The organism is Streptomyces sp. NPDC056222, assembly GCF_042264065.1.
In the GTDB taxonomy this organism is placed as follows: Bacteria; Actinomycetota; Actinomycetes; order Streptomycetales; family Streptomycetaceae; genus Streptomyces.
The window spans coordinates 1-43,128 of the sequence record NZ_JBHJTL010000069.1; the positions used below are offsets into that span (position 1 = coordinate 1).

Genomic DNA, 43,128 nt, shown 5'->3' on the forward strand with positions numbered 1-43,128 from the left:
TGCCCACCGGGCAGGATGCGGGGCCGAAGTCGTTGCGGCGGATTCCGTGGGAGACGGGGCTCGGCTCAGCCGTTCGCCAGCGCCTGGACCCGTGAGAGGTCGCCGTTGAAGCGGTTGTGGTCGCCGACCGTCGGGCCGGTCGAGGTGTACTGCCACATCGTGTAGTACGGCCAGCCGGCCGGGAGCGTGCCGACCGTCGAGGCGTACCGCGCGATCCACAGCGGGTTGCTCGCACCGAAGCCCGCGTAGTTGCCGGTGCACTGCGTCCACCAGCTCGTCGCCGTGTAGATCACGGCGTCACGGCCGGTCCGGGCCTTGTAGCGGTTGAGGAAGTCCCGGATCCAGGTGACCATCGCGGACTGCGACTTGCCGTAACAGGTCGCCCCGTAGGGGTTCCACTCGATGTCCAGCGCGCCCGGCAGTGTCCTGCCGTCCTTGGACCAGCCGCCGCCGTTGTTGACGAAGTAGTCGGCCTGCGCCGCGCCCGTCGTCGTGTCCGGGGTGGCGAAGTGGTACGCGCCGCGGATCATGCCGACGTTGTACGAGCCGTTGTACTGCTGCGCGAAGTAGGGGTTCTTGTAGTAGGTGCCCTCCGTCGCCTTGACGTAGGCCCACTTCACCCCGCTGTTCCACAGGGTCGACCAGGCCACGTTCCCCTGGTGGCTGGAGACGTCCACACCTTCGGTCTGGACGGCCCGGGGCGTGCCGGGCGTGCCGTTCCGGCCGTCGTGCTCGATGACGCCCATTCCCATGTGGGCGGAGCCGCGTGGGGGCACGGCCTCGGTGTCGGCCGCGTTCGCCGCGCCGGGGAGGGAGAGGGGCAGAAGGAGGGCCAGGGCCGCGAGGGCGACGCCGGCGAGGGTCTTTCCGGATCTGTGCACGGGCATTGCGTGCCTCCGAAAGGCGGTGGGGGTGAGACACGTCCTGGTGTGGACATGTCAGCGAAGCCGCTGGGGAAGACGCTACGCACGTAGACCGGCCCGGCGGAAGGGGGGCTGGGTGCTGCCGTTGGTCTACGCCTGCGAAATACTGAAGGAGCTGCGGTGATGGCCGCGGCCGAAAGAAACTTTCAGCGACCGGAAAGCGCGCGAGGGGTGCTGACGTGCACGGAAGCGGTACGGGGAGTGAAGGCGAGCCCATCGGGTCGTCGACGCGGAGTGGTGTGGACCAGGAATTCCTCGCCCTGGAACGCGAACTGGCGGTCTTTCTGCGTCGCGCCCGCTCCCAGTCCGGCGAGATGGCCCGCGAGGTCCACCCCGAACTGGAGCCCGCCGCCTACGGCCTGTTCGTACGGCTCGACGACGCCGGCCCGCAGCGCGCCACCGACCTCGCCGGCTACTTCGGCGTCGGCAAGGCGACGATGAGCCGCCAACTGCGCGCCCTGGAGGAGCTCGGCCTCGTCGCCCGCGACCCCGATCCGGCCGACGGGCGTGCCTCGCTCGTCCGGCTGACGGAGGAGGGCCGCAACCGCTTCCGGCGCGTACGGGACGCACGGCGCGGGCGGTACGTCCGCAAGCTCGCCGACTGGGACCGTGGCGAGGTCGCCGAACTGGCCCGCCTGCTCCACCAGCTGAACGCCCGCGCGGAGAGCTGAGGAGAAGCGGGTCTCAGAGGACCGCGTAGGCGGCCGTCGCATCGTCGTGGCGCTTCCAGCGGGTGGCGCCGCCCGCCGTCCCGTCCTCCGCCTCCCGAGTACGGACCCGCGCGAGCAGGCCGTGCGGGCCCTCGTTCCTGAGCACGTCGAAGCAGTCCGCCCAGTCGCCCTCCGCGAACAGGTCCACCCATCGCGTCGCCCCGTCGGTGAGCGCCGCCAGGGCCCGTACCGCCGCCCGGGGCGTCGTCCCCGTCACCGCGCGCCGTGCCACCTCCGGGTCCGCCGCGGCCGTGAAGAAGCCGCCCTCCTGGTTGCGCAGACGGTCCGTCGCCGGCAGGGAGCGGCGGATCTCGTCAGGGATCCGGTCCAGACGGTCGTCGAGCACCGCCCGTACCGAGCCGTCCGGTGCCTCGAGGAGCAGCGCGGAGTCCGAGAGGACCAGATGCTCGACCGAGGTCGCGTTCCAGCGGGCCATCGCCACCGTCGCCTGAGGAGTGCGCACGTGAGAAAGGTCACAGGTGTCCCGGTGGGTGTCGGCGGTGCGCCGGATTGCCAAGGACAGGATCTCGGGCAGCGTCATGTCGGGGCGCGAAGCGGATAGTTCGGTCAAAGCACCGCCGAGCCTGGCGGTGAACCAGGGCACGTCGTGCACACAGCCGTCATCGCCGGCCGGTGGTGTGACCCCGTCGAGCACCACGACCGTCCCGCCCCCTCCGGACACGGGCAGAGCCGTCGCCACCCAGTCCTCATTAGGGCGTTCGGGGCTGCCGGGGAGGGTGGCCGCTTCGGTGCGCATGATCCCCAGTCTGCCCCGGCGCCGGGAGGCCTGCATCACTCCTTCACAACGCCTCCAAACGGCCGGATCTTGCCTGTACCGGCCCTCCAAGGGGCGCGCACGAGGCGGAAGGAAGCCCTCCGGGAAGCTGCGGGCGGGCATCCTGCCAAAGCCCGCACGGAAGATCCAACCGGCACACCGCACAAGCCCGTGAAGGCCCTCGCGCGGAGTTGTTCGCCAACTCATGAGTGTTGTTCACTCGTTCGGGTGGCGGAGCGGCCGATGCGCGTCCCCTTCCCAAAATGCGCTGGAATGGTCGGAAGCCGTACCAGGGGTGGGGGCGCTCTGAGATGTGACCGGTCGTCACCTCTGCTTCATGGGTGGACGAGTCGAGAATGCGAGCACCGGTGCAGAAGAAGCGGCCTCGGAGCAACAACGGCACGCGGAGCCAGAGCCCCGGCGACCCGCTGACCACGAGCGGAGCGACGGGCCCCGAAGCCGACGGCACCACCGGTGTCCCCGTGGGCCGTCCCAAGCGCGTCCGGAACCGGCTGGTCGCCGGCGTCGCCCTCGTCGGCGTCACCGTCCTCGCCGCCGGCGCCCCCGCGATCCTCACCGTCTCCGGCGAACTGACCGACTCCCAGAATCTGGTCACCCTCGCCGAACTCGACCGCCAGGCCGTCACCCTCGCCCACTCGCTCGCCGACGAACGCGACGAGGTCGTCGCGTACATCGCCGCGGGCAGGGACGAACAGCAGGGCTCCGGCAAGAAGAAGCGGCAGGTCACCAGCGCTCGTTCCACCCGGGTCGACCGGCAGATCGACGAGATCAAGCCCGCCGCCTCCGCCGAACTGCGCAGGGACCTCGCGGACCTGCCGGCCGTCCGCCGCACCGCGCTCACCGGCAAGGGCACCGCCCTGGAGGCGCACAAGGCGTACTCGGACGTCATCGCCAAGCTCCAGGACCTCGCCGACCAGCTTGCCGAGCTGACCCCCGCCCGCGCCGCCGAGGCCACCCGGGCCCCCGCCGCCCTCGGCCGCGCCGTCGAGCAGGCGTCGGCGACCCGCGGACTGCTCCTCGCCGCCCTCGCCGTGCCCCAGCCCGAGGCCCCCGGCACCACGCACTACGACCCGGACACCGGCACCTACGTGCCCGACGAGGCCGAGGGAGCCGACGAGGCCGACCGGGCCCGGAACGCGCTGACGGCCGCCGCCCAGCAGGCCCGGGTCCGCGAACTGGGCTCTCTCGCCGACTTCGACCAGGCCGCCACGGCCGCCGGGCGGGACTCCCTCGTCGGCACCGTGACGGGTCCGGACGTCAAGAGCGCCGAGCGATTCCTGACCGGGCTCACCGACCAGCCGACGCTCAGCAAGTCCGAACGCCGTACCGACCCCGAGAAGCTGGAGGCAGCGCTCTCCGCCCGTATCGAGCAGATGCGCGGCGTCGAGTCGACGCTCTCCACCGAGCAGGTGGCACGCCTCGCCCAGCTCCGCGACGACGACGTCACCGCCCTCGAACTGCGCATCGCCTTCCTCGGCGGCTGTCTGCTGGTCGCGATCGGCATCTCCACCTTCGTCGCCCGCACCCTCACCCGCCCGCTCGCCGTGGTCCGCATCGGCGCCGCGCGCCTCGCCGCCGCCCCTGAGGCCGAGGAGCCGGTCCGCTTCACCGGCCGCAACGACGAGTTCGCCCAGGTCGTACGGTCCCTCAACACCCTCCAGGGCAAGCTGGCCGACCTCGCCCGGCGCACCGACCGGCTCGACAGCGAGCGCGCCGACCTGGCAGGCGCCGGCGAGGCCCTCACCGCCGAGCTGGCCACCCAGCGCGCCGAGCTCCAGGGCCACACCGCCCTCCTCACCGCCGAACTCGAACGGCTCCGGCACACCGTCCACCACACCTTCGTCAACCTCTCGCTGCGCAGCCTCGGTCTGGTGGAGCGTCAGCTCGGGGTCATCGAGAAGCTGGAGGAGCGCGAGCAGGACCCGGACCGGCTGGCCACCCTCTTCAAGCTCGACCACATGGCGACCGTCATGCGCCGCCACAGCGAGAACCTCCTGGTCCTCGCCGGCCACGAGCACGTCCACGGCCACCCCGGAGCGGTCCCGCTCGTCGACGTGCTGCGCGCCGCCGTCAGCGAGATCGAGCGGTACGAGCGGGTGACCATCCAGTCCCTGCCGCCGCACGCCCAGATCGCCGGCTTCGCCGCGGACGACCTCAGCCACCTGGTCGCCGAACTCCTCGAGAACGCCACGTCCTTCTCGCCGCCCGACGCGCAGGTCCAGCTCTCCGGCTGGCTCCTGGAGAGCGGTGAGGTGATGCTCTCCGTCCAGGACGAGGGCATCGGCATGACCGAGTCCCGGCTCGCCGAGCTCAACGCGCGGCTCGCCGAGGCCGACCCGGCCGACATCGCGGGGGAGGGGCTCGGCATCCGGGTCACCGCCCTGCTCGCCGCCCGCCACGGCGTACGGGTGCAGCTGCGCGAGCAGAAGCAGGGCGGCATCGCGGCCGTGATCGTGCTGCCGTTGCCGCTGCTTCCGACGGCCCCGCCGACCGCGGTCCCGCCGGCCGTGCCGGTCGCCGGCTCGGCGCCCACGCTGAACCTCCCGGGCTCGGTCGCCGAGGCGAACTCCAACGCCCTGCCGTCCCGGACCAGGGACCCGCTCGTCGAGGCCGCGGAACAGGCCTTCGCCGAGGCGGAGACGGCCGCGGAAGCGGCTGCGCGGACGACCCAGGACGCGCCCGAGACCGAGGCGCCCGAGATCGAGGCGCCCGAGACCGGCGAGCCCGAGGCCGGCGCGCCTGAGACCGGGGCGCCCGAGCAGACACCCGCTCCCACGGCAGCCGAGCCCGAGCCCGAGTACGAGCCCGACTCTGAGCCCGAGCCCGAGTACGAGCCCGAGCTCTCGGTGGCCGAGACGACCCTCCAGGTACGTCTCCCCGACCCGCCGCCCGAGCCCGACACCCACGAGCGCGCGGCGGAGGAGTCCGAGCCGGTCGCCCAGCGCCTCACGGACAAGGGCCTGCCCAAGCGCACCCCCCAGATCGTCCGCCAGGCCGACGCCCCCGCCGCCCCACGCGCGGGCGGGGTCGACGCCGAGGAGCTGCGACGCAGGCTCGGCGGCTTCCACCGGGGGGCCGAGGAAGGTCGCCGAGACGTAGAGGCGGAGATCGAAGCCGTACAGACGCAGACCGCAGGGACCGAGGAGAAGACGGGGGACACAGTCGAGGAGGCACGCAGTTGACTGCGACCGGAACATTCGGACTGAGCAGGGAGGCCCGCAACCTGCAGTGGCTGCTGGGCAACCTCGTCGAGGAGGTGCCAGGGCTCCGCTCGGTCGCCGTCGTCTCGTCCGACGGGCTGCTGCTGCTCTCGTCCGACCCGGCAGCGCAGGCCGGCGCCACCCCCGCCAAGGGCCGCTCCCGCGGCCCGCGGGGGTCCAGCGCCGACCTGGCCACGATCGTCTCGGGCATTGGCAGCCTCACCGTCGGCGCGGCCCGGCTGATGGACGGCGGCGGGGTCAAGCAGACCATGGTGGCGATGGAGGAGGGCAGCGTCTTCGTCATGTCGATCAGCGACGGCTCGCTGCTCGGTGTGCACGCCGACCCCGACTGCGACATGAGCGTCGTGGCGTACCACATGGCGCTCTTCGTCGGCCGCGCCGGACATGTACTCACCCCCGAACTCCGCAGTGAGCTGCGCAAATCGTTGGAGAGCACCCAGTGACGTCCGCATCCCACGCCCACAAGCTGCCGATCCGCGGGGACGGCCGGCGCCCCGCGCGCGTGCGCCCGTACTCGCTCACCGGCGGCCGTACCCGCTTCGGCCACGTCCTGCTCGTCGAGACCTTCGTCGCGGCGCTCGAGGCGTCGCCCGAGCGGAAGGTGCTCACGAACGGCGGGCGGCCCCGCGGGCTGATGCCGGAGATGCGGGCCATCGTCGAGATCTGCCGCCGGATGCGTACCGTCGCGGAGATCTCGGCGCTCCTGAAGATGCCGTTGGGTGTCGTCCGAGTGCTGCTGAGCGACTTGGCCGACCAGGGAAAGATCCGCGTGTACGGGACCGGTCACGGCACCGGCCAGCCCGACCGCGCGCTGCTCGAAAGGGTGCTGAGTGGACTCCGCCGTCTCTGAAGTCGCTGCCCCACTGCTCGCCGGGATACCCGCCCAGCCCGAAGCCCCGGGCACGGACGCCGAAGAGGGTTCCCAGGACTGGCAGCTCGACCACACCCGGGCCCCGATCGCGACCAAGGTCGTCGTCGCGGGCGGCTTCGGGGTCGGCAAGACGACCTTCGTCCGGGCGGTCTCGGAGATCACTCCGCTGCAGACCGAGGCCCTGATGACCCGGGCGAGCGAGGAGACCGACGATCTCTCCGACACGCCCGACAAGCTGACCACCACCGTGGCGATGGACTTCGGCCGGATCACCCTCGCCGACGACCTCGTCCTGTACGTCTTCGGTACGCCGGGACAGCAGCGGTTCTGGTTCATGTGGGACGACCTGGTGCGCGGCGCGATCGGCGCGATCGTGCTCGCCGACACCCGTCGGCTGACCGACTGCTTCCCCGCGCTGGACTACTTCGAGAGCTGCGGGCTGCCGTACATCGTCGCGGTCAACCACTTCGAGGGCACCGAGGCGTTCGAGGCCGAGGACGTCCGGGAGGCCCTCACGGTGCCGCCGCACGTACCGGTCGTGATCATGGACGCGCGCAAGCGGTACAGCGTGATCGAGTCCCTGCTCGCGATGGTCGCGCACGCGCTCGAAGCCACCCCTGAATAACGCGTTAGGAACCCCGTCATGCGGAAGATACTCATCGTCGGGGCCGGCCAGTCCGGTCTCCAGCTCGCCCTCGGACTGCAGTCGCAGGGGTACGAAGTCACCCTCATGTCCAATCGCACGGCGGACGAGATCCGGTCCGGCCGGGTCATGTCCACCCAGTGCATGTTCGACACCGCGCTCCAGCACGAGCGCGACCTCGCCCTGAACTTCTGGGAGTCCCAGGCCCCGCAGATCAAGGGCCTCGGCGTCTCCGTCGCCGCTCCGGACTCCAGCCGCGTGATCGACTGGGTGGGGAAGCTCGACGGCTACGCGCAGTCCGTCGACCAGCGGGTGAAGATGGCCGGCTGGATGGAGACCTTCGCCCAGCGCGGCGGCCAGCTCGTCATCCACGGCGCGGCAGTCTCCGACCTGGACTTCTTCTCCCGTACGTACGACCTGGTGCTGGTCTCCGCCGGCAAGGGCGAGCTGGTCTCGATGTTCGGCCGGGACGCGTCCCGCTCCCCGTACAGCGAGCCGCAGCGCGCGCTGGCCGTCTCCTATGTCCACGGCCTGGGCCCGCGCCCCGAGCACCCGGACTTCGACGCCGTGCGCTGCAACCTGGTCCCGGGTGTCGGCGAGCTCTTCGTCATGCCGACCCTGACGACCTCCGGCCGCGCCGACATCCTCTTCTGGGAGGGGATCCCCGGCGGCCCGCTCGACGTCTTCCAGGGGGTCAAGGACCCCTCCGAGCACCTCTCCCTCACGCTGGAGCTGATGGAGAAGTTCACGCCCTGGGAGTACGCGCGGGCCACCAAGGTCGAGCTGACCGACGCCAACGGCACTCTGGCCGGCCGCTACGCCCCGACCGTGCGCAACCCGATCGGCCGGCTCCCCGGCGGCGGCCTGGTCCTCGGTGTCGCGGACGTCGTCGTCGCCAACGACCCGATCACCGGCCAGGGTTCGAACTCGGCCTCCAAGTGCGCGGCCGCCTACCTGGCCTCGATCGTCGAGAACGGCGACAAGCCCTTCGACGAGGCGTGGATGCAGGCCACGTTCGACCGCTACTGGAACACCGCGCAGCACGTCACGAAGTGGACGAACGCGATGCTCGGCGTCCCGCCGGAGCACGTCCTCAACCTGATCGGCGCCGCCGGCCAGCTCCAGCCGGTCGCCGACCGCTTCGCGAACGGCTTCGACGACCCGGCGGACTTCGAGAACTTCTTCTTCGACCCCGAGAAGACGTCCGCCTACCTCGCGTCGGTGCTTCAGGGCTGATCGAAGCCCTCGTCCGTGCCGTCCGTCGCTCCCTCGGGGAGCGCGGGCGGCGCGTACGTTTCCAGGGCCTTGCCGCCGGGGTCGGGGCGGACGGCGCCGAGCAGGGGGTTGGCGGCGATCGGGGAGACCTTGACCTTCGCCCCGGGGCGGGGGGCCTGCACGACCAGGCCGTGGCCGAGGTAGATCGCCACATGCGTGGCCTCGGGGAAATAGACCACCAGATCGCCGGGGCGCAGCTCCCGAAGGGGCACCCGAGGAAGCGTCCGCCACTGTTCCTGGCTGGTCCGCGGGATCTCCCGGCCGGCGCTCGCCCAGGCCTGGGAGGTCAGCCCCGAGCAGTCGTACGACTCCGGCCCCTCGGCGCCCCACACGTACGGCTTGCCGATCTGCCGCACCGCGTACCGCAGCGCCTCCCCGCCCTCCTGCGAGGGGGTGAGGGCGGTGTCCAGGGTGCCGGAGTCGAGGAGTTCGCGCTGCGCCCCCGCGGTCTGGGTCCGCTCCAGCTCGGTCAGCCGGGCGAGCTGGTCGGCGGAGAGGGTGGCGAGCAGCTTCTGGACGTCCTTCAGCTTCACCTCGACGTCGTCCCGCTGTTTCCGCTGTCGTGCGGCGAGCGTCTGCTGACGGTCCAGGGCCTGGCGCGAGCGGCTCGCGAGCGTGTCCGCCTTCTTCTCCGCCTCGGCGAGACGGGAGACGGTGCCCGCCCGGTCGCGGGCCGCACGCGCCATCAGATGACCTTGGTCCAGGGCGCGCTGGGGGTCGTTCGACAGCAGGAGCCGCAGGTATCCGGAGAGCTCGGAGCGGCCCTGGTACTGCTCGCGCGCGAGCCTTCCGGCCGCGTTGCGGCCGTCGGCGAGCGCCTTGCGGGCGGCGGTGAGGTCGGCACCGACCTTCTTGGTGTCGGCGGTCTGGAGCCGTAGGGCCTCGTCGGTGGCGTTGAAGGTCTCGGTGGCCTGCTCGGCCTGGCGGTAGAGGGTCTGGAGCCGGGTGAGGAGGGAGGCGACGGAGTCACCGCCGGGGGGCGGGAGTTCGGCGGCGTCGTCGAGGGGGGTGCCGTCGGCGGGGTCGATGGAGTCGTCCGGGGCCGCCGGGTCCGTCGTGGCGCTCGGCGTCCCGCCGGGTGGCGCTACGGGGGATTCGCCGTCGGAGGGCGGGTCCTGGGCCGGCGGATCGACCGGTGGGGCCGTCGACGACTCGCCCGCGACCTCGGCGGGGGCCTCGACCGGTGGGTCCGCCGGATCGTCGGCGGTCGCCGACGGAAGCCCCGCCAGGGCCGTCGTCGCGACCAGCACCCCCGTGCAGACCGTGCGCAGCAGCCTTCCTGACATGTCATCACCTCCACGGAGATGATGGGCGTGCCAGGTGGTGCGATGAGCTCACAAAGGGGCGATTCGGGCTAAGCGGCTCACCCGTTCGGCTTGGACCACGGCCACTTCAGCTCGCGCCGCTCCCGTCCCTCGGGGGCGTACTCGTAGACCCAGCCGCGCTGGAGCCCGAGCCGTTTGGTCCGCCCGGCCGGCTCGCGCAGATACGCGTGCACGGTCGGCGGCCCGCCGTCGGGGTTCGGCACCGGCACCTCGTACCACTTCGGCGGATGTCCGGTCGGACCGACGAGGACGGGCAGGACCTGGCCGTCGAGGGGGCCGCCACGAAAGAGGGTGTTCTCGCTTCTCACGACCCCAGTCTCATATGAGGTGTGCCGCCTCGCTCACCACGGGGGTCACTCGTCGTGCCAGGGTGCCGACCGGCCCCTCCGCGCGCTCCTGTGCGAGGAGCCGCTTGACGACCGCCGCCGTCTCCTCGTCGGTCGCGGCCGACGCCGCGAGCAGCGCGATCAGATGGTCGACGAGCCAGTCCCGCAGCTCGGCGGCGGAGGGCCGCTTGCCCTCGTCGAGCCAGATCAGCGAAGCCGCCTCCACCGCGGCGATCCAGGTGCGGACCATCATCCGCAGCCGGGGGCCGGGCTCGTCCACGCCCAGGTGGACGAGGATCTGCTCGGCCGCGGCCCGTCGCACCTCGTCCACGATCGCCGTCGTACGGGAGGTCTCGGCGACGCTCCCGCCCTGGAGCAGGGCACTGAAGCCGGCGTCGTGCTGGTCGACGAAGGTCAGGTACCGGTCGAGCACTCGGCCGAGGCGCTCGGTCGGCGGCCCGGTCGGCGGTTCGGTGAAGCACCGCTCCAGCTGGTCGGCGGAGGAGCGCAGCGCGGCCTCGTACAGCTGCTGCTTCCCGCCGGGGAAGTAGCGGTAGACGAGCGGCCGTGAGACGCCCGCCGCCTCGGCGACGTCGTCGAGGGAGACCTCGTCCGGCGCCCGGTGGGCGAAGAGCGTCAGGGCGGCGGCAAGGAGCTGCAGCCGCCGTTCCTCGACGCTGAGCCGGCGGTACGCGGGCGAGGCGGCACTGGTCATGTCTCGCAGGGTAGCTCCGCTGGGTGACACACAGGGGAGCTGTGTCGATGTGCGGCTCCGCCGCGTGGCCGTGGCCACGGCCACGCGGGGCAGGGCGGTCACGCGAGCAGTCCGGAGGCCTTCCAGAGCCGCCGGCCCGGTCCCCGCAGCACGCCGATGTCGTCGAGGAAGTCCGTCAGCCGCTTCGCGCCCGACTGCATCACCTCTCGACGGTGGCCGCTCGCGCGGACCTGGGCGAGGGCCTGGCGGCGGTCCAGGCCGACGTTCTCGTACACCTTGGGGTTGATGAAGCAGGTGGAGAAGACGCGGGCGGCCTCGCCGCAGCTGAGCCGGGTGAACTCCTGCTCCCAGCGGGGCGAGGTCACCATCTGGCGCCGCAGCTCCTCGCGGGCGTAGCGCACATGCCGTGCCTCCTCGACGACGTGGATGCGGGTCACGCCGCGCACCAGCGTCTGGACGCGCTCGTCCGGGAAGGTCAGACGCTGCATCCAGTCGAGGATCTCCTCGCCGAGGAGGGTCGCGGCGAAGGAGCCGGGGGTGGTGGAGACGGTCTTCAGGACGCGGGCCAGGTTGTGGTAGATCCGCGGGACCTGGTAGGCGGGTGCGCCTCCCTTCTGGATCATCCGGGCGAACATCATCGAGTGCCGGCACTCGTCGGCGATCTCGGTGAGCGCGTAGCGCACATGGTTGCTGGTGAGGGACTTGTCGTAGATGTGCCGGACGAGCAGCTGCATCAGGATGATCTCGAACCAGATGCCCAGCGAGGCGAGCGAGGCCGCCTCGTGCCGGGCGAGGTCCATCCGCTGCTCCTCGGACATCTTCCGCCACAGCGGGGTGTCGTAGAGGGACACCAGCTCCGGCGGCCAGAACCACTTGCCGTCCTCGAGCGGGGCCTCCCAGTCGAGTTCGGTCTCGGGGTCGAAGGAATGCTTGAGGGAGGACTCGAGCAGCCGCGCGGCGACCTGTTCCCGGTCGCGCAGGGGGCCGAGGGCGTCCCGGATGAGGGTGAAGTCGTGCTCGGTCCGAGTGGTCATGACGGTGAGACACCTCGCTGTGCACGCGGTCGAGTTACCTGTGGACACTCTTATGAGACTGCTCGTCAGTAAGACCGTCAATCCCTTGCGCGCTACTTGTTGACCGTCTGTCTACCAACGTGTGAGCCTGCCGGAAGGAGCACGTTCGGCGAGCGAAGGAGTCGTCAGTGTCCACGCACGACCTATACGTGAATGCCCCGCAGGAATCTCACTGGAACGTCCCCGCGTCCGGGCACGCCCGCTTCAACTGGGAGTACGAGCAGGGGCGCGAGCGTCTCCTCGCCCTCTACCAGAAGGGCAAGGACAAGCAGTGGGACGGCGCCACCCGCATCGACTGGGAGCTCGAGGTCGACCCGTACGACCCGCTCGGCACCCCGGACGAGGTCCTCACCCTCCACGGCACCCGTCACTGGGCGAAGATGACGGAGAAGGACAAGGGCGATCTGCGCAGGCACTACGCCTCCTGGCAGTTCAGCCAGTTCCTCCACGGCGAGCAGGGTGCGATGGTCTGCGCCGCCCGGATCGTGGAGTCGGTCCCGGACCTGGACGCCAAGTTCTACTCGGCGACACAGACGATGGACGAGGCGCGGCACGCGGAGATCTACGGCCGTTTCCTGCACGAGAAGGTCGGGATGCTCTACCCGATCAACGACAACCTCCAGGGCCTGCTGGGCGACACCCTGCGCGACTCGCGCTGGGACATGCCGTACCTCGGTATGCAGGTCCTCATCGAGGGCCTGGCGCTGGCCGCCTTCGGCATGATCCGCGACACGACGGACAAGCCGCTCCCGAAGCAGATCCTGGCGTACGTGATGCAGGACGAGGCCCGGCACGTGGCCTTCGGCCGGATGGCGCTGCGCGACTACTACAAGCAGCTGTCGGACGCGGAACTGCGCGAACGCGAGGAGTTCGTGATCGAGGGCTGCTATCTGATGCGGGACCGGCTGCGCGGGGTCGAGGTCCTGGAGAACTTCGGCATCCCGAAGAAGGAGGCGCAGGAGCTCAGCGAGCAGAGCGAGTTCCTGCACCTCTTCCGCAAGCTGCTGTTCAGCCGGATCGTCCCGTGCGTGAAGGACATAGGCCTGTGGGGCGAGCGCCTGCAGCGGGCCTATCTGGACATGGGCGTCTTCGACCTGGGCGACTCGAACCTGGACCTGTTGATGACGCAGGACGAGGAGGTGGCCGAGGCGCTGGACCGGGAGCGCTTCGCCACGGAGGAGGGGGAGCGGATCGCGGAGGTCGACGAGGCCATCGCGCAGGGCGCGGCGGAGGGGTAGGCGGAGGACGAGGTCGCCGGGGCGGGAGCCGGGGCCGGACCCGGGAGCGTGGGTGGTGGTGCGGGTGACGTAGCGTGCCCGGCATGACCATGCCGCCATCGCCGACCCAGCCGCCCCACAACCCGTACGGCGGGCCCGTGCCGCCCCCGCAGCAGCCCGGTGCGTTCGGTGCCGGGCAGGGCTTCCCCCAGCAGGGCTTCCCCCAGCAGGGCTTCCCTCAGCAGGGCTTCCCTCCGCAGGGTGTTCCGCCGCAGTACCAGGGGCCGGGCGCGGTGGCCTGGGGGCAGCCGCCCATGGGACCGCCGCCGAAGAAGAAGCTGTCGGCCGGGGCGATCGTCGCCATCGTCCTCGGCTCCCTGGTCCTGGTCGGCGGTCTCGGTTACGGGGCTTTCGCCGGGCTCTCCGGTGTCACCGGCTCCTTCCCCGAGGCGACGCACAAGCTCGTCGTCCCCAAGACCCTCCTCGCCGGCGAGTACACGCTGGTCTCCGACCTCTCCGAGACCGAGGGCAAGGAGATCGAGGACACCCCCGACCTCACCGTGAAGGACGCCAAGGCGGCGGTCGGACAGTACAGCGGCAAGGACGACTCCGCCCTCGTCGTCTCCGGGATGCACGGACGCATCAAGAACGCCGAGCTCACGCGCTCGTCCATCCTCAAGGGCGCGGCCACGGAGAAGGGCTCGACGCTCGTCGTCCGGCCCAAGGACTTCACCCCCGCCGGGTACGGCGTGACCGTCCGCTGCCAGGTCACCACGTCGAAGGACGCCCTGGGCACGACCACGCTCCCCATGTGCGCCTGGGGCGACGACAACACCGCCGCCGCCGTCGCCCGCGTCACCCCCGAGTCGGCCACGGCCGACCCGAAGGACATCGACCTGGCCGAGCTCGCCGAGACCACGGCCAAGATCCGCGCGGAGATCCGCAAGCCGATCAGCTGACACCCTCGGTGGGGGCGGGGAGCAGCGCCTCCTCCATCACGGCCCGGGCGATCGGCGCCGCGCTGCCGCCGCCGCTGATGTCCGTACGGCTGGCCTCCGCGTCCTCGATGACGACCGCCACCGCCACCGCGGGCTGGGCCGCGTCCGCGGCCTGCGCCCAGGCGATGAACCAGGCGTACGGCGTCCCGGTGTTGCCCAGGCCGTGCTGGGCCGTGCCCGTCTTGCCGCCGACGACCGCCCCGGGGATCGCCGCGTTCGTGCCCGTCCCCTCCTCGACCGCCCTGACCATCAGCCGCTGCAGCTGGGTGGCGGTCGAGGGGCGCATCGCCTGGCGGTAGCTGCGGCGGCCGGTGGTGTCGACCGTCGTGCCGCCCGACGTCGTCGTCCGTTCGACCAGATACGGGTACGCGATCTCCCCGTTGTTGGCGACCGCCGCCGCGACCATCGCCATCTGCAGCGGGGTCGCCGTCGTGTTGAACTGGCCGATCGACGACAGTGCCAGCTGGTCGGGGCTCATGTCCGTGTCGAAGTTGGACCGCGCGACCCAGGCGGGGACCTTCAGGAGCGTGTCGTCGAAGCCGAACCTCTCCGCCGCGTCGACCATCCCCGTCAGGCCCACCTCCACCCCGAGGCCGGCCATCACCGTGTTGCAGGACCACTGGATCGCGTACGCCAGCGAGGCGTTCCCGCACCCCTTCGCCGCGTTCGGGAGGACCTGTCGGGTGCCCGGCAGTACGAACGGGTCCGGGGTGTCCGTCGGCGCGTCGACGTCCCTGACCACGTCCGCGTCGAGTGCCGCCGCCGCGGTCACGATCTTGAAGGTCGAGCCGGGGGGATAGGTCTGCCGGATCGCCCGGTTCAGCATCGGCTGGTTCGGCGAGGAGTTCAGCCGCGCCCACGCCTCCTCGACCTTCGGGCCCGTCCCCGACAGCAGCCCCGGGTCGTAGGAGGGCGAGGAGACCAGGGCCAGGATGCGTCCGCTCGACGGCTCGATCGCCGCGACCGCCCCGCGCTTCCCGCCGAGTCCCCGGTACGCGGCCTCCTGCATCGAGGCCCGGACCGTCGTCACCGCCTTCCCGCCCGGCCGGCGGCCCCGGGTGATGTCGTTCCAGAACGGCAGCGGGGCGAGCAACGCACTCGTACCGGCGAGGATGCCGTCCTCGGCGCTCTCCACGAACGCGGTGCCGTACGTCTGGGAGGCGTAGCCGGTCACCGGCGCGTACAACGGGCCCTGCTCGTAGGTCCGTTCGTAGCGCAGCTGCTGCCCGCTGTCCCGTGAGCCGGTCACCGGCCGTCCGTCGACGACGATCGCGCCGCGCGGCTGGCCCCAACGGGCGATGGCGGGGCGTCGGTCGGCCGGGTTCTCGTCCAGTTCGTCCGCCTGGAGGACCATCACCCGCGCGGCGTTCACCAGGAGCGCCACCAGGAGGAGCAGGCAGAGCGCGGCCGCGCGCCGGATGTACCGGATCACCGGGCGTCCTCCACGATCGGTGCGATGACCCCGGTCTCGACGGCGTCCGGGAGCGGGGCGCGGGCCGAGTCGCTCACCCGGATCAGCAGCGCCACGATGACCCAGTTGGTGACGACGGACGAACCGCCCTGCGCCAGGAACGGCATGGGCATACCGGTCAGCGGGATCAGGCCCATCACCCCGCCGGCGATCACGAAGACCTGGAGCGCCAGGATGGAGGCGAGGCCGATCGCGAGGAGCCGCCCGAAGGGGTCGCGCAGCGCGAGCCCGGCCCGGTAGCCGCGTCCGACGAGCAGCGCGTACAGCAGGAAGAGGGCGGTCAGTCCGACCAGGCCGAGCTCCTCGCCGGCCGTGGCGAGGATGAAGTCGGACTTGGCGGCGAATCCGATCAGGATGGAGTGCCCGAGTCCGAGGCCGGTGCCGAGCACTCCGCCGGCGGCGAAGGAGAAGAGGGACTGTGCGAGCTGGCCGGGTCCGTCGCCCGCCTCGATGGAGGCGTACGGGTTGAGCCAGTCCTCGACCCTGCTGTGCACATGGGGTTCGAGGGAGCCGACGGCGAAGGCCCCGAAGGCCGCCAGGAGCAGCCCGACGGCGATCCAGCCGGTCCGGCCCGTCGCCACGTACAGCATGATCACGAAGAGTCCGAAGAAGAGCAGAGAGGTGCCGAGATCCCGCTCCAGGATCAGGACGCCGACGCTCAGGATCCAGATCGCGACGATCGGCCCGAGCACGCGGCCGGTGGGGAACTGAAGCTTCCAGATCCTGCGGCCGGTGTACGCCAGCGCGTTGCGGTTCGCCGCGAGGTAGGCGGCGAAGAACACGGCCAGCAGGATCTTGGCGAACTCGCCCGGCTGGAAGGAGAGTCCGCCGATCCGGATCCAGATCTTGGCCCCGTTCACGGCGGGGAAGAAGATCGGCACGAGCATCAGGGCGAGCGCGGTGGCCATCGACAGATAGGCGTACCGCTGGAGCACCCGATGGTCGCGCAGCAGCACGACGACGGCGATGAAGAGCGCCACCCCCAGCGTCGACCAGACCAGCTGGGTGAAGGCGGCCTGGTCGTGGGGGGTCTCCAGGTCGAGCCGGTAGATCAGCACCAGGCCGAGCCCGTTGAGGAGCACGGCGATGGGCAGCAGCAGCGGATCGGCGTACGGCGCGCGGAAGCGGACGGCGACATGGGCCAGGAGCGCGAGCGCGCCGAGACCGGCGCCGTGGCGGACGGCGTCCGGCGGCACCGCGCCGCTCCTGGCCAGGCCGACGTCGGCGTAGCCGAGCACGGAGATGAGGACGGCGCAGACGAGGAGGGAGAGTTCCACGCCGCGGCGCTTCGGGGTGCGAGACCCGGGCGGGGGAGCGTCCGCCGTCGTTGCGGTCATGGTCCGCAACGTAGCAAGCAATAACCCTTATATCCCTTATGTGTGACGGTGCGCCGTCAGGGCTCCGGCTCGGCCTCCACCGGGTCGAAGGCCACGTACTCGGGCAGGGTCAGTCGCGCCAGCGCCCCGCCTCCGTCGTCCGGCGCCCGGCCGAAGACCAGTTCCGCCCCGATCACTTCGGCCTGCCCCACCGCGATCGTGAGACCGAGCCCGTGCCCCTTGCCGCCGCTCTCCGTACGGAACCGCTGCGGCCCGGTCGCCAGCAGGTACTCCGGGTATCCGGGACCGTGGTCCCGCACCGTGACGACCGCGCCGTCCACGGTCAGGACCACCGGCGGCGCGCCGTGCTTGTGCGCGTTGGTCACGAGATTGCCGAGGACCCGCTCCAGGCGCCGCCTGTCCGTCTCGACCGTGGCGTCCCGGACGATCCGCACCTCGGTCTCCGTCCCCGACGCGCGCACCACCCGCCGCGCGAGCGGGCCGAGGTCGTGGACCGCCAGATCGACCGTCTCGTTGCGGGCGTCGAGCCGGGAGATCTCCAGCAGGTCCTCGGTCAGGTCGCGCATCGTCCTCACCCGGTCCCGTACGAGCTCCGAGGGCCGCCCCTCCGGCAGCAGTTCGGCGGCGGCCGACAGGCCGGTCAGCGGGGTGCGCAGCTCGTGCGCGACATCGGCGGTGAAGCGCTGCTCGGTCTGCAGCTTGCGCTGGAGCGAGGAGGCCATCGTGTCGAGCGCCCCGGAGACCGTGGCCACCTCGTCCTGGTGGCGCGAAGGGTCCTTCGTACGGGGGTCGTTGACCCGCGCGTCGAGGTCGCCCGCGCTGATCCGCCGGGCGACCTGAGCGGTGAGGTGCAGCCGCCGGGTGACCCGGGTGACGGCGAAGGCGCCCAGGAGCAGCGTGGCCACGATCGCCAGGACCGAGGAGCCCAGGATCGAGCGGTCGAGCCCGTCGATGGTCTCCGCGCTCGTCGTGTAGTCCAGCTGTACGGCGAGAGCTCGGCCGTCCGCCGGGCCCGCCGCCCACATCGTCGGCCGGCCCTCGTGCTCCACGACCACCGTGCCGCGCTCGCCCCGAAGGGCGAGGGCGCGCAGCGAGCCGGGCAGGCCCTCCGGGTCGATACCGGTGAACCGGGGGAGCGGATCGCCCGCCTCGTAGGCCCGGGTGGCCGCGGTGAGCCGGGTCAGCGCCCTCTCGCGGGAGTCGTTCACGGTCTGCCCCGCCACCGAGACATGGACGAGCACGCCGAGCAGCGCCGCAAGCGCGCAGCACATGACCGCGATGAAGACCGTGGACTTCCAGGTGAGGGTGGCCGTCCAGGCAGGCAGGCGCGGTCGCGCGCGCCGGGTCACCGGGGCTCTCCGGAGAGCACGTCGGCCGAGGGGAAGGGGGTCGGCGACGGGGAGGGCGGTGCCGTGGGCTCCACGAAACGGGGCTCGGGGGTCGGGGAGGGCGACGGGACCGGCGGCTTCACGCGCACGATCTCGTCCCGGGTCGGCAGCATCGCGCGCTGCTGCTCGTCCCAGGACCACGCGGTGCGGTACTCGTATCCGGGGATGCCGGCCGAGGCGGCCCGTACGATCACGTCCCGGCCCGCCAGCTCCACGCTGATGACCTGGTCGATGGTGGACATGATCCGGGTGAGGCCGTCGTTCTCGGCGAGATAGACCCGCAGGCCGACCTGCTGATCGGGCATCCGGATGCCGACGATCAGCTCGTCGCGGCCGTTGCCGGTCAGATCACGGTAGTACGGCCGCATGACCGGACACTTCGCGGGCTCGGTGGTGCACCGGCCGATCTGCCGGGCCGTCTCCTCGTACATGCCGTCGGCGCCGGAGTACGTGTCGGGGTGGGCGTTCGCCTCGGCCCGGACCACGGCCAGGGCGTCGACGCGGTGGACGTCGTTGTCGGGGGCCTTGATGCCGGGGACGCTCTGGGTGTCGGTCTCGCCGTAGTCGAGGGGCGGCTCGCTCGCCGGCGGCAGGTCGGGCCAGAGGCGGACCGGGCCGACGGCGGTGGGCGTGGGGCCCGCGCTCTCCAGTCCACCCACGCCGCCGCAGCCGGAGAGCACGAGCGGTGCCGCCGCGGCCAGGGCCACGGCGGCGACGAGCGGCCGTCCGCGCGGTCTCACGCTGCTCCTCGGTGCTGATGGTGTCGGTGCGGTGACCGTCCTTGGTCGGGCCCCGCAGGTGATCGGCCGGAGCTCGGGACGGTCGGTCTTCCCGTAGACCTTATTCGTAGGGAAGTCCTTTTTGTCTACTTGCTGGATCGCGCGGACCCCGGCGACGGCCGTGGAGCCGTCGTCCGGCACGCCTCGATCGGGTCCCCGGTCCGCACCTCGGCGACGCTGTGGAGCAGCGCCTCCGCCGGTCTCGGCGGTCGAGGTCCCGGGTTCGCACCGGTGGGCGTGTGTGTCGGGGCCTCGGATCCGCGCTGCGAAAGCGTGATGGATTCAAGGTCAAATGTTCGATATTACCGCTTCGTCACGGTCGCCCATGGGCGCCGCCGGGGAGCTGTTACAGCTCCATCCGGTCGAGCGCCGCACGGCAGAAGGTGAGCAGCTTCTCGTCCTCGTGGACGTCATGGCTGCTGAAGCCGCTCTCGCGCACGTTGTGACGACGGCGCCGGGCCAGCTCCGCACGGATCAGCCCCTCCGCCGCCGCGGCCGCGGGGCCCATCTCGGCCAGGCACTCGGCGATGTCCACACGTGCGTGCCGGTTCTCCTCCCAGCCCGCCATCAGCACCGGGAGCGCCGACTCCACGTCCCCGGACACCCGCCACAGGGCCGTCGCACTCCGCACCCGCACCCACAGGTCGCGCGCCGTGAGACCGGGGAGCAGGGCCGGTGCTCCGGAGGCGGCAGCCGGGCCGATCTCGCCCAGGGCCCGGGCGGCCACGCACCGGTCGGCGTCCGGCGCGCCGGAACTCAGCCGGGCCTCCAGGGCCGGCAGCACGGCACCGCGGTCGCCCTCCACCGACCAGAGCGCGAGCGCCGCCTGCGCCGAGACCCCCGCCGCGTCGCTCCCCAGCAGCGCCCGCACCTCCGGCAGCGCCTCCCGGGCGGCGGGCCCGAAGGCCGCGATGGCCCGCAGCGCCGCCTCCTGCACCCAGTCCCTACGGTTCGGCGGCGCCCCGCGCAGCACCCGCAGCACCTCGGGCAGAGCCTGGACACCCCGGACCGAGGCCAGCGCGAAGAGCAGCGGCGCCGCGTGGTCGTACAGCCGGTCGTCCAGCTCGACCCGGGCCAGCCGGCGGCGCAGCGCGGGGGCGAGCGGGACGGCTGCGGGGCCCAGGGTCGGCACCGCGTACAGCAGATCGCGCCGCACCTCCGGCTCCCGCAGGGCCCGGGCGAGCAGCGGCACCGCCCGCGGGTCCCCGGACCTGGCGAGGGCGAGCAGCGCCCTCGCCCGGCCGTCGGACGCTCCGGGGCCCGGGGCGGCGAGCCACGCCGCGAGGGTGTCGACCGCGGGGCCGGTCAGCTCGAACAGCCCCTCCAGGAACGCGGCGGCGGCTTCGCGCAGCCTCGGGTCGGGGTCGGCGAGCTGCGTCCCGACCAGCCGCACCACCTCTTCGTACCGCCCGCGCCACACCCGTATCAACCCGCCGCACAGCCAGATCGCGTCCGCTCTCTGGGACCGGTCGGGGCTGCGCAGTTGGGAGAGGACCAGGGCGATCCGGTCGTCCACACGGTCGTCGAGCGCGGTGTGGAGCGTGCGCATCAGCTCGTCGGTCCACGGCGTCGGGCGCCCGGCCGAGCGCTCCTCGAACAGCTCGCGGACCTGCCCGATCAGGGTGGGCGTGGAGGGCCGGGGGCTCTCGGGGTGGGCCGGCTCGACGGGTGTGGTCCGCACCTCGTCGAGCAGGTCCGTCACCCGCTCCACGACGTCGTCCGGGACCTCGCCCGGCGCGCACCGGGCCAGCTGGGCGAGGGCCGCGAGCCGCAGGCCCGGCGCCTGTGCGGCGTGGGTGAGCCAGCCGAGCCACTCGACCGTCTCGGCCCGCAGCGACTCGTGCCGCCGCGCGATCCGCCCCACGGCCTCCACCAGGGCGAGCCGCACCTCCGTTTCGCACTCGACCGTCAGCCGCTCCCGCAGCAGGGTCAGGACGCGCGCCGGGTCGGGGTGCAGCGAGGCGAGCGCGCACGGGGCGGCCAGCCGCACCTCGGGATCGGGGTCGCCGACCAGACCGAGGAAGACGTCCGCCCCCGCGGCGACCGCGGCAGCCGCCATCGCGTAGTTGGCGGCGGGGATGAACTCCTCGTCGTCCGGGTCCAGTTGGTCCAGCTCGTCGTCGTCGCTCAGATCGATCCCGCCGATGCTGGTCAGCAACTCGACGATGCCGCCCCGGTCCTGGACCTTCGGATCGGCGACGAGTTCGAGCAGGAAGGGGATGCAGGCGAGCGTCGAGTCGTAGACATCGCCCTGGTGGTGCACCGCGCCGTACATCCCGTCGAGGGCGAGCTCGCGCTCCGCCGGATCCGCCGAGGCGAGTCCGCGCAACAGTCCCGGCACATCGTCCGCGGGGCCGTAGGCATGGCCCAGCGAGGCCCAGTCGACCTCCTCGATCCCCGTCAGCATGCCGGCCGCCGCCTTCCCCGTGAGCGCTGTACCAGGCAGCAAGTGTGCACCACGGTCCCGACAACAAGGACCCGCTGACCGGACGCGGTCCACGAACCGCCCCCGGGGCGCATGCTTTGCGCCACGCGCCCGGCACGCTCCGGGAGTTGCCCCGGGGTGCGTTCGGCGCACGGGGCGGCGCGAACCGCCGCTTCCGGGTGCCTTCCGTGTCTCTCATGGCTGAATCGGCCGGGATCGGGGAGTAGTGGCGGCCGCCCCGGGTGAGGACTGACCCGTGGATCTTCCTCGTATCGCGCCGATGCTCGCCACGCCCGGCGCGCTGCCACCCCCCGGGCGGGACGCCGCGTGGGCCTACGAGACCAAGCAAGATGGCCAAAGGGCGATGCTCTATCTCGGCGGCGACGGCGGCCTCGTGGTGCGCTCGCGGTCCGGCGAGGACGTCTCCGCCGCCTACCCGGAGCTCCGGGCGCTGGGCCGGGCGCTGCCCGCGGGCCGGGCGGCGGTGCTGGACGCGGAGATCGTGGTGCTCGACGAGAGCGGGCGCAGCGACTTCGCCCGGCTCCAGCCCCGGATGGGTCTGGCGGGCTCGCCCGCCCGGGCGCGGCGGATGGCGGTGAGCGACCCGGTGCACGCCGTCCTGTTCGACCTGGTGTTCCTCGATGGCCGGCTGCTGACCGGTCTGCCCTGGACGGAGCGGCGCCAGGAGCTCGAAGGGCTGGCGCTGGAAGGCCCGGCCTGGTCCACGCCGCGCGCCCTGGTCGGCCACGGCGAGGCCGCGCTCAGGGCGACCCGCGAACACGGCCTGGAAGGACTCCTCTGCAAACGGATCACCTCCCGGTACGAGCCCGGGGTGCGCTCGAAGAACTGGATCAAGATCCGCAACATGCGCACCGCGGACATCGTCGTCGGCGGCTGGCTGCCCGGCGGCGGACGGCTGTCCGGCCTGCCGGGATCGGTCCTCATGGGGCAGCGTCACGCCGGCGGTCTGCGCTACGTCGGCAGCGTGGGCACCGGCTGGAGCGAGTCCGAGCGCACCGCCCTGGCCCGGCTGCTGCACGCCGCCGAGATCGACGACTGCCCCTTCTCGGAGGTGCCGCCGGTGGCCGGGGCGCACTGGGTCGTGCCGCGCCTGGTGGGCGAGGTCCGGTACGCCGTCCGCACCCGGAACGGGCTGCTGCGCCAGCCGTCCTGGCTGCGCCTGCGACCGGACCTGACGCCCGAGGAGTCCGCCGCCGACTTCGAGTGACGCGACGCCCGTGTCAGGGCATGGCTCCGGCCCGGTCCGCGTCGAAGAGCGGCGCGAGCAGATCCCCGTACCGCTCCAGACGCGGCGCCATGTCGTTCATCAGCAGGACGAGATCGCCGGGGTCACCGCACGCCTCGACCTCCTCCCAGGTCACCGGCGCGGAGACGGCCGGCCGCCGGCGGGCCCGCAGGGTGTAGGGCGTGGCCGTGGTCTTGGCGGCGGCGTTCTGGCTGAAGTCGACGAAGACCTTCCCCGGCCGCAGGGCCCGCGCCATCCGGTGTACGACCAGGGCGGGGTGGTCCGCCTCGGCCCGGACGGCGAGCTGTTTCGCGTACGCCGACACCTGGTCGGAGGGCGTCGGCTCCACCGGTACGAGCAGATGCAGGCCCTTGGCGCCGGAGGTCTTCACGAACGCCTCCAAGCCGTCCTCGGCGAGCCGCTCGCGCAGCCAGAGCGCCACCCGGCAGCACTCCACGACGGTCGCGGGCGGCCCGGGGTCGAGATCGAAGACGATCCGGTCGGCGACTGCGGGGGAGTCGGCGCGCCACTGCGGCGTGTGGAACTCCACCACCAGGTTCGCCGCCCACATCAGGGAGGGCAGGTCCTGGATCATCACCTGCCGGGCGCGCGGGTCCTCGGAGCGCGGCACCGGGGTGGTCTTCACCCAGGCGGGTGTGCCGGGCGGCGGGTTCTTCGTGAAGAAGAGCTGGCCCTCGGGACCGTCCGGGTAGCGCAGGAAGGACACCGGGCGGTCGCGCAGATGGGGGAGGAGCGCGGCGCCGACGGTGGCGTAGTAGTGCAGCAGCTCGCCCTTGGTGGTGCCGGTGGCCGGGTGGAGGATCTTGTCCAGGTTGCTGAGCGCCAGGCGCCGCCCCTCCACCTCTGTGATCGGCGTCATACGATGAGAATCCCATGATTCCGGGAATCTCGTGCGAAAGGGATGAAACGTGCGATCCATTTGGAACGGCGCCATTTCCTTCGGCCTGGTCAGCATCCCGATCAAGCTGGTGAACGCCACCGAGAGCCGGTCCGTGTCCTTCCGCCAGATCCACGCCGAGGACGGCGGCCGGATCCGCTACCGCAAGGTGTGCGAGCTGGACGGCGAGGAGGTCTCCCAGGCGGAGATCGGCAAGGCGTACGAGGACGCCGACGGGACCATGATCCCGATCACCGACGACGATCTGGCGTCCCTGCCGCTGCCGACGGCGAAGACGATCGAGATCGTGGCCTTCGTGCCGGCCGGGGAGATCGACCCGCTCCAGATGGACGCCGCGTACTACCTCTCGGCGAGCGGCGTCCCGGCCGCCAAGCCGTACACCCTGCTGCGGGAGGCGCTCAAGCGCAGCGACAAGGTGGCGGTGGCGAAGTACGCGCTGCGGGGACGGGAGCGGCTGGGGATGCTCAGGGTCGTGGACGACGTGATCGCCATGCACGGACTGCTCTGGCCGGACGAGATCCGCGCCCCCGAAGGGGTGGCCCCGGAGACGCCGGTCGCGATCCGGGAGGCCGAACTGGACCTGGCGGACGCCCTGATGGCCACGCTCGGCGAGGTGGACATCACCACCCTGCACGACGACTACCGGGAGGCCGTCGAGCAGATGATCGCCGCGAAGGCGGAGGGCGGCGAGGGGGTCGCGCCACCGGAGCCCGAGGCGGAGGGCGGCGGAAGGGTCATCGACCTGATGGCCGCGCTGGAGAGCAGCGTCCGCGCGGCGAAGGAGGCGCGCGGGGAGGGCGGGGTCGCCGAGGTGACCGAGCTGGCGCCGCGCAAGACGTCGTCGCGTACCCCGAAGGAGACGGGCGCGCGGAAGTCCACGGCGAAGACGGCCGCGAAGAAGACGGCGGCACCGGCGCGCAAGTCGACGTCCAAGGCGGGGGCGGGCGGCAAGGCCGCGACGGCGAAGTCGACCTCGAAGTCGGCGGCGAAATCCACGGCGAAATCCACGGCGAAGTCCACCGCGAAGAAGGCGGCGGCCAAGAAGACGACGGCGAAGAAGGCGACCCCGCGCAAGCGCAGTGCGTGAGGCCGCCGACCACGGCCCTTCGGGGCACTCCCTAAGGGGTGTCCCGGAGCAGCTCCCGCAGTGACCCCTTCATGGCGTCGACGAACGCCTCCCGCTCCGCCTCGCCCACCAGGTCGAGCGAGAGGTACGGGTTCAGGTCCTCCAGCTCCACCAGCAGCAGCTCCCCGCCCGGGGCCCGGCACGCGTCCACGCGCTGGATGCCGAAGTCCAGGGCGTTCCAGTCGACGAAGCGCTGGGCGAACTCCAGGTCCGCCGCGGTCGGCGCGTACGGTTCGAGCCTCCAGCGGGCCTCCGGGTCCGGGGCGTACAGCGCGTACTGGAAGGTGCGCCCGACGAAGTAGAACGACACCTCGTACGTGAAGAGGATGCGCGGCTGGACGAGCATCCCGGCCGGGTCCACCTCGTCGAGCCGGGCCCGTTCCACGAACCTGAGGCCGACCGAGTCCGCGCCGAGCAGGGGCTTCACGACGTACTCGTCGGCCTCCGGCAGCCGGTCGAACTCCTCGCGGCGTCCCGCCGTGGGAATGACCGGAAATCCCTCCCTCGACAGGCGGAGGAGATAGTCCTTTCCGGCCATGTCACCCTTGCCGGAGAGCGAGTTGAACATGCGCACGCCGGCCTCGCGCGCGGCGCGCGTGAAGGCGTCGTACGCCTCCTGGTAGTGGATCACGGGCCCGCTGTTGCGTACGACGACGGCGTCGAAGCGGTCCATCAGCGCGGCCGCGTCGAGCGGATGGCAGAGCGCGACCTCGAACTCCTCGCGGAGCCGGCCGGAGAGCCAGATGTCCTCGTCGCAGTAGCGACGCCCGCGCGCCTGATAGCCGAGGTCGGTGACGTAAAGAAGCGTTCCCATGGGGGCATCCAAGCAGAGGCCGGGCGAGGGTTCGCACTCCGATCAGAAGGGCTAATCAACGGGCCCTGGGGCGGCGGCCGTTACCTACGTATCGTTTTTGGAGGTAACAGCTACGGAGGAGGAACCTTCAGATGAGCCCCATCGCCTCGCGCCACTACTTCGAGACCCAGCTCCAGCTCACCGAGGACCCGCTGCTGGTCGCGGCCCGCCTCGCCGACTCGGGTCTGCACGAGTCGTACGTCGTCTACGAGAACGGTGGCAGCTGGTCCTACGCGGGCGGCGTCCGCGCCGAGCTGACGCTGGACCGCACCGGCGCCCGGCTGACCCAGGAGGACGTCCCGGACGCCTTCCGCCCGTGGAACGACCAGCCCCTGCGCCTGGTGTCCGAGCTGCTCGACACCGTCACCGTGCCGTACTGGAGGGCCTACGGCTGGGCCACCTTCGAGCTCTCCTACGCCAAGGACGGCAACCTGGACGGCATCGGCGACGGCCGGCTGATGCACCTCGTCGTGCCGCGCGCCGAGGTCCGCTTCGAGGCCGGCCACGCCCTGCTGCGCGCCTCCGACCAGGCCACCCTCGACGCGCTCCTCACCACCGTCGCCAACCCCGGCCCCACCCTGGACGGGCAGCCCCGCCCACTGGACGTGCACGCCACGGGCGGCGCCCAGTACCGCGAGGCGGTGCGGCTCGCCGTCGACGAGATCAACGCGGGACAGCTGCACAAGGTGATCCTTTCCCGCGTCGTCGAGGTCGACGACGACGTCGACCTGACCGGCACCTACGTGGCCGGCCGCCGCGGCAACAACCCCGCCCGCTCCTTCATGCTCAACCTGGGCGGCACCGAGGCCATCGGCTTCAGCCCGGAGATCGTCGTCCAGGTCTCCGAGGACGGCCGGGTCGTCAGCCAGCCGCTGGCCGGCACCCGCGCCCTCACCGGCGACCTGCTCACCGACGAGGGTCTGCGCGCGGACCTGTTCGGCTCGCCCAAGGAGGTCTACGAGCACGCCATCTCGGTCAAGGTCGGCGCCGACGAACTGGTCGACGTCTGTGTCGAGGGCTCGGTCGAGGTGCCGGAGTTCATGGCCATTCGCGAGCGCGGCAGCGTCCAGCACCTCGCCTCCCGAGTCGCCGGCAAGCTCGCCCCCGGCCGCGAGGCCTGGGACGCCTTCGGCGCGGTCTTCCCCGCCGTCACCGCCTCCGGCGTGCCGAAGTCGGCCGCGTACGACTCCATACGCCGGCACGAGCCGGAGTCCCGCGGCCTGTACAGCGGCGCGGTCCTCACCGTCGACCACACCGGAGCGATGGACGCGGCCCTGGTGCTGCGCAGCGCCTACCGCAAGGACGGGCGCACCTGGCTGCGGGCAGGCGCCGGCATCGTCGGACACTCCACGCCGGAGCGCGAGTTCGAGGAGACCTGCGAGAAGCTCGACAGCGTCGCGCGGTTCCTGGTGCCCGCCGGCGCGGGGGCGGGCGGTACGCGATGAGGGTCGCCGCCGAGCTCTACATAGCCGGCGTCGGCAGCTGGCTGCCGGACGAGGTGACGACCGCCGACGCGGTCGCCCACGGCTGGTACGAGGAGGCCGACCGCAAGGCGTCCGGGATGCTCGCCGTCCGCGTGGCCGGTGAGCTCCCGGCCCCCGAGATGGCCGTACGGGCCGCCCGCACCGCGCTGCGCAGGGCGGGCCGGACCGGGCTCACCCCCGACGACTACGGCGCGCTGCTGCACTGCGCCACCTACCACCAGGGACCCGACGGCTGGTCCGCCCCGCACTACGTCCTGCACCGCACGCTGGACCGGCCGGTCGGCGCGGCCCAGGTCGGCCCCGGCTGCCTCGGGATGCTGACCGCCCTGGAGATGGCCGCCCACCGGCTGGCCGCCGACGACGGCAAGGACGCCGTCCTGCTCACCGCGGCCGACAACTTCTCCGCACCTCTGGTGGACCGCTGGAACTCCTCCCGGTTGTTCCTCCTCGCCGACGGCGGCGCGGCCGCGGTGGTCTCCCGGCGGGACGGCTTCGCCCGGCTGCTGTCGGTCGGCTCGGTCTCCGCCCCGTCGATGGAGGAGCTGCACCGCGGCGGCGAGGAGCTCTTCCCGCCCGGCATCACCGTCGGCCGCTCCCTCAACTTCGAGGAGCGCAGCGACCACTGGCGCAAGCGGTGGGCCGAGGGCGCGGCGCCGCCGAAGGTGCACCTCGGCGACGTGGTTGCCGAAGCGGTGGACCGCGCCCTGGTGGACGCCGACACCGACCTGGAGAAGGTGGCGCGGATCTGCCACACCGGCTACTCCGACGGCGCCCTGCACACCATCTACCTCGACCCGCTGGACGTCGAAGCCGCCCACGGCACCTGGGAGTTCACCCGCCACATCGGGCACGTCGGCGCCGCCGACCCGTTCATCGGGCTCGAACGCCTCTGGACACGGGGCGAGGTCGCACCCGGCGACCGCGTGCTGCTGCTCGCGGCGGGCCCCGGCATGGAGGTCGCCTGCGCGGTCGTGGAGATCACCGCGCCCTATCTGCCGGTCGCCGGCACCGACAACGGCACCGCACCTCAGGAGGAGGACCAGTGATGCTCGAAGGATGCACCCCCTGGCCGGCCGGGACGGCCGAGCACTACCGCCGGGAGGGCGTGTGGAACGGCACCGACCTCGGGTCGCTGCCGCGTGCCTGGGCCGACCGGTACGGCGACGCCACCGCGCTCGTCGCCGGTGAGACCCGGATCAGCTACACCGAACTCGCCGACCGGGTGGACCGCCGCGCCGCCGGATTCGTACGACAGGGGGTCGAACCGGGCGACCGGATCGTGCTCCAGCTGCCCAACGTGCCGGAGTTCGTCGAGGTGGCGTTCGCGCTGTTCCGGGCCGGCGCCAAGCCGGTCTTCTCGCTCACCTCCCACCGCTCGAACGAGATCCGGCACCTGTGCGAGCTGTCGGGCGCCACCGGATATGTCGTCCCCGGCGTCTTCCGCGGCTTCGACCACACCGCGCTGGCCCTGGAGATGGCGGCCGAACTGCCGGCCCTGCGCAGGATCTACGCCCAGGGGGAGAACTCCTCGCCCGCCGTCGTCCCGCTGGAGGCGGTGGACGCCGACCCGGTCGAGCTGCCCGCCAACGACCCCTCGGACGTGGCCTTCTTCCTGCTCTCCGGAGGGACGACCGCGCTGCCCAAGCTCATCCCGCGCACCCACGACGACTACGCCTACCAGACCCGTACGGTCGGCGCCCTCGCCGGTCTGACCCCCGAGGACGTCTATCTGGCCGCGCTGCCGGTGGAGTTCAACTTCACGTGGGGCTGCCCCGGAGTGGTCGGCACCCTCTCGGCCGGCGGCACCGTCGTCCTCGCCCCGGACCCCACCGCGGACGACTGCTTCGCGCTGATCGAGCGGGAGCGCGTCACCCTCACCTCGGTGGTGCCCACCGTCGCCCGGCTCTGGCTGGACGAGCGCGAGTGGTCCGACGCGGACCTGTCCAGCCTCAAGGTCCTCCAGATCGGCGGGGCCCGGCTCGAACCGGAGCTCGCCGCGCGCGTCACCCCCGAACTCGGCTGCCGGCTCCAGCAGGTCTTCGGCATGGCGGAGGGGCTCCTCACCATGTCCCGGCCCGACGACGACCCGCACTCCGTCCTGCACACCCAGGGGCGGCCGGTCTCCCCGTTCGACGAGCTGAAGATCGTCGACGAGCGGGGGGAGGAGGTGCCCGTCGGGGTCACCGGAGAGCTGCTCACCCGGGGCCCGTACACCCTGCGCGGCTACTACCGGGCCCCCGAGCACAACGCCAGGGCGTTCACGAGCGACGGCTTCTACCGCACCGGTGACCTCGCCAGCCTCACGGAGGACGGCCGCCTGATCGTCCGGGGACGGCTCAAGGACGTCGTCATCCGCGGCGGCGACAAGATCGCGGCCGGCGAGGTGGAGGCCCATCTGCTCAGCTGCCCGGGGATCGCCGCGGCGGCCGTGGTGCCGGTGCCGGACGAGTTCCTCGGCGAGCGGATCTACGCCTTCCTCGTCGGCCGCCCCGACGGGGAGGTGCCCTCCCTCGCCGACCTCAAGGCCGCGCTGCACGCACGCGGGCTCGCCGACTACAAGCTGCCGGACCGCGCCGAGTTCGTCGCGGACCTGCCGCTGACACCCCTCGGAAAGATCGACAAGAAGGTGCTCTCGGCAGCCGCCGCGGACCCCTCCCTGCCGCGCCGCTGGACCCCCGCGCCCGGGCCCGAGGCCACGTCCGAGGCCACACCGGACGCCACGGCCGCAGCCGCGCCCGCGCCCGTTCCGTCTCTCTCGACCTCACAGAAAGGGTGAACCGCCATGGCCGGCATACGTGCCGCACGTACCGCACCGCGCACCTCACCGCTCTCCGCCGTCGAACTCCGCCAGGAGGTGGCCGCCGTCCTCGGTGCACAGCCCGACGCCATCCCTGGTGACGCCCATCTCGTCCACCTGGGACTCGGCTCGCTGGAGATGATGCGCCTCGTCACCCGCTGGCGCAGGCAGGGCCTGCCCGCCGAGTTCGCCGAACTCGCCGCCGCCCCCACCCTCGACGACTGGCACCGCCATCTCACCGCCGCCTGGAACACCCGGACCGCGGAGGTGGCGTGATGAGCGCCCTGCTGGTCAAGGGCGGCTGCCTCTACCCGGCGGACTCCGCCGACACCGTCGTCCCCGACGGCGCCGTCCTCGCCGAGGACGGCGTGGTGATCGCGGTCGGCCCGGTCGCCGAGGTCGAGGCCTACATCCGGCCGGAACAGCGCGCCGTGCTGCGGACCATCGACGCCCGGGGCCGGATGATCCTGCCCGGCTTCGTCAACCCGCACTGGCACGAGATGTTCGCGATGCGCTTCCCCTTCAAGGGTGCGCTGCGCGACGCCTCCGACCGCGACGACAAGCCCGTGTTCATGGCGCTCGGCGGCGACGTCCCGCAGATCTCCGTCATCTTCGACTCCTTCCACGGACAGGTGGACCGCCTCACGCCCGACGAGGCGCTCGCCATCGCCCGGTACTCGATGTGGACGCAGCTGCGCTCCGGTGTGACCGCCCTGGGCGACGTCGGCTCCCTCAACAAGCCGGAGGCGCTCGCCCGCGCCGCCCGCGACCTCGGGATGCGCCTCACGGTGAGCACCTGGGCCTCGGACGCGGTGTGCGCCCCCGGGGACACCCGCTTCCGCCGCACCCGCGACGCCGACGACGAACTCCAGCGCATCGAGAAGCTCCTGATCGACTGCGCGAACGACCCCGAGGGGCTCGTCCGGGCCTGGCCGACCGCCGTCTACGGCACCAACATGACCGATGAACTCGGTGCGGGATTCGCCGAGTTGGTGGCCCGCTTCGACGTTCCGTTCGCCGCCCACGTCGGCGCGCTGCGCAACGAGGCCGAGGTGATGCTCGCGTACCACGGCTCCACCCCGGTGCGGCGTTTCGCCGACCTCGGGCTGCTCTCCGACCGGTTCATGGCGGTGCACTGCGCGTTCGCCGACGCGGGCGAGCGGGCCCTGCTGATCGGCGCGGGTGCGCACATCAGCCACTCGCCGGCCAAGTACGGCCCCGCGGGGGAGGCGTCCCTCACCGAGACCCGGCTGTTCCCGGAGTTCCGCCGGGCCGGACTCGACGTCTCGCTCTCCACCGACGGCGCCGCCATGCCGATCGGAGGGATGGCCGAGTCCATGCGGGTGGCGTGGCAGATCTACAACGAGATGTACGCCGACCCCACCGAGGTGCTGCCCACCGACGCGCTGGCGATGGCGACCCGACTGCCCGCCCGAGGGCTCGACCAGGGCGAGCGGATCGGCAGCCTCGAACCGGGCAAGCAGGCCGACCTGCTGCTGGTGAAGGCCGACGACTGGCGCTATCTCCTCAACCCCCGTCCGCTGGAGGGCTTCCTCGCTCTGGGCGGCTCCATGGACGTGGACACCGTGATCGTCGCCGGCCGGGTCCTGATCGAGGACGGCCGGTCCACCGGCCTGGACGAGGAGGCCCTGGAGGCCGACTACCTGGAGGCACTGAGCTCCTTCACCGTCCGCTGCCTGGGGGTCGACGCCGACGCGGTCGCCGCCCGGTTGCGGCAGCGCACCGAGACGCTCGCGGTCCGCCGGCTCGCCAAGGCCGGCCTGGTCACCCTCCCCACCGACCGGAAGGAACGGCGATGAACAGCAAGACGGCCCTGGTCACCGGGGCGGCGGGCGGAATCGGGGCGGCCGTCGCCCGGGCCCTGGCCGCGGAGGGCGTGCGCGTCGCGCTGCTCGACGCCGATCCGCTCGCCCTGGAACCGCTGACGAAGGAGCTGAGGACGGCGGGCGCGTCCGTCCTGGCGCTGGGCGTGGACGTGCGCTCCAGCGGCGAGGTGGACGCCGCCGTCGACCGTACGGAGCGTGAACTGGGGCCCCTCGACCATCTGGTGAACGCCGCCGGTGTGCTGCGTACCGGCGAGGTCGCGGACTACAGCGACGAGGACTGGGACACCACCTTCGCCGTCAACGCCACCGGGGTCTTCCACGTCAGCCGCGCGGTCGCCAACCGGATGGTGCCGCGCCGGTCCGGGGCGATCGTCACGGTCGCCTCGAACGCGGCGGGCATCCCGCGCTGGAACATGGCGGCCTACGCGGCCTCCAAGGCCGCCGCCACCAGCTTCACCAAGACGCTGGGGCTCGAACTGGCCCGCTACGGCATCCGCTGCAACGTGGTCGCGCCCGGCTCCACCGAGACGCCGATGCTCACCGCGATGTACGCCGACGGCGACGCGGCCCGCCCCTCCGTCGAGGGCTCGCCCGGCACGTACCGCCTGGGCATCCCGCTCGGCAAGCTCGCCCAGCCCGAGGACATCGCGCACGCCGTGCTCTTCCTGCTCTCCGACCGGGCCGCGCACATCACCCTGCACGGTCTGACGGTGGACGGCGGCGCCGCGCTCGGCGTCTGAACCGCGCGCCCTTGTTCCCGTTCCTCCTCCTCTTATCCCTGGAGCCACGATGGCCATTCCTCTGATCGACTCCTATCCCATGCCGGCCGAGGACGAGCTGCCGCGCAACACCGCGCCCTGGACGGTCGACCCCGACCGCGCGGTCCTGCTCGTCCACGACCTGCAGAACTACTTCCTGAGCCCCTTCGGCCACGGCGGCCCGGACGAGGGCCGTCAGCCGCTGTCCGATCTGATGGACCACACCGAGGCGCTGCGCGGCGCCTTCGCGGCGGTCGGCGCGCCGGTCGTCTACACCGCCCAGCCCGGCGGGATGACGGAGCAGCAGCGCGGACTGCTCAAGGACTTCTGGGGCGCGGGGATGAGCGCCGACCCGGACCACCGGGCCATTCCGGAGCGGATCGCGCCGGCCCCCGGCGACCGGGTGTTCACCAAGTGGCGGCCCAGCGCCTTCTGCCGTACCGATCTGCTCGCCGTGCTGCGCGACACCGGCCGCGACCAGCTGGTGATCTGCGGGGTCTACGCACATGTCGGCATCCTGATGACCGCCCACGAGGGCTTCTCCCACGACATCCAGACCTTCGTGGTGGGCGACGCGGTCGCCGACTTCTCCGCCGAGCGCCACCGCGAGACGCTGGAGTACGTCTCCTCCCGCTGCTCGGTCACCGTCTCCACCCGTGCGGTCCTGGCCGCGCTGGACGGAGGCGCGCGATGAGCCTCCACCCGCTGCTCGCCCGGGTGCTCGGCGCCGATCCGCCACCGTTCGCGCTGCTGCACCGGCCCGGTGCCACCGGGCCCGACCGGATCGACCTGATCGTCGGCCCGACCGCCGAGCGCGAACTGATCGCCGACATCCCGCTGCCCGCCGAGGCGCCGGGCGGCGCACGGCACGAGGTCCTGGCGCTGCTGCCGTACCGGCAGATCCGCGAGCGGGGCTACGCCTGCCCCGACGACGGGGCGCCGCTCCTCACCATGGACGTCGAGGACCAGGCGGTGCTGCCGCTCGACGAGGTGCTCGCCGCGCTGCCCGACCTGCCGATCGCGATGGACGAGGGGTCCTTCGACGCCGACGACGAGGAGTACGCGGCCCGGGTGCGCCGTGTGCTCACCGAGGAGATCGGCAGGGGTGCCGGGGCAAACTTCGTCATCAAGCGCTCCTTCACGGCGCGGATCGACGACTGGTCGGCACGGACCGCGCTGTCCTTCTTCCGCCGGCTCGCGGGCCGCGACCCCGGCGGCTACTGGACCTTCGTCGTGCACACCGGGGACCGCACCTTCGTGGGCGCCTCCCCGGAGCGCCACATCAGCCTGGACGCCGGCCAGGTCGTGATGAACCCGATCAGCGGCACGTACCGCTATCCGGCGGACGGCCCCGACCTGACCGGACTGCTCGACTTCCTCGCCGACCCGAAGGAGGCCAACGAGCTGTACATGGTGCTCGACGAGGAGCTCAAGATGATGGGCCGGGTCTGCGACCTGGGCGGCCGGGTCACCGGCCCCGCCCTCAAGCAGATGGCCAGGCTCGCCCACACCGAGTACCTCATCGAGGGCCGGAGCTCCCTGGACGTACGGGACATCCTGCGCGAGACCCTGTTCGCACCCACTGTCACCGGCGGCCCGCTGGAGAGCGCCTGCGAGGTGATCAGCCGTCACGAGCCCGAGGGGCGCGGCTACTACGCGGGGGTGGCCGCCCTCATCGGCAGGGACGAGCACGGCGCCCGCAGCATGGACTCGGCCATCCTCATCCGTACGGCGGAGATCGACGCGGCCGGACAGGTCCGCATCCCGGTGGGCGCCACCCTCGTCCGCGACTCCGACCCGGCGGGCGAGGCCGCGGAAACCCGGGCCAAGGCGGCCGGACTCATCGAGGCGCTGCGCTCCCCGACGGGCGCACCGGGCGGACAGGCCCGGGCGGCGGCCGCCCTCAAGGCGCACCCGGAGGTGCTCCGTGCCCTGGCCGCCCGCAACGAGCCGCTGGCCGACTTCTGGTTCCGGCCGCCCGCCGAGCGCAGCCGCCCGGTGGACGGCCTGGCCGGCCGGCGCGTGCTGGTGATCGACGCCGAGGACACCTTCACGGCGATGGCCCGCCATCTGCTGGAGGCCCAGGGGCTGCGGATCGTGGTGAAGCGTTACGACGAGGACTTCCGGATCGACGCGCACGACCTCGTCATCGTCGGGCCGGGGCCCGGCGACCCGAGGGACACCGCCGATCCCAAGATCGCGCGAATGCGGCAGGTGACCGCCGAACTCCTCGACCGGGGCATCCCGTTCCTCTCCGTCTGCCTCGGCCACCAGGTGCTGAGCACGCTGCTCGGGCTTCCGCTCGTCCGGCACCCCATGCCCACCCAGGGGCTCCAGCGGCACATCGAGTGCTTCGGCCGCACCGAACCCGTCGGCTTCTACAACACCTTCGCCGCCCACGCCCAGCAGGACCTGATCGACAGCCCCACCGCCCGTCCCGGGCAGGTCCGGGTGTTCCGCGAGGAGACGGGCGAGGTGCACGCCCTGCGCGGTCCGGGGTTCGCCTCGGTGCAGTTCCACCCCGCCTCGGTCCTGACCCGGCGTGGCGGCGAGCTGCTGGCCGAGATCCTCTCCGGGCTGCTCGGAGAGGTAACGGAGCTTTATCGGGAGGCCGTTGTCCCCACTCCGATACCTGCATAACGTCGTAACCGGTAACAGAAGTCCGGGCCGGACCGCCACGGCCCGCCCCCACCGCGCCCACCCAGGAAGGACCTGTCCGATGCGCTTCGACAACATCTGGATCGCCGGCACCGGAGGCACCCTCGGTGAATCCGTGCCGGTGGACGAGGCGGTGGCCGACGGCTCCTACTCGGCCGACGCCGCCGCCAGCACCGGCATGATCAGCTACTCCCGCTCGGCCGAGGCGCCGCCGGAGATGGCCGTCACCGCCGGCCGGCAGGCGATCAAGGAGGCCGGCGAGAAGGGCGCGACGGTCGACCCGGACTCCCTCGTCCTGCACAGCCACGGCCACTTCCAGGGCATCGACATGTGGCCGGCCGCCTGCTGGATCGCCCGCGAGCTGCTCGGCCCCACCCTCAACAGCATGCCGATGACCGTCGCCGCCTGGTCCAACGGCTCGCTCGCCTCGCTCGACGTCGCCGCCTCCACCCTGATCGCCCGTCCCGACGTGCCCTCCGCCCTGATCACCCTCGCGGACCGCTTCGCGCCGCCCAGCAACCGCTGGTACACCTCGCCGGGCATGGTCTTCGGCGACGGCGCCGCGGCCGCCGTGGTCACCCGCGACACCGGCCGGCTGCGCCTGCGGTCCCTGGTCAGCGAGACCGACACCGTCCTGGAGGGCCTCTCCCGTGGCGCCGAGCCCTTCCGCACCGCGCCCGGCGAGCAGCCGGACATGCGCCGCAGGACCCGCGAGTTCCTCGCCACCGGCGAGGTGTCGCTGCGCGATGTGCAGACCCGGTCGGTCGAGCGCACCCGCAGCGTCGTCGGCCGCGCCCTCGACGAGGCGGACGTGGCGCCGGACGGCATCGACTGGCTGGTGACCCCCTTCGTCGGCCGGACCCTGCACCGCGAGAGCTTCGTACGGCACCTGGACATCGCCCCGCGGAACTCACTGCACGAACTGGGCCTGACCATCGGTCACCTCGGCCCCTGCGACCAGCTGTACGGCCTCGACCACCTGCTGAAGAACGACCTGCTGAGCCCCGGGGACCGCGTCCTCGTCATCGGCACCGGCATGGGCTTCACCTTCTCCGCCGCGGTCCTCACCGCCGACGGGATCTGACCTTCCCGCCCCACCACGCCCTTCACCTCCCCTCAGGAAAGGACATACGCAGATGAGCCTCGTCCGCACCCCGGCCACCGCCCCCACCGAGACGTTCACCGGTATCCCCGCCGCCGCCCGGCTGCCCACGCCCGCCGAGCTCCGCGAGGAGATCCCGCTGCCGCCACTCGCCCGCAAGACCACCCAGAGAGCCAGGCGCGAGATCGCCCGCGTGCTCTCCGGCCAGGACGACCGTCTCCTCGTCATCGCGGGACCCTGCTCCGTGCACGACCCGGACGCCGCCCTCACCTACGCCGAGCGGCTCTCCGCGCTCGCCGCCGAGCTGGAGGACCGCATCCTCGTCGTCATGCGGGTGTACGTGGAGAAGCCCCGCACCCGGGTCGGCTGGAAGGGGCTGCTCAGCGACCCGCGCCTCGACGGCTCGCAGGACCTGCCCAGCGGGCTGCGGCTGGCCCGCGGGCTGATGGCCCAGATCGCGGGCAGCGGCCTGCCTGTCGCCTGCGAGTTCCTCGACCCGCTGGTGCCGCACTACCTGTCCGACGCGGTCTCCTGGGGCTGCATCGGCGCCCGTACGGTCCAGAGCCAGGTGCATCGCCAGGTCACCAGTGGCCTCGGTATGCCGATCGGCTTCAAGAACGCCACCGGCGGCAGCGTCGAGGACGCGGTGGACGCCATCGTCTCCGCCTCCCACCCGCACGTGTACCCGGGCATCGGCGACGACGGCAGGGCCGCCGTGGTCAGCACCGACGGCAACCCCGACGGCCATGTGGTGCTGCGCGGCGGCAGCGCGGGCCCCAACTACGGGGCGGAGCCGGTCGCCGACGTCCTGGCGCAGCTGGCCGCCGCCGGGCTGCCGCAGCGGCTCGTCGTCGATGCCAGCCACGGCAACAGCAACAAGGACCACGAGCGTCAGCCCCTGGTCACGAGCGACATCGCCCGGCGGGTCGCCGCCGGTGAGGAGGGTGTCGCCGGCGTCATGATCGAGAGCTTCCTCGCCGCCGGCCGACAGGACCTCCGGATCGGCCGTACGGACCTGCTGACCTACGGCCAGAGCGTCACCGACGCCTGTGTGGACTGGTCGCAGACCGCCCACATGATCGAGGAGCTCGCCGCCGCGGTCACCACCCGCCGCGCGGCGCAGGCGGCGCAGGCGGCGTAGGCGCCGAGCACCGACCCGAAGCGCCGCCGCTACGCGCCGGGGCAAGGCCCGAGCGCAACGCGCCCCACCGCAGCGCGCCGAGCGCAACGCGCAAGCGGCACGGCCCGAGCGTAAGGCGCCCCAACGCAACCCGCACGCGGCAGCGCCCGAGCACAACGCCCCTCACCGCAACGCGCCCGCGGCAAGGCTCCACCGCAAGGCCCGAGCAAGACGCCCCCACCGCAACGCCCCACCGCCGGGACCCCACGGGCCCCCCACCACCGCGCGCACCCCCTCCGTGCGCGGTGCCCGCCCGGCGGCCCCTCCCCGGCTCCGCCCCTTCCGACTTCGTGAACCTCCCGAGAGGAATCAACACCGTGGCAGTCAACACGAGTTCGACCCTGCCCCTGGCCCGCGTTCTCGACGGTGCGCGGACCGCGGCTCCGCACCGGCACACCCTCACCGTCCCCGCGCCCGCCGCGGCCCGCCCCGAGGAGTACGCGACGGCCGCGCTGGCCGCGCTCGTGCACCGCTACACCGGAGAGACCGAACTCCTCGTCGGACGGCAACGACAGCCGGACTCCGTCGAGTCCGTCGCGATACGGGTGGCCGGCGACACCACGGCCGCGCAGCTCCTGGAGGCCGCCGCCCAGGCCGGCACCGCCGACGGCGCAGAGGCCCCCGCGGGCCGTCCGGCGCACGCGGCCGTGACCACCGTCGGCAGCCCCGCCGGCGAGGCGCCCGCCGCCCTGACCCTGGCTGTCTCCCCGGCCGAAGGCACCTTCGAACTCTCCCTGGACGGAGCCGAGTTCGACGCGCAGGCCGCCGAGCAGTACGCCCGCCACCTGGAGCGCGTGCTCGACGCCCTGGCCGCCGAGCCCGAGGGCACCGTGCACGACATCGCGCTGCTCACGAGCGAGGAGCTCCACCGCACCCTGGTGGAGTGGAACGACACCGCGGGCCCGGTCCCGCAGCCTTTCTTCCACGAGCGCGTCGCCGAGCACGCCCGCCGCACCCCCGACGCCCTGGCCGTGATCCTGCCCGGCTCCCGGCTGACGTACCGCGAGCTCGACGAGCAGGCCAACCAGCTCGCCCACCGGCTGAAGGCCCGTGGTGTGCGGCCCGGAGCCCGGGTCGGCGTCTGTTTCCCGCGCAGCGCGGAGAGCCTCATCGCCCAGCTGGCCTGCTTCAAGCTGGCCTGTGCGGCGATCCTGCTGGACAGCGACTTCCCGGCGGAGCGGATCCGCTACATGATCGAGGACGCCTCGGCCGCCGCCGTCCTGACCCTGGCCGCCCACGAGTCGAAGGTCGAGGGTCTCGCCCCGGTCCTGGCCCTGGACACCGACGACTGGCGGACCGAGCCGGTCACCGAGGTCAGCGAGCCCGTCGGCGCCGACGACCTCATCCACATCTGCTACACCTCGGGCTCCACCGGCGCCCCCAAGGCCGTCATGGTCCGCTTCGGCGCCGCCCGCAACCTGATCCACAGCATGAGCGAGCTGTGCGGCATGTCCAGCGCCTCCCAGGGCACCTGGCTGGCGGCACCCGGCTACGGAATGATCGAGGTCGAGTGCTTCCCGGTGCTCGCCGTCGGCGGCACCGTGCACATCCCGGACGTCTCCGTGGTCGCCTCCGAGTACCGCCTCCAGGAGTGGTTCCTGCGCGAGGGCATCACCACGACCCTGCTGATGAAGCCGATGGCCGAGCGCCTGTGGCGGCTGGAGTGGCCCGAGGACACCCCGCTGGAGAACATCCGCGTCTGCGGCGAGCGCATCCAGTCCTGGCCGCCGGCCGGCCTGCCGTTCCGCCTCATCAACCTGTACGGGTCCGCCGAGGCGACCGTCGTCGCCAGCTGCGACATCACCGAGATGGGCGAGCGGCTCGGCGAGGAGGGGCGCGCCCGCAGGCTCCCGCCCATCGGCCGGCCCACCACCAACGTCACCATCTACGTCCTCGACGAGGACCTCCGCCCGCTGCCGCCGGGCCTGGTGGGCGAGCTCTGCATCGCCGGCGTCAGCCTCTCGGCCGGCTACCTGGGCCGCCCGGAGGCCACCGCCGAGAAGTGGATCACCAACCCGATCGACCCGGCCAGCCACCCGATCATGTACCGCACGGGCGACCTCGCCCGGTACTGGCCGGACGGCAGCATCGAGATCGTCGGCCGCACCGACAACCAGGTCAAGGTGCGCGGCAACCGGGTCCACCTCGGCGAGATCGAGGTCGTCCTGACCACGCTGCCCGGCGTCCAGCAGGCCGCGGTCCTGGCGCGCCAGGACGGCCAGGGCGATGTGCAGCTGACCGCCTACATCGAGCCCGACACCGGCGCCTCTCCCTCCGTACGAGAGATCCGCCGCGGACTCGCCCAGCGGCTGCCGTCCTTCATGGTCCCCGCGGCCTTCGTCGTCGGCGGACTGCCGACCAGCGTCAACGGCAAGATCGACCGTGCCGCGCTGCCCGAGCCGCCGCGCTCCCGCCCGGACGTCGACACCGCCTACCAGGCGCCGGTCGGCGAACTGGAGGAGTCGCTGCACGCGCTCTGGTCGAAGGTCCTGGAACTGGACGGCGTCGGCGTGCTCGACAACTTCTTCGACCTGGGAGGCGACTCGCTGCGGGCGGCCCGGCTGACCGAGCTGGTCCGCGAGGAGCACGGCGTCGAGCTGGAGCTGGTCGACCTCTTCGACGAGCCGACGGTGGAGAAGATGGCCGAGCTGGTGGCCCGTACCGCCGCCGCTGCCTGAGACCCGGTCCGGCCGGTCTCGAGAGGCCGGCAGACGACGGTGGCCCCCACGTCCCGCGTGGGGGCCACCGTCGTATCCGCGGTGCGGGCCGCCGGGGCCGGGAGGGCGGGTCAGGCGCCCAGCATCTCCAGATAGTGCTCGTTGTACATGATGCCGAGGACGTTGCCGAAGGGATCGGTCACGGACGCGGTGACGAAGCCGGGACCGTACTCGGTCAGCGGCGTGTACAGCGTGGCGCCCATCGAGAGCAGCCGGGCGAGCGTGCCCTCCACGTCGTCGACGTGCCAGTGGCCGATCGCGCCGCCCGGGACGTCGGGCAGGCCCGGCGGGGCGTAGCGCCGGTCGATGAGACCGAGTTCGGTCTGGTGGTCACCGATCCTGAACTCGTAGTAGGCGGCGGGCTTCCCGTCGCCCGGGCGCTCGAAGTACGGCTCGACTCCCAGCAGTTCCGCGTACCACGTCTTGGCTGCTTCCACGTCGTCGGCGAAGAAGTTGACGGTGGCAAGTCCTCGCAGCATGGGTGGTTCCTTCCTTCGTTCCGTATCCGTAACCATCCTCCGACCTAAAGCGCTCACCAACTGAGCACTTTACGAGAGAAGCTGGGAACATGCGCGCTGACCGACTCGTTTCCGCCCTTCTGCTCATGCAGCGCAGGGGCCGGGTGACCGCCGCCGAGCTGGCGAAAGAGCTCGACGTGTCCGTCGCCACCGCACGCCGTGACCTGGAGGCGATGTCCGCCGCCGGCATCCCGGTGTATCCGCAACCGGGCCGCGGGGGCGGCTGGTCGCTCGTCGGCGGGGCGCGGACCGACCTCAGCGGCCTTTCGGCCAACGAGGCCCAGGCGCTGTTCCTGCTCGTCGGCCCGGCCGCGGCGGCCTCCGGGGACGCCAAGGCCGCGCTGAACAAGCTGTTGCGGGCGCTGCCGCAGACCTTCCGGGCCGATGCGGAGGCCGCCGCCGACGCCACCATGGTCGACCCCACCCCGTGGGGCGAACGCGACCGCGACCGGCCGGAGATGGTCGACCGCTTGCAGGCCGCGGTGATCCGCCGGCGCAAGGTCCGGCTGACGTACACCAACGGCGCCCGGGAGCGGACCGAGCGGGTCGTCGATCCCTGGGGCCTGGTCGACAAGGACGACATCTGGTACCTGATCGCCGGCACCGAGCGGGGGCGGCGCACCTTCCGGGTCGACCGGATCGGTGCCGCGGAGCAGACCGGCGAAGCCGCCGAGCGCCCGGACGACTTCACGCTCGCCACGGCCTGGCAGGAGGTCGTCGGCGACGTGGAGCGCAAGCGCTCGCGCACCTGGGCGACCGTGCTCGTCGAGACCCGGTACGTGAACGTCCTGCGCGACCGGTTCGGACGCCACTGCCATGCCGACGGCGAGGCCGCCGACGGCCGCGCCCGGATCCGCCTCGCCTCGCCGACCCCGCTGGACGTCGCCCGGAACCTGGCCGGCTGGGGCGGCCTGATCGAGGTGCTCGAACCCGCCGCCGTGCAGGTGGAGTTGGCCCGGATCGGGGCCGAACTGGCGGCGCGGTACGCGGGGGTGGGCGCGGACGAGGCCGACCGCCGGGACGAGGACGACCGCCGGCCCTGGGCCCGGGACGGGGACGACCGCCACCCCTCGCTCGAAGCGGGGTGGCGGTCGTCGTCGGATGCGCCGGGGGAGCCGCGCGTCATGCCGCCTCGGCAAGCGCCAGAGCGGGCTCTCGGGTCTCGGTGAACGATGTGGAGCCGTGCAGCCACGCCACGGCGTCGCGCAGCCCGGCGGGGGAGAGGCCCGCCAGTATCGCGTTGCGGACCGGCACCTCGTCCCCGGCCGCGTGGTAGAGCTGATCGCCCAGCTCGCGCGCGGTCAGGGTGGTGCGGGCGGTACGGCCCCGCCGCAGCGTGTTGTACTCCACCAGCCACCGCGGCGCGTCCACCGACGCGCGGGCACCGAGCAGCCCGCCGAGGACCACCGCGTCCTCCAGGGCCATACAGGCGCCCTGGGCCGCGTACTGGAGCATCGGATGCGCCGCGTCGCCGAGCAGCGCCACCCGGCCGTCCACCCACCCGTCGACCGGATCGCGGTCGCAGAGGACCCAGATCCGCCAGTCCCGGCCGAGCTCCAGCAGACGCCGTGCCTCCTCGCAGAGTCCGGGGAACTCGCCCAGGACCCGCGAACGGCTCGCGGCCGCCCCGGTGATCTCCTCGCGGGCGCCGTCGTCCCGGGTGGCCGCGAGGTTGAGGAACGCGCCGCCGCCTATCGGATAGTGCACGAAATGCCAGCCCGGGCCCGCCCACAGGGTGACGGCCTTGGACCGCAGCTCCTCGGGCACCTCCGCCATCGGGATCACGGAACGGTAGATGGTGTGCCCCGAGATCCGCGGACCGCCGTCGCCGACGAGCTGGGCCCGTACCGCCGAACGCAGCCCGTCGGCACCGAGCAGCACGTCCGCGGAGAACCGCTCCCGGGCCGAGGTCAGCGCCGTCACCCGGTCACCGGTCTGCCGGTAGCCGGCCACCCGGTGTCCGGCGAGCAGCTCCACACCGGCCTCGCGGCAGCCGTCGAGCAGCGCCCGGTGCAGATCGCCCCGGTGGACCACGGCGTACGGACCGCCGAACCGGGTCCGGTACGCGCCGGTCAGCTCCATGGCGGCGACCCGCTGCCCCGACGTGCCGTCCAGGAAACGCAGTTCGTCGATGAAGTCGGCCCGCTCGGCCACCCGCTCGCGCACCCCCAGGATGCCGAGCGCGTGGAAGGCGTTGGGCGCCAGCTGGATTCCCGCACCGATCTCCGAGAACTCCGGCCGGCCCTCCAGGACCGTCGCCCGGTGTCCGGCCCGGGCCTGGGCCAGAGCGGCGGCGAGTCCGCCGATGCCGCCGCCCGCGACGAGTATGTGAGTCATCGTCTGCTCCTCTTACGATGCGGCGGGGGGGGCCCCCCCCCCCCGGGCCGCCCCCCCCCCAAAAAACAGGGGACACAAGAACCCCGGGCCCGG

Annotated in this window: 37 protein-coding genes; 22 read left to right on the top strand and 15 right to left on the bottom strand. The window is 72.5% G+C overall.

The window, feature by feature from the left end; translation table 11 throughout:
- Positions 1-65: 65 nt before the first annotated feature.
- The gene (locus tag ACFC0D_RS27085; RefSeq protein WP_376441028.1) at positions 66-887 is read right to left on the bottom strand and encodes a lysozyme; all 822 of its coding nucleotides are present in this window, start codon (positions 885-887) and stop codon (positions 66-68) included.
- A 215-nt stretch (positions 888-1,102) separates the two neighbouring features.
- Here ACFC0D_RS27085 and ACFC0D_RS27090 point away from each other — a divergent pair, with 215 nt between their 5' ends.
- Positions 1,103-1,594 carry a MarR family winged helix-turn-helix transcriptional regulator gene (locus ACFC0D_RS27090; RefSeq protein ID WP_376441031.1) on the top strand — a complete coding sequence of 164 codons (492 nt, stop codon included), beginning with the start codon at positions 1,103-1,105 and terminating at the stop codon, positions 1,592-1,594.
- Between the two features lie 13 nt (positions 1,595-1,607).
- Here the strand turns inward: ACFC0D_RS27090 and ACFC0D_RS27095 are convergent, their stop codons facing one another.
- Complete coding sequence (locus ACFC0D_RS27095; protein ID WP_376441034.1) at positions 1,608-2,390, bottom strand: hypothetical protein; 783 nt, start codon at positions 2,388-2,390, stop codon at positions 1,608-1,610.
- A 374-nt stretch (positions 2,391-2,764) separates the two neighbouring features.
- On the opposite strand from ACFC0D_RS27095, the gene ACFC0D_RS27100 reads away from it, so the two are divergent.
- From ACFC0D_RS27100 to ACFC0D_RS27120, 5 genes are read left to right on the top strand one after another with little or no spacing between them, the layout of a single operon-like run.
- Positions 2,765-5,611 (top strand): nitrate- and nitrite sensing domain-containing protein, encoded by a 2,847-nt coding sequence (locus ACFC0D_RS27100; protein ID WP_376441037.1) that lies wholly within the window; start codon positions 2,765-2,767, stop codon positions 5,609-5,611.
- Positions 5,608-6,093, top strand: a complete 486-nt coding sequence (locus ACFC0D_RS27105; protein WP_376441040.1) for a roadblock/LC7 domain-containing protein — start codon at positions 5,608-5,610, stop codon at positions 6,091-6,093. The genes ACFC0D_RS27100 and ACFC0D_RS27105 overlap by 4 nt, the downstream gene beginning before the upstream one ends.
- On the top strand, positions 6,090-6,500 hold the full coding sequence (locus tag ACFC0D_RS27110; RefSeq protein ID WP_376441043.1) for a DUF742 domain-containing protein: 411 nt from the start codon (positions 6,090-6,092) through the stop codon (positions 6,498-6,500). The genes ACFC0D_RS27105 and ACFC0D_RS27110 overlap by 4 nt, the downstream gene beginning before the upstream one ends.
- On the top strand, positions 6,481-7,146 hold the full coding sequence (locus ACFC0D_RS27115; RefSeq protein WP_376441046.1) for an ATP/GTP-binding protein: 666 nt from the start codon (positions 6,481-6,483) through the stop codon (positions 7,144-7,146). Before ACFC0D_RS27110 ends, ACFC0D_RS27115 begins: the two co-directional genes overlap by 20 nt.
- A gap of 18 nt (positions 7,147-7,164) precedes the next feature.
- Complete coding sequence (locus ACFC0D_RS27120) at positions 7,165-8,400, top strand: styrene monooxygenase/indole monooxygenase family protein (RefSeq protein WP_376441049.1); 1,236 nt, start codon at positions 7,165-7,167, stop codon at positions 8,398-8,400.
- On the opposite strand, the gene ACFC0D_RS27125 is transcribed toward ACFC0D_RS27120, so the two are convergent.
- From ACFC0D_RS27125 to ACFC0D_RS27140, 4 genes are all read right to left on the bottom strand, one after another.
- The gene (locus ACFC0D_RS27125) at positions 8,391-9,725 is read right to left on the bottom strand and encodes an NlpC/P60 family protein (RefSeq protein ID WP_376441052.1); all 1,335 of its coding nucleotides are present in this window, start codon (positions 9,723-9,725) and stop codon (positions 8,391-8,393) included. The two genes, ACFC0D_RS27120 and ACFC0D_RS27125, sit on opposite strands and share 10 nt — an antisense overlap.
- 77 nt (positions 9,726-9,802) lie before the next feature.
- Positions 9,803-10,072, bottom strand: coding sequence for a hypothetical protein (locus ACFC0D_RS27130; RefSeq protein WP_376441055.1), 270 nt, complete (start codon positions 10,070-10,072; stop codon positions 9,803-9,805).
- Positions 10,073-10,082: 10 nt separating this feature from the next.
- The gene (locus ACFC0D_RS27135; RefSeq protein WP_376441058.1) at positions 10,083-10,805 is read right to left on the bottom strand and encodes a TetR/AcrR family transcriptional regulator; all 723 of its coding nucleotides are present in this window, start codon (positions 10,803-10,805) and stop codon (positions 10,083-10,085) included.
- Between the two features lie 98 nt (positions 10,806-10,903).
- Positions 10,904-11,839 carry a diiron oxygenase gene (locus tag ACFC0D_RS27140; protein ID WP_376441061.1) on the bottom strand — a complete coding sequence of 312 codons (936 nt, stop codon included), beginning with the start codon at positions 11,837-11,839 and terminating at the stop codon, positions 10,904-10,906.
- A 167-nt stretch (positions 11,840-12,006) separates the two neighbouring features.
- Here ACFC0D_RS27140 and ACFC0D_RS27145 point away from each other — a divergent pair, with 167 nt between their 5' ends.
- Complete coding sequence (locus tag ACFC0D_RS27145; RefSeq protein WP_376441064.1) at positions 12,007-13,116, top strand: ferritin-like domain-containing protein; 1,110 nt, start codon at positions 12,007-12,009, stop codon at positions 13,114-13,116.
- An 83-nt stretch (positions 13,117-13,199) separates the two neighbouring features.
- Complete coding sequence (locus ACFC0D_RS27150) at positions 13,200-14,054, top strand: proline-rich domain-containing protein (RefSeq protein WP_376441067.1); 855 nt, start codon at positions 13,200-13,202, stop codon at positions 14,052-14,054.
- Here the strand turns inward: ACFC0D_RS27150 and ACFC0D_RS27155 are convergent.
- The 5 genes from ACFC0D_RS27155 to ACFC0D_RS27175 all read right to left on the bottom strand — a co-directional run bounded on the left by ACFC0D_RS27155 (position 14,047) and on the right by ACFC0D_RS27175 (position 21,475).
- Positions 14,047-15,525 carry a penicillin-binding transpeptidase domain-containing protein gene (locus ACFC0D_RS27155; RefSeq protein ID WP_376441070.1) on the bottom strand — a complete coding sequence of 493 codons (1,479 nt, stop codon included), beginning with the start codon at positions 15,523-15,525 and terminating at the stop codon, positions 14,047-14,049. The genes ACFC0D_RS27150 and ACFC0D_RS27155 overlap by 8 nt on opposite strands.
- Positions 15,522-16,901 carry an FtsW/RodA/SpoVE family cell cycle protein gene (locus ACFC0D_RS27160; RefSeq protein WP_376441073.1) on the bottom strand — a complete coding sequence of 460 codons (1,380 nt, stop codon included), beginning with the start codon at positions 16,899-16,901 and terminating at the stop codon, positions 15,522-15,524. Before ACFC0D_RS27160 ends, ACFC0D_RS27155 begins: the two co-directional genes overlap by 4 nt.
- A 56-nt stretch (positions 16,902-16,957) precedes the next feature.
- Positions 16,958-18,250 carry an ATP-binding protein gene (locus tag ACFC0D_RS27165; protein ID WP_376441076.1) on the bottom strand — a complete coding sequence of 431 codons (1,293 nt, stop codon included), beginning with the start codon at positions 18,248-18,250 and terminating at the stop codon, positions 16,958-16,960.
- Positions 18,247-19,029 carry a hypothetical protein gene (locus ACFC0D_RS27170; protein ID WP_376441079.1) on the bottom strand — a complete coding sequence of 261 codons (783 nt, stop codon included), beginning with the start codon at positions 19,027-19,029 and terminating at the stop codon, positions 18,247-18,249. The genes ACFC0D_RS27165 and ACFC0D_RS27170 overlap by 4 nt, the downstream gene beginning before the upstream one ends.
- 385 nt (positions 19,030-19,414) lie before the next feature.
- Positions 19,415-21,475, bottom strand: a complete 2,061-nt coding sequence (locus ACFC0D_RS27175; protein ID WP_376441082.1) for a PBS lyase — start codon at positions 21,473-21,475, stop codon at positions 19,415-19,417.
- 274 nt (positions 21,476-21,749) lie between these two features.
- Here ACFC0D_RS27175 and ACFC0D_RS27180 point away from each other — a divergent pair, with 274 nt between their 5' ends.
- Positions 21,750-22,721 carry an ATP-dependent DNA ligase gene (locus tag ACFC0D_RS27180; protein WP_376441085.1) on the top strand — a complete coding sequence of 324 codons (972 nt, stop codon included), beginning with the start codon at positions 21,750-21,752 and terminating at the stop codon, positions 22,719-22,721.
- A 13-nt stretch (positions 22,722-22,734) separates the two neighbouring features.
- On the opposite strand, the gene ligD is transcribed toward ACFC0D_RS27180, so the two are convergent.
- A complete protein-coding gene (gene ligD / locus ACFC0D_RS27185; protein WP_376441088.1) occupies positions 22,735-23,619 on the bottom strand; it encodes a non-homologous end-joining DNA ligase in 885 nt (294 codons plus the stop codon).
- Between the two features lie 49 nt (positions 23,620-23,668).
- Here ligD and ACFC0D_RS27190 point away from each other — a divergent pair, with 49 nt between their 5' ends.
- The gene (locus ACFC0D_RS27190) at positions 23,669-24,745 is read left to right on the top strand and encodes a Ku protein (RefSeq protein ID WP_376441090.1); all 1,077 of its coding nucleotides are present in this window, start codon (positions 23,669-23,671) and stop codon (positions 24,743-24,745) included.
- Between the two features lie 31 nt (positions 24,746-24,776).
- On the opposite strand, the gene ACFC0D_RS27195 is transcribed toward ACFC0D_RS27190, so the two are convergent.
- Positions 24,777-25,598 carry a hypothetical protein gene (locus ACFC0D_RS27195; protein ID WP_376441093.1) on the bottom strand — a complete coding sequence of 274 codons (822 nt, stop codon included), beginning with the start codon at positions 25,596-25,598 and terminating at the stop codon, positions 24,777-24,779.
- 131 nt (positions 25,599-25,729) lie between these two features.
- Between ACFC0D_RS27195 and ACFC0D_RS27200 the strand changes: the two genes are divergently transcribed.
- The 11 genes from ACFC0D_RS27200 to ACFC0D_RS27250 all read left to right on the top strand — a co-directional run bounded on the left by ACFC0D_RS27200 (position 25,730) and on the right by ACFC0D_RS27250 (position 40,141).
- Positions 25,730-27,082, top strand: a complete 1,353-nt coding sequence (locus ACFC0D_RS27200) for a salicylate synthase (protein ID WP_376441096.1) — start codon at positions 25,730-25,732, stop codon at positions 27,080-27,082.
- Positions 27,079-28,167: a ketoacyl-ACP synthase III family protein gene (locus ACFC0D_RS27205; RefSeq protein WP_376441099.1), complete on the top strand. Its 1,089-nt coding sequence runs from the start codon at positions 27,079-27,081 to the stop codon at positions 28,165-28,167. Before ACFC0D_RS27200 ends, ACFC0D_RS27205 begins: the two co-directional genes overlap by 4 nt.
- Positions 28,167-29,897 carry a (2,3-dihydroxybenzoyl)adenylate synthase gene (locus tag ACFC0D_RS27210; protein ID WP_376441102.1) on the top strand — a complete coding sequence of 577 codons (1,731 nt, stop codon included), beginning with the start codon at positions 28,167-28,169 and terminating at the stop codon, positions 29,895-29,897. The genes ACFC0D_RS27205 and ACFC0D_RS27210 overlap by 1 nt, the downstream gene beginning before the upstream one ends.
- A gap of 6 nt (positions 29,898-29,903) precedes the next feature.
- The gene (locus ACFC0D_RS27215) at positions 29,904-30,194 is read left to right on the top strand and encodes a phosphopantetheine-binding protein (RefSeq protein ID WP_376441105.1); all 291 of its coding nucleotides are present in this window, start codon (positions 29,904-29,906) and stop codon (positions 30,192-30,194) included.
- A complete protein-coding gene (locus ACFC0D_RS27220; protein ID WP_376441107.1) occupies positions 30,194-31,738 on the top strand; it encodes an amidohydrolase family protein in 1,545 nt (514 codons plus the stop codon). The genes ACFC0D_RS27215 and ACFC0D_RS27220 overlap by 1 nt, the downstream gene beginning before the upstream one ends.
- Positions 31,735-32,505, top strand: a complete 771-nt coding sequence (locus ACFC0D_RS27225) for a 2,3-dihydro-2,3-dihydroxybenzoate dehydrogenase (RefSeq protein WP_376441110.1) — start codon at positions 31,735-31,737, stop codon at positions 32,503-32,505. Before ACFC0D_RS27220 ends, ACFC0D_RS27225 begins: the two co-directional genes overlap by 4 nt.
- Before the next feature lie 49 nt (positions 32,506-32,554).
- Positions 32,555-33,217 carry an isochorismatase family protein gene (locus ACFC0D_RS27230; protein ID WP_376441113.1) on the top strand — a complete coding sequence of 221 codons (663 nt, stop codon included), beginning with the start codon at positions 32,555-32,557 and terminating at the stop codon, positions 33,215-33,217.
- Complete coding sequence (locus ACFC0D_RS27235) at positions 33,214-35,163, top strand: anthranilate synthase family protein (protein ID WP_376441115.1); 1,950 nt, start codon at positions 33,214-33,216, stop codon at positions 35,161-35,163. Before ACFC0D_RS27230 ends, ACFC0D_RS27235 begins: the two co-directional genes overlap by 4 nt.
- A 79-nt stretch (positions 35,164-35,242) precedes the next feature.
- On the top strand, positions 35,243-36,265 hold the full coding sequence (locus ACFC0D_RS27240) for a ketoacyl-ACP synthase III family protein (protein ID WP_376441118.1): 1,023 nt from the start codon (positions 35,243-35,245) through the stop codon (positions 36,263-36,265).
- A 52-nt stretch (positions 36,266-36,317) separates the two neighbouring features.
- Positions 36,318-37,424 (top strand): 3-deoxy-7-phosphoheptulonate synthase, encoded by a 1,107-nt coding sequence (locus ACFC0D_RS27245; protein WP_376441121.1) that lies wholly within the window; start codon positions 36,318-36,320, stop codon positions 37,422-37,424.
- 356 nt (positions 37,425-37,780) lie between these two features.
- Positions 37,781-40,141, top strand: coding sequence for an amino acid adenylation domain-containing protein (locus ACFC0D_RS27250; RefSeq protein ID WP_376441124.1), 2,361 nt, complete (start codon positions 37,781-37,783; stop codon positions 40,139-40,141).
- A gap of 110 nt (positions 40,142-40,251) precedes the next feature.
- On the opposite strand, the gene ACFC0D_RS27255 is transcribed toward ACFC0D_RS27250, so the two are convergent.
- A complete protein-coding gene (locus ACFC0D_RS27255; RefSeq protein WP_376441127.1) occupies positions 40,252-40,659 on the bottom strand; it encodes a VOC family protein in 408 nt (135 codons plus the stop codon).
- A gap of 89 nt (positions 40,660-40,748) precedes the next feature.
- Between ACFC0D_RS27255 and ACFC0D_RS27260 the strand changes: the two genes are divergently transcribed.
- Positions 40,749-41,867, top strand: a complete 1,119-nt coding sequence (locus ACFC0D_RS27260; protein ID WP_376441130.1) for a helix-turn-helix transcriptional regulator — start codon at positions 40,749-40,751, stop codon at positions 41,865-41,867.
- On the opposite strand, the gene ACFC0D_RS27265 is transcribed toward ACFC0D_RS27260, so the two are convergent.
- A complete protein-coding gene (locus ACFC0D_RS27265) occupies positions 41,821-43,035 on the bottom strand; it encodes an FAD-dependent monooxygenase (RefSeq protein WP_376441133.1) in 1,215 nt (404 codons plus the stop codon). The two genes, ACFC0D_RS27260 and ACFC0D_RS27265, sit on opposite strands and share 47 nt — an antisense overlap.
- Between the last annotated feature and the right edge of the window lie 93 nt (positions 43,036-43,128).

What these genes read in the sequence shown, in the direction of transcription:
- ACFC0D_RS27150 (WP_376441067.1), top strand. Translation starts at nt 13,200, where the DNA reads ATGACCATGCCGCCATCGCCGACCCAGCCGCCCCACAACCCGTACGGC.
- ACFC0D_RS27135 (WP_376441058.1), bottom strand. Translation starts at nt 10,805, where the DNA reads ATGACCAGTGCCGCCTCGCCCGCGTACCGCCGGCTCAGCGTCGAGGAA.
- ACFC0D_RS27215 (WP_376441105.1), top strand. Translation starts at nt 29,904, where the DNA reads ATGGCCGGCATACGTGCCGCACGTACCGCACCGCGCACCTCACCGCTC.
- ACFC0D_RS27100 (WP_376441037.1), top strand. Translation starts at nt 2,765, where the DNA reads ATGCGAGCACCGGTGCAGAAGAAGCGGCCTCGGAGCAACAACGGCACG.
- ACFC0D_RS27230 (WP_376441113.1), top strand. Translation starts at nt 32,555, where the DNA reads ATGGCCATTCCTCTGATCGACTCCTATCCCATGCCGGCCGAGGACGAG.
- ligD (WP_376441088.1), bottom strand. Translation starts at nt 23,619, where the DNA reads ATGACGCCGATCACAGAGGTGGAGGGGCGGCGCCTGGCGCTCAGCAAC.
- ACFC0D_RS27175 (WP_376441082.1), bottom strand. Translation starts at nt 21,475, where the DNA reads ATGCTGACGGGGATCGAGGAGGTCGACTGGGCCTCGCTGGGCCATGCC.
- ACFC0D_RS27120 (WP_376441049.1), top strand. Translation starts at nt 7,165, where the DNA reads ATGCGGAAGATACTCATCGTCGGGGCCGGCCAGTCCGGTCTCCAGCTC.
- ACFC0D_RS27265 (WP_376441133.1), bottom strand. Translation starts at nt 43,035, where the DNA reads ATGACTCACATACTCGTCGCGGGCGGCGGCATCGGCGGACTCGCCGCC.
- ACFC0D_RS27220 (WP_376441107.1), top strand. Translation starts at nt 30,194, where the DNA reads ATGAGCGCCCTGCTGGTCAAGGGCGGCTGCCTCTACCCGGCGGACTCC.
- ACFC0D_RS27085 (WP_376441028.1), bottom strand. Translation starts at nt 887, where the DNA reads ATGCCCGTGCACAGATCCGGAAAGACCCTCGCCGGCGTCGCCCTCGCG.
- ACFC0D_RS27210 (WP_376441102.1), top strand. Translation starts at nt 28,167, where the DNA reads ATGCTCGAAGGATGCACCCCCTGGCCGGCCGGGACGGCCGAGCACTAC.
- ACFC0D_RS27200 (WP_376441096.1), top strand. Translation starts at nt 25,730, where the DNA reads ATGAGCCCCATCGCCTCGCGCCACTACTTCGAGACCCAGCTCCAGCTC.
- ACFC0D_RS27140 (WP_376441061.1), bottom strand. Translation starts at nt 11,839, where the DNA reads ATGACCACTCGGACCGAGCACGACTTCACCCTCATCCGGGACGCCCTC.
- ACFC0D_RS27225 (WP_376441110.1), top strand. Translation starts at nt 31,735, where the DNA reads ATGAACAGCAAGACGGCCCTGGTCACCGGGGCGGCGGGCGGAATCGGG.
- ACFC0D_RS27255 (WP_376441127.1), bottom strand. Translation starts at nt 40,659, where the DNA reads ATGCTGCGAGGACTTGCCACCGTCAACTTCTTCGCCGACGACGTGGAA.
- ACFC0D_RS27235 (WP_376441115.1), top strand. Translation starts at nt 33,214, where the DNA reads ATGAGCCTCCACCCGCTGCTCGCCCGGGTGCTCGGCGCCGATCCGCCA.
- ACFC0D_RS27160 (WP_376441073.1), bottom strand. Translation starts at nt 16,901, where the DNA reads ATGACCGCAACGACGGCGGACGCTCCCCCGCCCGGGTCTCGCACCCCG.
- ACFC0D_RS27095 (WP_376441034.1), bottom strand. Translation starts at nt 2,390, where the DNA reads ATGCGCACCGAAGCGGCCACCCTCCCCGGCAGCCCCGAACGCCCTAAT.
- ACFC0D_RS27245 (WP_376441121.1), top strand. Translation starts at nt 36,318, where the DNA reads ATGAGCCTCGTCCGCACCCCGGCCACCGCCCCCACCGAGACGTTCACC.
- ACFC0D_RS27125 (WP_376441052.1), bottom strand. Translation starts at nt 9,725, where the DNA reads ATGTCAGGAAGGCTGCTGCGCACGGTCTGCACGGGGGTGCTGGTCGCG.
- ACFC0D_RS27260 (WP_376441130.1), top strand. Translation starts at nt 40,749, where the DNA reads ATGCGCGCTGACCGACTCGTTTCCGCCCTTCTGCTCATGCAGCGCAGG.
- ACFC0D_RS27195 (WP_376441093.1), bottom strand. Translation starts at nt 25,598, where the DNA reads ATGGGAACGCTTCTTTACGTCACCGACCTCGGCTATCAGGCGCGCGGG.
- ACFC0D_RS27205 (WP_376441099.1), top strand. Translation starts at nt 27,079, where the DNA reads ATGAGGGTCGCCGCCGAGCTCTACATAGCCGGCGTCGGCAGCTGGCTG.
- ACFC0D_RS27240 (WP_376441118.1), top strand. Translation starts at nt 35,243, where the DNA reads ATGCGCTTCGACAACATCTGGATCGCCGGCACCGGAGGCACCCTCGGT.